A 55526-nucleotide genomic window follows, 5' to 3' on the forward strand; every position below is an offset into this window, starting at 1 on the left:
CCTACCGCGAACATGTCTACGTCTCGCCGAGCGGCATGCTGACGCTGCCGCATTTCCAGTTCATTCATTCGGTGATGGGGGCGGAGCGCATCCTGTACTCCATCGATTACCCGTATCAGAGCCTTGATGGCGCTCGCGCGTTCATCGACAGCCTGCCGGTCAGTGATGCCGACAAGGCCCTGATTGCCCACGGCAACGCCGAAAGACTGCTCAGGCTTTGAACCCATGGATTGATGAGCGCTGCTCATCGGTTCAAGAGACAGGAGCCCGGTAGTCCTCAGGGCAGCTGTCCACTAACGTGAGTGGCAATTACCCGTTAGCAGGAGCTTACCGATGAGAACACTCGCCGCGTTGTCGACCCTGGCCTCGATGCTGATGTCACCGTTGGCCGCAAACGCTGCCGACGCTGCCAGCGGCGCGGCCATGAGCATCGTCAGGAACGGAGAACAGGCGTCGATCATGGGCGCACCCGCCAATTTTGTCGGGGCTGCGCGTATCGATCCTCTGTTTCCTGCCCGTTCGCCCTCGCGGGTGTCCGCAGGCTACGTCACGTTCCAACCCGGTGCCCGCTCCATGTGGCACACCCATCCACTGGGGCAGACCCTGGTCGTGACGTCCGGCACAGGCTGGATTCAGCAGGCAGGTGGCGAGAAACAGGCTATCAGGCCGGGCGATGTGATCTGGACCCCGCCGGGCGTCAAGCACTGGCATGGCGCAACCTCCACCACCGGCATGACGCACATGGCCATTCAGGAGACGGAGGACGGCAAGAATGTCGAGTGGCTGGAGGCCGTGACTGACGCGCAATACGAGGCCGCGCAATGACCGCTGGCAAACTGGCTTTCTCGACGTTCGCAGTTCTGCTCAGCGCCTGTGCCACCACAGAAAAAGGATCCATGACCATGAGTTTACCTGCGGTTCCCACGCCCGAAGACGCCCGAGCCGTGTCCCCGGCATTGGCTCATAACACCGATTCGTTGCTGTTGGGCGAGGTCTGGAAACGTCCCGGTCTGTCCCCGCGCGACAGAAGCCTGGTGACGCTTGCGGTGTTGATTTCGCGAGGGCAGACGGTCGAGATGGCATACCATTTCAACCGGGCACTGGACAACGGCGTCACGCCGCTGGAGCTTTCGGAAACCATCAATCATCTGGCCTATTACTCGGGCTGGGGCAATGCCACGGCGACCCTTCTGATTGCCAAAGAGGTGTTTGCCGGGCGCAGCATTGGTGTCGATCAACTGGCGCCGGTTTCCCCCGCACGGCTGCCCCTCGATGAGGCCGCTGAGCAGGCGCGTGTCGCTCAGGTAGACAACAACGTCGGCCCCGTTGCACCGGGCCTTGTGGAATACACGACCAAGGCACTGTTCCGTGATCTCTGGCTGCGGCCGGGTCTGGCACCCAGAGATCGCAGCCTGATTACGGTCAGCTCCCTGGTTGCCAATGGTCAGGTTGCACAGGTGACCTTTCACCTCAACCGCGCCATGGACAACGGTCTGAAACAGAGCGAGGCGTCCGAAATGCTCACGCAGTTGGCCTTTTATGCGGGCTGGCCCAACACGTTTTCAGCGGTGCCCGTGTTCAAGGATGTATTCAGCAAGCGTCAGGAGGGTTAGGGCGGTCAGCGCAGGGGGCCCATGGGTTCGAGCTCGCGAATGAGGTCGATGAGCAGACGCAGCCCGACGGGCACCTGCCTGAAGCTTGAATAGTACGCGTGAAAGCCCGGATCCACGTGTGTCCAGTCTTCCAGCACGCGCTGCAATGACCCCGCTGCGATGTAGGGCGCGACAATCGCAGCGGGCACGTACATCAAGCCCGCACCCCGGGTCACCAGCGCGACACCGATGCGGGTTTCATCAATCGTGATGGTGCCAGGCACTTCAACTTCCAGCACCTGCCCCTTTTTTATGAACTGCCAGTCGTAGAGCCGGGCGTTGCCCAGGCGAATACGCAGGCAGCGATGTTGCTTCAGGTCCTCGGGATGCTTCGGCGTGCCAAAACGCTTCAGGTACTCCGGCGTGCCAACCACCGCCGAGGCCACATCGGGTGAGAGTCGCTGGGCGATCATGTCTTCCGGGACGGTGCCACCAAAGCGGATGCCGGCGTCATGCCCGTCACCGATCACGTCGACCATTTTATTGGTCACGGTCAGGTCGATTTCAATGTCCGGATAGCGTTCGATGAAGACCGGCAGAACCGGCCCCAGCAGCAACTCTGCTCCATCGCTCAGGACATTCAGCCGGATCCTTCCTGCGGGCTCGTCACGCAGACGATTCAACGCTTCCAGCGCCTGCCCGATGTCGTTGACGGGCTCGCTGATCAACCCCTGCAGTTCCTCACCTGCCACCGTCAGCGTCACGCTGCGCGTGGTGCGGTTCAACAGTCGAACACCGAGACGCGCTTCAAGTCCTTTCATCGCGTGACTGAGGGCCGATGCGCTGATGCCGACTTCAAGGGCTGCGCGGCTGAAGCTCTGATGTCGCGCAATGGCGAGAAAATAAACGATGTCTGCCAGGTTCGCGCGGCTCAGTTGCATTCAAGGCTCCGTAGGCGGTCGTGAGAAATCAAAGGGTGTCGGGCAGGTGGTCGATGAGTTTATCCAGTGTAATCGGGTAATCCCTTACCCGAACGCCGGTTGCGTTGTAGATGGCATTGGCAATCGCCGCCGCGGCGCCGGAAATACCCAGCTCGCCGACCCCCTTGGCTTTCAGAGGGGTTGCGTAGATATCCACTTCGTCCAGAAAGATCACCTCCTGATGCGGGATGTCGGCATGCACGGGCACTTCATAGCCCGCGAGGTCGTGATTGACGAAGAACCCCAGGCGATGATCCACCACCATGTCCTCCATCAGTGCAGCACCTGCGCCCATGGTCATCCCGCCGATGATCTGGCTGCGGGCGGTCTTGGGGTTGAGGATTCTGCCCGCTGCGCACACCGCCAATTGGCGGCGAATACGCACCTCGCCCGTCGCCGCGTTGACGCCGACTTCGACGAAGTGCGCGCCGAACGTCTGCTGAGCATAGTCCTTGGCCAGCGTGCCGTATTCCATGAAGTCCTCGGCTTGAATCTCGCCGTCCCTTGCGGCGTGCGCCAAGGGCACATGGGTGTCGCCTTCGTGCACGTTGCCATCGGCGAACCTGGCCTTCAGCGGATCAATCCCCAGTTTTCGGGCCACCGCTTCGCGAAGCTTCACGCAGGCCGCATAAACGCCCGCCGTTGAAGAGGCCGCCCCCCATTGGCCACCCGAGCCAGACGATTCCGGAAACCGTGAATCACCCAGATTCACAACTACCTGCTCAAGGTCCACGCCCATCATCTCGGCTGCCGTCTGGGCGATGATGGTGTAGGTGCCGGTTCCGATGTCGGTCATGTCGGTCTCGACCGTCACGATGCCCTGGCGATTGAGCCTTACCCGCGCAGCGGATTTGGTCGTGGGCGCGCCACGGATCGCCGAGGCCACGCCGATACCGATCAGCCAGCCATCATGCAATGCCTTACCGGGTACCGGGTTGCGCTGGCTCCAGCCGAAATGTTCGGCGCCGGTGTTCAGACACTCCACAAGCTGGCGTCTGGAAAAGGGGCGTTTGGGTTGTTCCGGGTCGACCTGGGTGTCGTTCATGACGCGGAACTTCACGGGGTCGATGCCGAGTTTCTCGGCCAGTTCATCCATGGCGATTTCCAGCGCCATCATTCCCGGTGCTTCACCCGGCGCACGCATCGCACTGCCTTCGGCCAGGTCCAGCACAGACAGATTCAGGCGGGTCATCCGGTGAGCACCTGCATACAGCCCGCGGGTCGAGGCCGTTGCCGCTTCCGGTCTGCCGCCTGGCAGGTTGCCTGACCAGCTTTCGTGGCCTATTGCAGTGATGGTGCCGTCCTTGTCCGCACCGATACGGATCCGCTGGATGGTCGCCGGTCGGTGGGTGAGGTTGTTGAACATCAGCGGACGGGGCAGGGCGACCTTGACCGGACGTCTGGCCGCGCGCGCCGCCAGTGAGGCCAGTACCGCGTCACACAGAATGGTGCCTTTGCCGCCGAATCCGCCGCCGATGTAGGGCGATAGCAAGTGGATATCTTCCTTGCGGATCCCCAGCGTTTTGGCCAGGTCGCGCACGCCCCAGTTGATCTGCTGGATGGAGGTCCAGAGCGTCAGTTTGCTGCCGTTCCACTGAGCGATGGTAGCGTGGGGTTCCATCATGGCGTGGGCATGGTCAGGCGTGGAGTAGCGGCCATCGACCTTGACGGCCGCTGCGCTGAACGCGCCGTCGAAATCGCCGATGCTCGTCTGTGGTGGCGGGCCGAAGCCAGCGGGCGGTGGTGTTTTGGCCGAGTCCAGCGTCGCGGCCAGTTCGAACGACCCGTTTTCTCGAACGTAGAACACGCGAAGCAGTGCTGACGCAGCGCGCGCCTGCTCGAAAGTCTCGGCGACCACGATAGCGACGGCCTGGTGATAGTGATCCACCTGAGGCCCGGCCAACGCGCGTGCGACGTAAAACTCGCCGCGGTCGAGCTTGCCCGCATTTTCATGCGTGACAATCGCAATCACGCCAGATGCCTTGCGCGCCTCGCTTGAATCGATCGACGAAATCCGCCCTTTGCCAATGGCTGCGCCGACCACATAGCCGTACGCCGGGTTGGTCACCGCCGCATTCTGTTCGTAGGCGTAGGTCGCGGTTCCGGTGGTTTTCAGCTTGCCGTCGATACGGTCTGCAGGCTTGCCGATCACGTTGAGCTGATCGATGGGATTGGTGCTGGCAGGCGTGTCAAATTTCATGGTCTGGGTTCCTGATCAAGCGGACTGACATCAGCAGCTCGTGCCGGTTGATATGGCTGGGTGACGAGCAATTTCACTCAGGCGAAGGCTTGCGTCAGCGCCAGCTTGAGGGTGCGTTCGGCCAGTTTCACTTTGAACGCGTTTTGCGGTGTCGGCTGCGCGTTGGCCAGCAGTCGGGCTGCCACGGCACTGGCACCCTGCGGCATCAATACGTCGGCTGCCTCGCTGCGCCAGGGCGTATACGCGACGCCACCCAGCGCGACCTGGCCGGTCTTGTCCGGCTGGACGATTACCGCCACAGAGATCAATGCAAACGCGTAGGACGCGCGATCACGAACCTTGTAGTAAAGCTGTTTGCCGCCCACCGGCCTGGGCAGCGTGACGGCGGTGATCAGCTCGCCCGGCATCAAGGTGTTTTCCAGATGCGGCGTGTCGCCCGGCGGCTTGTACAGCGCCTCGACGGGAAAGCTGCGAACCCCTCCATCAGGCCCAAGGGTTTCCACCGTGGCCCCCAGCACGCGCATGCCGACCGCCATGTCGCTCGGATGACTGGCGATGCAGGACGTGCTGACACCGATGATCGCTTGCTGGCGACTGACCCCGCCCAGCGCCGCGCAACCAGCACCGGGACGACGTTTGTTGCAAGGTTGATGGGGATCGTAGAAATAGGCGCAACGCGTACGTTGCAGCAGGTTGCCTGCCGTCGTCGCCTTGTTGCGCAATTGGCCGGAAGCGCCGGCAAGCAGTGATCGAGAGAGCACGCCATAGTCGCGGCGCACGTCGGGCGCTGCCGCCAGATCCGTGTTGCGAACCAGCGCGCCTATCCGCAGGCCGCCGTCCGCGGTTCGGGTGATCGTGTCGAAGCCCAGGCCGTTGACGTCGATCAAATGCTGCGGTGTTTCGATTTCCAGTTTCATCAGGTCCAGCAGGTTGGTGCCGCCTGCGATGAACTTCGCACCGGGGTGTTTGGCTGCAGCTGCAACGGCCTGTTCTGCCGAGCTCGCACGCTCATAGGTGAACGACTTCATGCCGACTCTCCCGCGACTTCCTGAATCGCCTCGATGATGTTGGAGTAGGCACCGCAGCGGCAGATATTGCCGCTCATGCGCTCGCGCATCTCCTCGGTGGAGGCGATCAGCGGAGCGTTCAGGTCCTGGGTGACATGGCTCGGAATACCCGCCTTGATTTCATCGAGCATGGCGACCGCCGAGCAGATCTGGCCGGGTGTGCAGTAGCCGCATTGATACCCGTCATGTTTCACGAACGCGGACTGCATCGAATGAAGGCGCTCGGGCGTGCCCAGACCTTCGATGGTGGTGATGGTGTCGCCTTCATGCATGACGGCCAGCGTCAGACAGGCATTGATCCGTCGCCCTTCGATAATCACCGTGCAGGCTCCGCATTGCCCGTGATCGCAACCTTTCTTGGTGCCCGTCAGGTGCAGGCGTTCGCGCAGAACATCCAGAAGCGTGGTGCGGTTGTCGACATCCAGGCTGTGGCGTCTGCCGTTCAGGGTGAACGTCACGTGGCTGCTGGCAGGCGCTTCGGCGGACCCGGTGCTGGAGGCATCAGCCGCCTGCGCGATTTCGGTCGACGCCAGCGCTGCAGTCATGGCCGATCCGGCCGTACCGATCAGAACCTGACGTCGGGACAGCCTGAGTCCTTCTGCGGAGGGGGTTCGAGGGTTCATCAACATCTCCTTTCACGCGTCTGGGTGCACCCACCTTCTTCGTTGGGTTTTAAAAAAGCCTGATCCGGGCATGAGGCTATGGGATAGACGGGAGACTGATAATGCGTTTATTCAGGATGCACCTGTGAGCTGCGCTCATTAATGCCGAGGGATGTGCGTTGAAGTGTCCCGTAAACCGGGGCTTTGGCCGTCCACACGTGTCAACGAACAGGGATATTCAGCGAGGGGCTTCAGCGTCACGACAGTTATCTGATTCATTCTTGAGGGCGTGTCGCTGTAGCATGAGGTGCGGTCAGGAATCGCGTGGCAATGGCGAGGGGAACATCACTGATGAAGAACATGAAACTGATGACAGCGGCACTGGCAGGCTTTGCGTTTTACACGATTGCTCATTCGATCGTGGTTGCGGCAGACGCACCTGCTTCATCGTCACCGGCCTACTATGTCGCTGAGTTCGAAGTGACAGACCCCGAGGGTATGAAGCCTTACAGTGCGCAGGTGGAGTCCACCTTTAAGCCCTATGGTGGGCATTTCATCGTGCGTGGCGGCAAGATCCTCCCGCTGGAAGGCGCCGCGCCTGCACGTCGGCGTGTGGTCATCGAGTTCGCCAGCGTAGAAAAGGCCCAGGCCTGGTACAACTCGGCCGAATACACCGAACTGAGAAAAATTCGCCAGCGTTCAGCCAAAACAGACGTTTACCTGATCGAGGGCGTGGAGACTCGATAACGGCGCGAACGGAAGAGACGCTTCACGCGTCTTTTTGCGCAAGGCTGCGGGGGCTTTCTGCGCACAGTCCGCTCATGACCAGGTCCATCAGTCGGGCCAGACGCGTGCGCCATTCGCTCTGGGAGTCGATCTGCCAGATCCCGGCAATCGCCAGAAAGAAATCGTCAGTGGTAACGCCCGCACGAATCGTCCCGGCCTCATCGTTGGCTCGCAGCAGGCGCTCAGCAGCGTCGCGGACCGGCGTGTACCCGCACTTGCCCGGGAACTCGTGAGTGGTGGCGGCCTGACGTATGGCGGTAGCGAGACCTGCCTTGGTCATCGCGTATTCGGCCAGGCTGTTCATCCAGTCGCGCAGGGCCTGCTCAGGCGGTCGGTCGGCCAGGTAGTGCTCCGCCAACGACGCCACTTGTTGCATCTCGAACTGATAGACCTCGAATACCAGATCCTCCCGATTGGCGAAATGCCGATAGAAAGTGCCTTGTCCTACGGCGGCTTTTTTGGCGATGACACTGAGAGCGACCTCCGGATCCAGCGTCAGCTCAGCCACTGCTACCTTCAGTATTCGCTCACGGTTCTTCCTGGCGTCGGAACGCATTGCTGCATTGTCACTCATGCATGAGTACCTTGATTCTGTATTGCCAAGCGGACAGCTGTCCGGTAGCTTGCTAAAGCGGACATATGTCCGTTTGAAGTGATGACGGAGTTTACTATGAACGGCACGGGTAACACGATTCTGGTCACAGGCAGCACTTCAGGCATTGGTCTGGGGCTGGCGCTCAGACTCCACAAGGCAGGCAACAAGGTGATCGTCGCCGGGCGACGCAAGTCGCTACTCGACACCATCACATCGCAACATCCAGGCATCGATTCAGTGTTGCTGGACGTCAGCGATCCAGAGTCGATTCAACACGCCACCGACGTACTGGCGAGCAGTCACCCCGACCTCAACGTGCTGATCAACTGCGCAGGCATCATGCACTGGGAGGACCTGACTGACCCGGCTTATCTCGGCACAGCTGAAGACCTTGTGACCACCAACCTGCTCGGCACCATCCGGATGGTGTATGCGTTGACGCCCCGGTTGCTCAAGCGGCCTCATGCGACCATCATCAACGTCAGCTCGGCATTGGGGTTCGTACCGTTGCCCGCGACGCCGACCTACAGTGCAACCAAAGCGGCTGTGCATTCGTTTACGCAAAGTCTGCGCGTGCAGCTGGCCGATTCGTCGGTAGAAGTGATTGAGCTCGCACCACCGGGCGTACGCACGTCGCTGCTCGGCCAGGAAAACGACGAGCGCTCAATGCCTCTGGAAGCCTTTCTGGACGAGGTATTCGCGCTGCTTGAGATCACGCCAACACCGTCCGAGCTTATTGTCGAACGTGCCAAGGGGCTGCGGTTCGCTGAAGCGAATGGCTCGTCTGACGCCATGCTGACGATGCTTGCAGGGATCAAGCCTCACGCTGAATAAGCGCAGTTTAAAAAGTTTGTGAGCGATACAGGGCTTCAAGCCGCTTGACCTTAAGCGGCTCGACGCCCCGACGCCTATTCGCTCAACAGCGTCGGCCAGGTCGTGCGTAATGATCAGCGTATTGCAAAAGGCGATCGCCACGCCGACCGGGCAGTTATAGGTCTTGCCATCATTCGCGGCGCTTGCCTGGCGCACGCATCACCCATCATGCGTCACGCCGCCTGGGCCGTGACAGCTCCTATAGCCTCTCGCAGTGACAATGCCTTTCTTGCAGATGCCTGGTGTCTGGATCACTTTTGAGATGAGCGTTATGGTCCGCCCGGCTCAATAAGTTTCGTTAGTTTGCTTGCATTATGGTTAGCTCGCTTATTAACGTGCCCGACTAAAGTCTTATTTTTTGTTGAACACTCGTTCAACAAATTTTTACAAAAATTTCACGTTCATAAAATTAGAGCGATATCACTTGGCCAGTTATCTGCTTGTTGGTGTAGGCACCTTCTTGGGTGCGTATTGAGAAGCTGATGATAATGAGAAAAGTTATCACGCCTTCCCGGTTTGGCTGAAGCGCTCTTTTGATCATGTTTTTATTTGCAGTTGACGCGATGCATCGTTAGGGAACGCCGGATGAAACAGTGTTGACCGCGGGGCGTTATACGCAAGGCTGATGGCGCTGGAGTCTACTGTTCGACGAGTAAATACAATGCCCTGAGGGTGAGTGTTTCTCATTAATAAATATAAAAAGGTCCCATCATGAACATTCGAAATATGAATTTGGCACCACGGTCTGCGATGTTCTTTTCATTGATCATCTCTATTGTAATCGCGCTCGGAATCATCGCCATACAACAAATGGGAAAGCTGCGCGACGTGGAACAGGACGTCGAGTTGAACTGGATGGCGAGCATTCGACAGACCGGTCTCATGAATTCCGGTGTGCTACGTCTGTGCCTGGAAAGCCTCAGGGCCGTGACCACGTCAGATGAAAAGCTCAGGCAAGAGACAGTCGCTCAGTTTGATGTGTTTCGACGTAAACTTGACGACGCCGTTGCTCAATATGAACCGCTGATTGCCAGTGATGAGGAACGCCGTTTGTACCTGGCTGTTAAAACGGAGGCGGATAATTACTCAAAACAACTGGATGTCTTTGAACGTCTGCTTCATGCGGATGACAATGCCGGGGCGCTATTACTGATTAATACTAATATTCGGCCTCTGACCAACACGCTGGGGGAGAAAATAAACGCACTCACCCTCTATAACGACGAAGGTGCAAGGCAGGCCGGGTTGTCGGCATCCGCTATTTATACTCACGGTTTCTGGACGGTTGTAGGTTTGATTGTGGCCGTTGCGGTGTTGACCCTGGTATTGGCCATTCTGCTCATTAGAAGTGTGATATCGCCAACCCGTGAAGCCTTGGCGATAGCGGAGCGAATTGCAGTGGGCGACTTGTCTGAAGACATTCATCCCAGCGGGCGCGATGAGGCTGGCAGGCTCCTGGTTGCCCTGGAGAAAATGCAAGTCAAGCTGCGTAATACTATCTCTCGTATTTCTGACTCATCGACACAACTGGCCTCTGCTTCGGAAGAAATGACAGCGGTGACTGAAACCGCCAGCAAAGGCCTGGTCCGTCAGAATGATGAAGTCGGTCAGGCTGCAACGGCGGTGACTGAAATGACGGCGGCGGTGGATGAAGTGGCTCGCAATGCCGAAGCGGCCTCCAATACATCACGCCAGACGATGACGTACACGCTGAGTGGAATAGAAAACGTGGCCCAGACCTTGAAGGCCATCGAGGGACTCGCCGGAAACGTTGTTGAGACAGGTACTCAGGTCAAAGCGTTGTCCACCAGAGCCTAGGACATCAGCAAAGTGGTGGAAGTCATTCGAGCTATCGCCGAGCAAACCAATCTGCTCGCGCTCAACGCGGCGATTGAAGCTGCGCGGGCCGGTGAGCAGGGGCGTGGATTTGCCGTGGTGGCTGATGAGGTCCGTGCGTTGGCACACCGAACTCAACAGTCCACGCTTGAGATAGAACAAATGATCTCTGCTATCCAGGGCGATTCCACGAACGCGGTGACTGCGATGAATGTGAGTTCGGAGATGGCCACCCGTGCAATCGGCGTCGCTCAAAGCGCGGATGCCTCTCTTAAACAGATCGTTGAGGCAATTACCCTGATTAACGAAAGCAATTCGCAGATTGCTACAGCGTCCGAGGAACAGGCACAGGTTGCACGAGAGGCCGATCGAAACCTGACCGCTATTCGTGAGTTGTCGACCCAGAGCGCGGCGGCCTCCAGTCAAACGGCCAGCGCATGCGGCGAAATGGACAACCTTGCGGTTGAGCTGAATCGCCTGGTCGGGAACTTCAAGTTTTAACACTGACGCCGAGGCGAATCCCGACGGTCATCGTGATGGATGACAAGCACTGGAGCGCCATGCGCCGGAGCAGTGTGTTTGCGGTACAAGAGTCGTCAGAACATTCGGTCGACAACTGCTTTTAAAAGCTCGATTGCCGACCGACGTCATCAACTGTCAGTGCTCATGACCGCTGTTCATGCAATCAAAGAGGCTTCGGCCTCACTGATTACGAGTCACTCGCCACACAGTGTTGGCCAGGTCATCGGCAATGATCAGCGCGCCTTTGGGGTCGACCGTTACGCCAACAGGGCGGCCGCGGGTCTTGCCATCCTCGCCACGAAAGCCCGTTGCGAAGTCCAGCGGCTCACCTGACGGCTTGCCGTTACTGAACGGCACGAAGATCACTTTGTAACCCACAGGGTTGTCGCGGTTCCAGCTGCCGTGCTCGCCAACGAAGACGCCATTGGCGAACGTGTCGCCCATCTGCGGGATGGAGAAATCCACGCCCAGTGCTGCAACGTGTGAGCCAAGGCTGTAATCCGGTTTGATCGCGGCGGCGACTTTTTCCGGATTCTGCGGCTGGGCGCGGGTGTCGACATTCTGACCCCAGTAGCTGTAAGGCCAGCCATAGAAGCCGCCTTCCTTCACTGAACTCAGGTAGTCAGGCACCAGATCCGGGCCCAGTTCGTCACGCTCGTTGACGACCGCCCACAGTTGTCCGGTTTCTGGCTGGATGGTCAGCGCTGTCGGATTGCGGATCCCGGTGGCGTAAGGTTTGTGAGCTCCGGTTGCGGCATCGATCTGCCACACCATTGCCCGGTCGATCTCGACCTCCATGCCGCGTTCGGTGACGTTACTGTTCGAGCCGATGCCGACGTAGAGGAAGCGGCCGTCAGGGCTGATGGTCAGCGCCTTCGTCCAGTGGTGGTTGATGGCGGAAGGCAGGTCGGCGACTTTGGTGGGCGCGCCACTGGCCTGGGTCTGGCCGTCCTGATAATCGAAGCGCACCAGCGCGTCCTGATTGGCGACGTACAACTTGCCGTCGGCAAACGCCAGGCCGTAAGGCGCGTTGAGGTTTTCGGCAAACACGGTCTTCATTTCGTAAGTGCCGTCGCCATCGGCGTCACGCAGCAGTGTGAGGCGGTTGCCGCCTTTGACCTTGGTATTGCCCTCGGCCTTGATCACGCTGGCGATGACATCCTTGGGCTTGAGCTTGGCAGCGCTGCCGCCGCGACCTTCCGCCACAATGATGTCGCCGTTGGGCAGGACCAGTGTCTGGCGGGGGATGCGCAGGTCAGTCGCGATGGCGGTGACGTTGAACCCTTCAGGCACTGTCGGTTTCTGATCGCCCCAGGCGACGGGCTCGGCGATCTTCATGCTCGGCAACAGGCCACGTTGCGGCTCGGGCAGTTTAGGGTCCGGGCCACGTGCCTGTGTGCTGTCCGGTTCGCCACCACAGGCGCTCAGCAGCAGCGCCATACTCAAGGCTGTCAGTGCGATTTGAGGTCTCATTGCTCGTCTCCCGAACGCAGGTTGGTCAGTCCGATCCAGGCGGCCACGAGGGCCAGCAGGGTTACGATGACTGAAAGCACCAGGCCCGAAGGCATGACAGCCCAGGCATCCTTGGCATGTTCGAAGGCATTGACCAGTCCCAGCACCCAAGTGACCAGCAACAGCAGTAAGTACATGACCGGGCGGCCGGCCTTGTGGTCCGCGCGGACCAGATTGATCAGCGCGAACAACAGCGCAAAACCGCAGAACACCAGGGCTCCGGCGATCAGCCAGGAGGCGAAATTGGCCCACTGGATCTGAAAGGTTTGGTAGTAGGCGATGTCACTCAACAATGCGCCCAGAAACAGCGGCACGGTTCCGGCCAGCAGAATCGCGTGAAGCGGGCCTGGTGTCCTTCGGTAAGCAGGGTGGGCGGTAACGGTCATAGCGGCTCCTTATCGTTCAGCAACCCTGGGCCAAGGCACAGCACGAATGCACTGGCCGCCGGGGTCGCATTGACTGCGCATAGGAAAGGATCGTGCCGCTAAAGCGATAGTTCAGTGAGTTTTCATGTCCAAATGTGTGGGAAGCGTAAACACGCGGTAAAAGGGCGTCAGCCTTGTGGCAGAGCCCTCGGCGGCGCTGGCTGCGGATTGAAGGATGACCTTGGGGTATAAAGAGGCTCTTACCGTCATTAAACATGCGGTGTTTTGAGCACAGCCTTCGCGAGCAGGCTCGCAACCGCAAAACCGCGTTGCTTCAGGGGGACATGACTCAATCCTGTGCGGCGTCTGGTAACTGTTCAAGTTGTTTTTATGGGTTACAATGGCCGCCGACCTTTCAGGAGCACATTCATGACGACCCCAGAAGCTAACGTCGATCTCCCGGCTCCACTGGTGCTGGCCGATCACCCGGCGCTTGATCTGCTCAATACCCGGATGATGATAGATGGGCAAAAGCGTGATCTGTTGAATAGCCACGAAGCGGCTGTCCGTTGGCTTGAGCAGGTTGGTCTGGGGCATGACGTGGGCGATCAAGGCTTGCTCGACGAACTGACAGCACTGCGCGACAGTATTGAACAACTGGTTCAGGCGCGTCTGGAGAACCGTGCGGCGGATCCTTCAGGGCTCAATGCCTTTCTGCTTCGGGCTGTCCCACAACTGGTATGGGAGCCGTCAAAAGTCCCGACGCTGGAGCGTTTCTGTCAGCCGAGTGCGACAGATCGGGTGCTGGGCGAGCTCGCGTATGGGGCCGCGCAGTTGTTGGCCGAAGGCGACCTGACGCTGCTGCGCAAATGTGAAAGCCATGAGTGTTCACTCATGTTCTACGACCGCACCAAATCGCACAAACGACGCTGGTGCAGCATGGCGCTGTGTGGCAATCGGCATAAGGTGGCCGAGTTCCGCAAGCGCCGGCAGGAGGCCGGAAAGTGAAGCGCGAGGGCAGAGCGCTGACTCAGCGCTTGCAGACCTGGCCCGCAATCGTATCCAGCTCACGATCGTAACTGGCCCGCTCACCCGCGCTGAGAAAGCCCTGCGTTTTCACGAATCCCGTGCTGTCGGAGCGGATCTTTTCAATGCGCTGGAAGAGTTCGTCAGCCTGCTTCTGCGACAAGTGCCTGGCCTTGCGCGAGGTGCCGATATCGGCCTGCAGAATATTGGCCCGCAGGGCGATATGCGCCTGATTCCTGTCGGTCACGCTACCGCCGTTCTGGCCATCCAGTGCGCGCTGCTCGGTCAGGTTGCAACTGGGCAGGTCCACACTGGATGGGGCGGCGAAGGCGCTGGTGTTCAGCAGGATGAAGACGGCAGCTAGACGAATTTTCATGGCTTTCCCGTTAATTCCGAGTTTGACCGCCCAGGTCGCTTGCGTAGTGAACGCCTCAGCCGCTGCCTGCATGGCAGGATCAGTTTTTTACAGCTTTCGGCGGATTGTCCTGGCGGTAGGTGTGCTGCGGTTTGATCACCAACTGCTTGACCTGGCTGTCCAGCTCCTTGCTGTGATAAAGGTCCAGACACTTGAGCAGCTCAAAACGGACATTCTTGACCTCTGACTCAACCAGCGGATTTCGGTAATCCCTCGCCAGAAAACGGTCGATCAAAGGCTTGCCGGCGGTCGGCGCTTTTTCCAGATCAAAGTAAGTCCAGTCCATGAGGGCACTGGCGCTGCTTCCGGCGTCCTTGGCCGCTTGCGGTTCGTCTTTATAAGCGGTGGCAATGCAGTCAGCCAGCACCATGTCCTTGTAGTTCTGGGCATAGGTGCGTCCGCCTGCTTGCGGGGACTGGACCGGGTCATCCTTGGCCTGGCTGATAAAAGGCGCGGCCGCGATGACCAGTGCCACAACTGCGGTCGGGAGTTTCATTAACGCAGGCTCCAGAAGTTCGCACGGTCGGTCTGATAGTTAACGCCTGGCTCATTGAAGTAGCAGTGGTCATAGCAGTTGCTGCCGTCAAACAGGGTGGCGTGTCCTTGAGCGTCCGACCAGCCGGACACTTCAAACAGGATCAGCCCTTTCTTGCCTGCCAATGGACCGCCATCGGCTGCGGGGTATTTAACGGTCTCGGCTTCTCCCCACTGCCGCTCCAGGTAGGCAATGAGGTTTTTGACGCGAAAAAAATACCAACGCTTGTCTGCACCTGACACGGTCTCTCCCGCGATGCGCGGTATGAGCGAGCCTGAATAATTAAGGATGTAACTCATGCGAACGGCACAGGTATTGACCCATCTGACGTTAGGGTCCCGACTGTTGACGTTCATCGCGACAGTGCCGCCAATGACAGTCGCAACTTTCCCGGAAGGATTTTGAGCGTCGTATATCCGCTGTGAAGCTGCCCACGCGCTAGAGAACGAAGGTCGAATCATGTTTCATCCTTGATGCCGTAAGGTTGGTGGTAGCGGCAGTTTAATATTCCGTTTAATGGCTGACGATACTGGCAGCGAGCTACCAGGGTATGACACCGGACAGTCAGGCCGGCCGGTGTCGATTCAGGGCCACGGCTTAAGGAATCAGCCTCTCACGACGCAACTTCTCGAACACCTCGAAAAACGCATCGTCGCTTGCCTTGAAGGCGCTAAAGCCCAGCTTGCGGCTTTTCGACATGTCGGTGACGACTTCAATCGGGCGACCCAGGTCGGCGTCGGTGTGCCAGGGTGAAATCAGACGATTGATATCGCCTTCCTTGAGCTGATGCGTGTTGACGATGTCGGTCCACGCCTTCTGATCGCCAGCCATCTGCTCTTCCAGTGGCGCGGGCTGCCCGGGGAAGTCTGCGGCCTGCAGGCCGAAGTAGTCGGCGATCTGGCCCCACATCCAGCTCCAGCGGAACACGTCGCCGTTGGTGATGTTGAAAGCCTGATTGGCTGCTTCAGGCGTGGTCGCTGCCCACAACTGTTGCCGGGCAAGCTGGCGCGCGTCGGTCATGTCGGTCAGGCTGTCCCACTGAACGCGCGAGCCGGGGAACACGAATGGACGGCCTGTGGTTTTACAGATCGTTGCGTAGACGGCCAGTGTGGTGGCCATGTTCATCGCGTTGCCGACCGCCACACCTGTCACGGTGTGGGGACGGTGAACGCTCCATGTGAAGCCGTCTTTTTTGGCCGCTGCGAAGACTTCATCTTCCTGCGCGTAATAGAAGTTCTCGATGTCCAGACGCGGCTGGGTTTCCCGGAACGGCGTCTGTGGCAATGTGCCTTTGCCATAGGCTTCGAACGGGCCGAGGTAATGCTTGAGGCCGGTCACCAGCGCCACATGTTGCACGCTCTTGGCGGGCCGAACGGCGTCCAGCACGTTGCGCACCATCGCGGCGTTGACGCGAATGTTTTCAGCTTCGGTGGCCTGGCGTGACCAGGTGGTGATGAACACGTGAGTGGGCTTGAGATCAGCCAGCGCGGCATTCAGCGACGCCGGGTCCTGAAGATCGGCAGCCACGGGAATCACACCGGGTACTGAAGAGGGACTGCGGGAGAGGGCTGCAACCTGCCAGTCATGTTCCAGCAACAACTGCGTGATTGCGCTGCCGACAATGCCACTTGCGCCAACAACCAGGGCGGTCTGGGTCATAGGGTTCTCCTTGGAGTGAATGAACAGTCACGCAGGTTCAGAACCATTTTGTACCAGACGGTTCAATCTGATCGCCGTCAGTCCGTCTATTGAGGCCGGGTCTTATGCCGACGACACCGCTCCGAGCAATAGCGAACTTCGTCCCAGCAACGTGCCCATTTTTTACGCCAGTTGAACGGCAGTCCGCACACCACGCAGGTCTTGACGGGAAGCTCGCTCTTTTTCACAGCGATTCTCCGGCGTCCAGCCTGGCAAGCAGTGTCTGGCCGCGATCCCAGAGGGCATCCAGCTTCGCGTCGGTCATGCGGTCGAGATTTTTGTAGACCATGCCCAAGCGTTGATTGCCACGCAAAAGTTCGCCGTGTCGCATCAGAAAATGCCAGTACAGCGCGTTGAACGGGCACGCATCCTCGCCGGTACTTTCGCTGACCTTGTAGGCGCAGCCGCGACAGTAATCCGACATGCGTTTGATGTACTGACCGCTGGCGCAGTAAGGTTTGGAACCCAGATAACCGCCGTCGGCGTGCATGACCATGCCCAGGGTGTTGGGCAGTTCGACCCAGTCGAAGGCGTCCATATAGATCGCCAGGTACCATTCACAGATCTGGGTCGGCGCAATGCCGGCGAGCAGGGCGAAATTGCCGGTTACCATCAGCCGTTGAATGTGATGGGCGTAGGCATATTCCAGGCTCTGGCCGATGGCCTGGCGCATGCAGTTCATCTGGGTGTCGCCGGTCCAGTAGAACGCTGGAAGCGCCCGGGTGTTGCCGAACAGGTTGCCGCTGGCGTATTCCGGCATCCTCAACCAGTAGACGCCGCGCACGTATTCGCGCCAGCCAATCAGCTGACGAATGAAGCCTTCGGCTGCGTTCAGGGCAATGCGCCCCGACCGGTATGCGGTTTCCACATCGCTGCACAACTGGCGCAGATCCAGCAGGCCGATGTTGAGGGCAGCGCTGATGCGCGCATGGAACAGAAACGGCTCGTTGCTGGCCATCGCGTCCTGATAATCGCCGAACGCGGCCAGGCCGAAATCCAGAAAATAGTCCCAGAGCGCCTGTGCATCCGCGTGAGTGACCGGGTAGTCGAAGCTGTCCACCGAGCCGTAGTGGCTGGAGAAGCGTTCTTTCACCAGCGCAATGATCTGCCGGGTGACGGGGTCTGGCGAAAAGCGTGCAGGGTAGGGTGCCGTGACACCTTTGGGCAGCGCCTTGCGGTTTTCAGCATCGAAGTTCCAGGCGCCACCGACCGGCGTGCCATCGCCATTGAGCAGCAGCCCGCTTTTGCGGCGCATTTCCCGGTAGAAGAACTCCATGCGCAGCTGTTTCTTGCCCTGAGCCCAGGACGAAAATTCGCCTCGCGAACACAGAAAACGACGGTCAGCGTGCCACTGGATCGGCAAGCCGCTGTCCTTGATCGATTGCTCCAGCCGCCAGTCGCCGCACTCGGTCAGGTGCAGTTCGTCAGGCTGCAGCCGTGATTGCCAGCGTTGCAACTCGCCGGGGACCGAGCCTGTGTTTTCAGGGTCATCAAGGGTGACGTACTGCACCTCATAGCCGCGCTGGCGCAGCGCTTCGGCGAAATGTCGCATGGCGCTGAAGATCAGGATGATCTTTTGCGGGTGGTGGGGCACATGGCTGGCTTCCTCCATCACCTCGACCAGCAGCACAGTGTCTCGCTCGGCATTCAGCGCCTGCAGCGAGGCCAGGTCGAAAGACAGCTGGTCGCCGAGGACAAGGCACAGACGGTGCGGTGTTTTCATCAAGACAGTATCCGGAAATGCAGCGCTGAACAGGTCATCAGGTGTCTTCGTGGCAGCTCAGCAGGGTCAAGGCTGACAGGGTGTGGCCGTCGGTGATCTCACCCCTGAGAATCATGTGCTGAACGTCTTGGCGGGTTTTGATCATGATCTTGTCGACTTCGCCATCGGTTTCACCGCTGACGTCACCCGAGACCTCGACGATGCAGACGGACACCGCGCTCGACAGCAAAGACGTGTTGCTGTGCAGCTTGCCGATCTCGATGGTCTGCAAGGCGACCATGCCGGTTTCCTCAAGCAGCTCGCGCACGGCCGCTTCGGCAGGCGTTTCATCATCGTCGATCTTGCCGCGCGGAAATTCGATGGACATCTGACCAATGGCACGGCGCATCAGCGAGGCCAGCACCAGGCGCCCGTCGGGCAGCACGGGAACGACCACCACGCCATTGACCGGCCTGGGCTCTCTGATGATCTTGTAGCCTTGCCCTTCCGGGCGGGTTCCGTCATTGACGTCAATGACGTCAAAGAATCGGGTGCTCAACAGGGTAGTGACAACAGGCGCTTTGGTGTTGGCGTTCATGGGCATTTCCTTGGCTGGCTCATCGGTCTTTCCGTTCAGGCAAACGAACGGTCGAAATAGAAAATTTTGCCGGGCTTGAGGTTCTCGACGGTAGCCTGCGCCTTGATGCCTTCACCGGATTTCTTGCGTCCGGTCTCCCTGATGAAGCCTTCTTCCGTCAACTTGAGCAGCCGCTGGCGCATGCTGGACTTGAGCACAGGCCGGCTCAGCGCTACGGAATAGATCGCAGTCGCCTCTGGTGCGCTGAACTCGTTGCCCAGAAACAGGAGCGGCAGGCTTGAGTAGAGTGATTTCGAGTACAAGCGTTCAGCGGCCTGGTCGACCAGCTCGTTGTGGTCGAAGGGCAGCAGGCTTTCGCGGCTCAGCAGGGCTTGAAGCGGCACGAATTTCTGACGCTCGTTCAAGACGGCCTCCTGATCCAGAATCGCGAGGTAGAAGGTGGAAGACGACCAGCATCTGGGGTCGCGAAACGCATTGCCGACGGTGCCGACCTGCTCGATGTAGCCGAGTGTGATGCCGATTTTTTCCGAGTCGATCAGGCGCTTGACCCCATCGTCCATCGATACATCCCGCACATCGCCATTGAGCACCAGACCCGGCAGCGCCCAGCTCTCTGCATAAGGTTCGCCGGGGCGCCTGTGCAGCAAAACCTCAAGCCCTCGGGTTTTGCGGCAGTAGCGCAGGACCACCAGGTCGATGGTATGCAGATAGTCCATCTTCGACGGAGAGGGGGAGTCGGTCTGGCTCATATCAAACGGCACCTGATGCATAAATCGCGTAGTTTACCGGATCCAGGCCCGGCGCAATCCAGTGCGCCGGCAGCGGGGCGCCCTCCAGCAACTGTTTGCGCAACGCGGTACTGCGTACGCCAACCTGCTCAGGCACTGTGATGATCGAGAACGTTTCAAGCAGCTCCGGGCCCAGGTAGAAGCCGGGCAGGGCGTCGGCCACGTCCTGACCCACCACCAGGGCAATGCGCTTGGGCGACAAGCCTGTGCGTTCCGCGATGCAGGTCAGCAGGTTGAAACTGTAGACAGGGCCGGGGTTCTGACTGAAGAGTTCACGCTCGATGTCGCTGACTGAAAGTGCGCCGCTGCACTGGCGGCGAATCTGATCGGTGATCAGGTGCAGCCACTGGAGACGAAGCTCGTAGTCGACCATGACCTTGCCATACGGGTGCCGGTAAGACGGCACCACGAGGGTACGCCTTGCCTGTCTGGACGCGTGAATCATGACATTGGCATGGCCGGCGTGCGGTGGGTTGAATGCTCCACCATAGATCGCGATTTCGTGCATGGCGTTTCTCCTTTGCCTAAAAAGTACGTCAGATGTACTTATTGGTCAAGAGACCTTTGCCTTCCGTATCCGCCTGCCTGTTGCCGTTAGGCCCAAAAAATTCAAAGGTAAAAGCGGAATTGAAAATAAGCTGAAATTAGCGTTGACCATAAAGTACATCAGATGTACTTTATGGTCATGCAAACGAGGAACACATCATGAATGCCAACACCATCAAGACTGCTTCGTTCGATGTCGACGCTCAAAAGAGCTTCACGCCGCTGTGCCCTGATGAGCTGCCTGTCAGCGGCGGGGATCAGATCGGTGAAGCACTCAACTTCATGGCAACGCTTGCCCGTCTGCGTCTGGGCAGCAAGGATGCTCACGCCGTCAATGCGCCTTGGGTCGTCGAGACTCATGACGGGATGCTCAAGCCAACCGGGCTCAAGCACGCCGACCTGACTTGGGTGAGCCACTGCGTACCGGGTACCGAAGGCTTCAAGCTGTTGGATGTGCTGCCTCAACCACTCGACTACGACTACTTCGTCTGGAAAGGCGTAGAGCCGGATCTGCATCCCTACGGCGCGGTTTGGCATGATCTGGATGAAAAAATGTCTACCGGCGTTATCGAGTACCTGAAGGCCAACGGGATCGAGCGCGTGATCGTCGGCGGTCTGGCTCTGGACTTCTGCGTCAAGACCACCGCCCTGCAGTTGGCCAAAGCCGGATTCATCGTGGTGCTGTATGTGCCTGCGTGCCGGGGTATCAGTGAGGAGGGTTCGCGGGCGGCGCTGGCCGACATGGCGCAGGCCGGAATCCTGATTGCGAACACCCCTCAAGAATTGACCGAACTGGCCTGAGGCCTGGGAGACAGACATGGAAAGTGTTTACGACTTCAGCAAACCGATTGTGCGTTCGCCGACTGACGACGACATGTACAAGCTGTCGATGGGGCAGGCGATCTACCACGCCTATCCCAGCGCCGATACCGAATGGGCACTGCGGGTTCGCTCCCAGGATGATCTGACGCCCTACATCAATGACATTCGCGAGGCGGTCGATCAGCTTCAAGAGCTGGAAAGCAGTCAGGACATGCTGCGTCACCTGCGCGGGATTCCCTACATCAGTACCGATTACATCGACTATCTGGAGGACTTCCGCCTCAAGCCGCGCTTCGTCAAAGTCGGCGAGAAGGACGGACAGCTGGAAATTCGTGCCCGTGGCCCGTGGGTGGGTGTCTCGCCTTTCGAGGTCAAGATTCTGGCCATTGTCAGCGAGATTCGTAACCGTCACGTCTACCCGGATCTGTCTCTGGAACAGGTGCGTGAAAGCCTCTACAAGAAGTTCGACTGGCTCAAGGCCAACGCCACGACTGAAGAACTGGCCGCGTTCAAGGTCGCTGACTTCGGCACCCGTCGCCGGATTTCGTACCTGGCTCAGGAAGAAGTTGTACGCACCATGATGCGGGACTTTCCCGGTGAGTTCGTCGGCACCAGCAATATTCAACTGGCCCGCGAATTCGATATTCGCGCCGTGGGCACACAGGCTCACGAATGGTTTCAGGCGCATCAGCAACTGGGGCCACGCCTGGTCGACAGCCAGAAGGCGGCGCTGGATGGCTGGATCAAGGAGTATCGCGGTGATCCTGGACTGACGCTGGCGGACTGCATCAATCAGGACGCGTTCCTGCGTGACTTCGATTCGTACTACGCCAAGTTGTTCGACGGCTGCCGTCACGATTCGGGTGACCCGCTGGTGTGGGGCGACCGCATGATTGCGCACTACGAATCACTGCGCATCGACCCGCAAACCAAGACGTTGATCTTCAGCGACGGCCTGAATCTGGGCGACAAGGCGCTGCGGATCCTGCGTCACTTTCGAGGTCGCATCAACGTGTCGTTCGGCATCGGCACGGACCTCACCAATGGCGTCGAGGGCGTGAAGCCGCTCAGCATCGTGATGAAGATGGTCAACTGCCAGGGTCAGCCCGTGGCCAAAATCTCCGATGCGCCCGGCAAGAGCCAGTGCGAGTCGCCCGAATTTCTGTCGTACCTCAAGCAGGTTTTTCAGGTTAAGGAGTAAGGCAATCATGAATACGCAAACCAGTCTGCAAGCCGAGATCCAGTCAGCCCTTGGTATTGACCGAGGCATCACCGATGCTGACAGCGTGAGTGCCGAAATCGTCCGACGCATCAGCTTTATCAAAGGCGTGCTGCTTGAATCCGGCGCGAAAGCGCTGGTGCTGGGCATCAGCGGCGGGGTCGATTCTTCGACCACCGGACGCCTGTGCCAGTTGGCGGTCAACGAGTTGAAAGCGGCGGGCCACAACGTCAAGTTCGTTGCCGTGCGGCTGCCTTACAAGACCCAGGCCGATGAGCATGACGCGCAAGCGGCGTTGAGCTTCATCCAGCCAGACCTGATCACCAACGTGAACATCGCCGGTGCGGTCGACAGCGTGATGAGCGCTATCGCTATTGACGGTCTTGAGCCGAGCCCGGAACTGACCGACTTCGCCAAGGGCAACGTCAAGGCCCGTACCCGCATGTTGGCGCAGTACGCGATTGCCAACTTTGTCGGTGGCCTGGTGGTGGGCACTGATCACGCCGCCGAGGCGGTAATGGGGTTCTTCACCAAGTTCGGTGATGGTGCCTGCGATCTGGCGCCTTTGAGCGGCCTCACCAAAGGTCAGGTTCGTCTGCTGGCAGGGGCGCTGGGCGCTCCGGCACACCTCGTCAGCAAAGCCCCGACGGCTGATCTTGAAGACCTGGATCCGGGCAAACTGGACGAAGCGGCCTATGGCTGCACCTACGACGACATCGATAATTACCTGCTGGGCAAGGACGTTTCAGCGTCGGCAGCGGCGATCATCGAAGCGGCTTACCGCAAGACTGCTCACAAGCGTGAATTGCCGATTTCTCCTGTCTGAAGTCTTGCGCGGATCGCCGATCAACCTGCGTCGCCAGTGCGAATTGGGACGCAGAGCGTCCAGCGTTCTCAAAGCTGTCGACTAAATCCGTATATACGCTTGAATTGTGATTTAAAGATGTTGAGTATACGCAGCGTGTATATTCGGATCGGTCTTTCACATGTCCCAACAAGTCTTCCTCCGCGACGCCATGCGCCGTCTCAACTTCACCCGCGACGCGCTCGCCCAGCGTCTTGGCGTTTCGCGTCGTGCGCTGGACAGTTGGCTGCTGCCTGACGAATCCGCCGAAATGCGCAAGATGCCAGACATCGCGCAACGCTTCGTTCTGGAGATTCTGAAGGGCAGTGCAGTTGCCTCGCAGCCCGCAGACTCAAGGCCGCACGGCAACGAGGAAGTGGCCCGGCATTTGCTGTCGGTCGAGACCTACACCCGGGAGTCGGTGGAAGAACTTTTGCGTATCGCCGACATGATGCAGCCAGTCGCTCGTCGCCAGAAAACCACGCGCGTGCTGGAAGGTGCCGTGCTGGCCAATCTGTTTTTCGAGGCCAGCACTCGCACCCGGCTGAGTTTCGCCTCGGCCTTCGCAAGGCTGGGCGGGGCGGTCTGCGATACCACCGGTTTCACGTTTTCATCAATGGCCAAAGGCGAGTCTGTCGCCGACACCAGCCGTGTCATCAGTGGCTACGCCGACATCATTGTCGTGCGCCACCCTGAACTGGGCGCAGTCGCCGAGTTCGCCGAAGCCACTCACGTTCCGGTGGTCAACGCAGGCGATGGTCCGGGCGAGCATCCGAGCCAGGCGCTGCTGGACCTCTACACTATCCAGCGCGAGTTTTCGCGGCTCGACAAGCTGGTGGATGGTGCACATATCGCCTTCGTCGGTGACCTCAAATACGGGCGCACCGTGCACTCGTTGAGCAAGCTGCTGGCGCTTTACCGCAATCTGACCTTCACACTGGTTTCACCAACCGCGCTGACGCTGCCTGAGCATCTGGTGCAATACCTTGCGGACAAGGGGCATCGCGTCGAGCAAACCCAGGATCTGGCCAACGGCTTGAAAGGTGCCGATGTGGTCTACGCGACGCGCATTCAGAAAGAGCGTTTCGCCGAACAGGAGACCCTGGAAGGTTACAGCGCTGATTTCCAGATCAATCAGGCGCTGGTGAATGCGGTGTGTGGTGCCAATACCCTGATCATGCACCCGCTGCCAAGGGACTCCCGGCCCGATGCAAACGACCTGAGTACCGACCTGAATCTTGACTCCCGGCTGGCCATTTTCAAGCAGACGGACAACGGCATTGCCGTACGCATGGCGATCTTCGCCTCGCTGCTGGGTGTTGAAGATCAGGTGCAGCGGTCATTGCGCGATGTGGGGTGGCGTGTCCCGATTTATCTAGGGCCGGATGAGGGTGTGCCTTATTGCGAGCAGTGATGACCAACGGGCTGTTGCGTGACGTTCAGAGAACAGGCGGATGGGTCGGAATATAGGTCTGATGCACGACGGGCCGTCTGCACTGGCGAAGGCTCAGGAAGACAATCCACAGGTGATCCTTCTGGACATCGGACTGCCCGATATGGACGGTTAGCAGGTCGCCGACAGCGCTGGGCCAATCCACGTATGCAGGGCAAGTCGCTCACCGCCATCACCGGTTACGGTCAAGTGAACGACAGGCAGATGGCGCTGGATGCCGGGTTTTACCGGCACTTCACCCAGCCTGTCGATAGTGTCGCGCTGGAAGGTTTTGTGGCGTCGTCGGGAAGGGATTGAGAGAGCGTCGGGCCGCCCCCGGTCAATCCGGTAGCGGCTGGCGAATCCATCAGAACCGGTACTTGGCCGTCAGCGTGTAATTGCGCGGATCACCATAGGTGTCGGTAGAGCCCCACACGGAACTGGTGCCAATCGCCGAGTAATAGACGCGGTCGAAAACGTTGTTCGCGTTCAACTGCAGGTCCAGATGTTTGTTGACCTGATAACCGGCCATCAGGTCGGCAACGGCATAGCCGCCCTGTTCGAGGCGATAGCTGCCGTTGGTGAGGGCGATGTCGTTGTACATGCGGCTCTGCCAGTAGACGTTGCCGCCGACGCGCAATTTTTCCAGGGGGCCCTGGAAGCGGTACACGGTCGAGACCTTGAACAGGTGTTCAGGCGTGTCGGTGTCGAAGCGCTGGTTCTTGTTCGCAGGGTCGGCGTCCTTCACGTAATGAGCGCGGGTGAAGGTGTAGCCTGCGCCGACTTGCCAGTTCTCGGTCAGCGCGCCTTGCAGTTCCAGGTCGACGCCCTGGCTGCGCACCAGGCCGGATGCGTCGTAGCAGGTGAGTACCGGGCAGCCTGCCTGAGTGGAGGTCTGGGTTGCCACATTGGTCTGGTCGGTGCGAAACACCGCCAGACTGGCGTTGAGGGCACCGTTGAAATACTCGCCCTTGATGCCGACTTCGTAGTTTTCACCGACGACGGGTTTGAGTTGCGCCCCGGACAAGTCCTGATAGTTCTGTGGCTGGAAGATGTCGGTGTAGCTGGCGTACACCGAATAGGTGTCGTCCAGCTTGTAGATCAGACCGCCGTAGCGCGTCACGTTCCGGGTGACCTTGTAGTCGCCATCGCCGGTGCGGTCATCGTAGTCGTACCAGTCCAGACGGCCGCCGAGAATCAGGGTCAAGGGATCGGCCAGGCTCAAGCGGGTCGTGAGGTACACGCCTTCCTGAGTGGCGACGCTGTGCAGGTTGCCGTCGCGGACGAAGTTTGGCTTTGGCGCTGCAATCGGCAGGCCGGTGTCGTAGGGGCTGTATTCCTTGCTGTCTTTGTCATAGACGCGACGACTCGCGCCGACCACCAGTTCGTGTGTGCGGCCGAGGGCCTGGAACGGGCCGCTGGCAAACGCGTCGAAGGCGGTCTGTTTTTCCTCGGGACGTGACTGGTACGCGGTGGTTTCCAGCGGGCCGTTGTAGCGCGACAGGTAGGTGCCCGAGAACAGGCCGTCGAGTGACGAGGCAGTACCGGCCAGGTGCAGTTTCCAGTCGTTGTCGAAGCGGTGTTCCAGCTCGCCGAATACGGTATCGATCTGCAGTTTCTTCTTTTCCCAGTCGGAACCTGGGTAGGTGGAGCGGGGCAGGTTCAGGTGGTGGCCGTCGGTGCCCAGCGGCAGACCGCCCCAGAAGAAGTTGGTCTCGTCTTCCTGACGGGAATAACCCAGGGTCGCTGTGGTGGCCTCACTCAGATCAGCTTCGACTACGCCGTAGAAAACGCCATGGTCACTCTCTTCCTTGTCGCGGAAGCTGTTGGCGTCCTGATAGGAGCCGACCACGCGGCCTCGCAGGGTGCCGCTGTCATTCAGCTTGCTCGACGCATCGAACTCACCGCGGTAATTGTCCCAGCTTCCGGCGCTGCCGGTGAGGGTCACCTGCGGCTCTGCCGTCGGGCGCTTGCGCACCATATTGATAGCCGCCGAGGGATTGCCTGCGCCGGTGATCAGGCCGGTGGCGCCGCGAATCACTTCCACGCGATCAAACATTGCCAGGTTCGGCTGCACGCCCATGGTCCAGCCAGAGTAGGAGGCAGGGATGCCGTCGTACATGATGTTGTCGATGTCGAAACCGCGTGATGTGTAGGTCTGTCTGCCGGGTCCGCTGGACTGGCTCAGGAACAGGCCGGGGGTGTTTTTGACCACATCGTTGACGCTGGTCATGGCTTGATCGTCCATGCGCTGGCGGGTGATCACGGTCACGGCCTGCGGGGTTTCGCGCATGCTCAGGGGCAGTTTGGTCGCAGTCTGCATGACGCCGGTGGTGTAGGAACCAGTGCCTTCGGTGGTCGTGCCCAGGCGTGCATCACTGATTTCAGTGGCACCCAGCTCCAGTGTCCCGGTCGCCTGCTCAGGCAGAGGCTCTGCGGCGAAAGCCATATGAGAGGTGGCGAGGGCAATACCCATGGTCAACAGGCATGGCGTGAAACGGTGACGGCGTTGCAGTTGCTGGCCCGGCATGAACCTGACACTCCCTGAAAAGCCTTCCGTGGCCAAGTGATAATAGTGTTGAGAACGATTCGCGTTAGTGTGACAGATTGTTTCGGTCGGAAAAAGCCTACGCGGACAAATACTTAACAAAATTTTCACATCTTTCAGCAGTGGCTATTGTTCAAGGCAGGCGGGTGTTCGAGCGTGTGAAGGCGGGTAAGGTCGAGCGGTAAGTCAGGTGTTTTTCTGTCCTGGACGTCAGGTGTGCCCTTCGCAAGCGTGGTGCCGCCGCGTCGACTCAACGGGCTCGGCTTTGCAGACTCCGTATGGGTGGGGAGTGGTTGAATGGGTAGTGCTTATAGACCACATTGAGTCCCTGCCCGGCGCCGTGAAGGCTTGGTCCTCACGTGCGATGTTGGTGGTGGAGGTTTGTCAGGTCTCGTGTGGGCATTAATCGATATAGCTACTGCACGTCGGATTATTTTCAGTCGTGATAAGTGTCATCGTCAGTGAATCCATTCAACGGGTTTGGGGCATGATGATGACTGCCATGAGACCCTGTTATGTTCACTGTGTTCGTGGCACGGCTTCTCTGCACGGGGCTGAAGGTAGCAATGGTGAGTGGTCTGATAATGACTCGAGGGATAAGGATTGGACGACAACAAGCGTTTGAGTTTCGACGACCATGAACTGGCGCAAATGCGTCAGTTCAATAGAACTCTTGGCAGGCTGCCACGTTTCCGCATTAAAAACCGTATTGCGCCGACCCTGATTCAGGCGCTGCTGCGTGTCAGTCAGATCGGCGGGGCCGGCAAGCTGGCGCGGCATGGCCTTCACGCCGAGAAGCAAGTCGTCAGTGCGAACAACGTGGCTGTGTCGGTGCGCATCATCAGGCCCAAGGGCAAAGCCAAGGGTGTCGTGCTCGACTTTCATGGCGGCGGGTGGGTGATCGGCAATGCGCAGATGAACGATGACCTTAACGTCGCGATGGTCAACGCGTGCGACGTGGCGGTGGTTTCGGTCGATTACCGGCTGGCTGTCTCCACGCCTGTCGAGGGTCTGATGGATGATTGTCTGGCGGCGGCGTGCTGGCTGCTGGGCAATGACTGCACGGAGTTTGCCGGTCTGCCGGTTATCGTAGTGGGTGAGTCCGCAGGCGGCCACCTTGCCGCCGCAACCCTGCTGAAACTGAAGGAAAGGCCAGGGCTGATGCAGCGCATTAAAGGTGCGCTGTTGTATTACGGCGTGTACGACCTGACAGGCACCGCCAGCGTGCGCGCGGCCGGTCCCGAGACACTGGTGCTCGATGGTCCGGGCATGGTCGATGCCTTGCGCCTGCTCACACCTGGCTTGACCGATGAACAGCGCCAGCAGCCGCCTTTATCGCCTTTGTACGGCGACCTCACCGGGCTGCCGCCAGCGCTGATGTTCGTCGGCGACATTGACCCGCTGCTGGACGATACGCTGGAAATGGCTGAACGCTGGAAGCACTCGGCGGAGGTGGAAATGCATCTTTTGCCGGAATCACCACACGGCTTCATTCATTTTCCGGTGGCGATAGGGCAGAAGGTGCTTGCGCGCAGTCGTGACTGGGTAACGGAGCGGATTCAAACGGCTGACGGTCCGCAGTAAGCCCGGTGCAGGTACCGTCGTCAAAACCGGGCGGCGACCGCACACGCCCATTGTCCGCCGCGCCGTTTCCGTCTAGTTTGCTCCCCGACATAAATACAAAAACTCAGGAGTCTTCGATGCAACCGATTCGTCTCGGTCTGGTGGGCTACGGCAAGATCGCCCAGGATCAGCACGTTCCCGCGATCCACGCCAACCCCGCGTTTCAACTGGTGTCGGTCGCCACGCAAGGGCAGCCCTGTGATGGTGTGGAAAACTTCAAGTCTCTGGGTGAGCTGCTTGAAAGCGGGCCGCAGGTCGATGCCATTGCGTTCTGCACGCCGCCGCAAGGCCGCTTCGCGCTGGTGCAGCAGGCGCTCGCCGCAGGCAAGCATGTGCTGGTTGAAAAGCCACCCTGCGCCACGTTGGGCGAGGCGATGGAACTGGTGAGCCAGACGCAGCAACAGGGCGTCAGTGGTTTGTTTGCCTGGCATTCTCGTTATGCGCCGGGTATCGAGGCCGCTCGTGAATGGCTGGCCACCCGAACGCTGCAACACGTGCAGATCGACTGGAAAGAAGACGTGCGCAAATGGCACCCCGGCCAGGCGTGGATCTGGCAGCCTGGGGGGCTGGGTGTGTTCGATCCTGGCATCAATGCATTGTCGATTGCCACGCACCTGTTGCCATTGCCGATCTTCGTCGAGTCAGCCCAATTGCGTGTGCCTTCCAATTGCCAGTCGCCTATTGCCGCGTCCATTCGGATGTCGGATGCAAGGCACCTCGACATACGTGCAGAGTTCGATTTCGACCATGGCCACGACGAACTCTGGAGCATCGAGATCCGTTGCGCCGAGGGCACTCTGCGGCTGGATAGCGGTGGCGCGCTGTTGAGCATCGACGGCGTGCAGCAGACGGTTTCAGAGGAGGGCGAGTACGCGGCTGTGTATCGACATTTCCAGCAGTTGATCGCCAGCAAATCCAGTGACCTGGACCTGCAGCCGCTGCGGCTGGTGGCCGACAGCTTTTTTGTGGGCAGTCGCGCGGCGGTCGAGCCGTTTTACGACTGATCGCGTCACGACAGGCAAAACAGGTCGGAGAGGTGAGCGCTCATCTTCATGATGGAGGATGAGCGCCGCGACCCTGCCACTTATCGGTTCAGGCTGCGCTCGTAAGCTGCCAGAACCGTGCGCTCCGATTGCACCAGATACGCTTCGAGCATTGCGGTGGCCTTATCGGCCTGACCGGCTTCCACGCACTGAAGAATCGCTGCGTTCATGTCGACGTAGGGAAGGTGAAGGAACTGCGGAGCGTTGAGCAATCCGAAGGCCAGCCGCAGCTCGGCCGAGATCTGCCCATAAAACACCACCAGCCGCGGGCTGTCGGCCAGTTCGACGATGCCTTTGTGGAACATCATGTTGGCGGTGCCTACCGCCACCCAGTCTTCAGCTTCACGCGCTCGCATGCCGGCCTCGACCGCTTCACGCATGTGCAGGGTGCCGGGGTGCTGCGGATAGCCTTGAGCAATGGCCTTGCACTCGATGAAACGGCGCACGCGGTAGATGTCGATGATCGACGCCATGTCGGGCTCGGCCACCGTTACGCCACGATTGGGTTCGTGCTTGAGCAGACCCTCACGGGTGAGGACCCTGAACGCTTCTCTCAAGGTGTTACGCGAGATATCCAGATTTTCAGCCAGGGCCGCTTCTGAGAGGCGCTGGCCGGGCACCAATTCGCCTTCGACCAGCATTCGGCGGATTTCTTGGGTGATGGATTCTCCCAGTGTACGAGCGGGAGAAGGGGGTGTTGCGTCTTTCATAAGGGGTCCAGGGTGGTAAAAGCCGCGACGATCTTCTCTGAGAGCTTAGTGCGTGGCAAGAAAGAAGCGCGCTGCGTGCTTCATTAAGTAGCGCTATTGAGTTTTAGGGTAACAACTTGGTGCAATTGACTGATCAATGTGTAGTGGATTGTTCAACAATGATCTCTTGATTTATCTACGTTGCAGGCGGGTTGATTGAGCCTTGGCACGCACATTGCTCTGTTGAGGTATCACTCATCGTAGGAATGTTGCCGTGACACAGACCACTCAAGAGTTTACGAAAGCCCGGCGCGCTTCGTTGATCGCCGCGATCTTCATGATGGCGACTTCCGCCATCGGCCCGGGCTTCCTCACCCAGACGGCGACCTTCACCGCCACGTTGGGTGCCGCGTTTGCCTTCGGCATTCTGGCGTCGATCCTGATCGACTTCGTTGTCCAACTGAACGTCTGGCGCATCGTGTCGCTGACTAAAATGCGCGCGGCCGATCTGGCCAACGCCGCTATTCCGGGCAGTGGCTACTTGCTGACGCTGTTGGTGCTGTGCGGCGGCCTGGTGTTCATGCTGGGTAACATTGCCGGTGCAGGTCTGGGCTTGAATGCGCTGACCGGCCTTGATCCTAAATGGGGGGGCGCTTTGAGTGCGCTGCTTGCCATTGCGATCTTCTCCTCTCATCGCGCAGGCATGGCGATGGACCGGATCATGATGGGGCTGGGCATCCTGAAAATATGCCTGATCCTGTTCGCATGCTTCGCGACCCATCCTCCGCTGGGCGAAGCCCTGCGTCAGTCGGTGTGGCCTGACTTCATCGACTTTGCCTCGATTACGACCATTGTGGGCGGCACGGTAGGCGGTTACATCACCTATGCAGGTGCTCACCGTCTGCTTGACCGCGGCACCGTTGGCGTAGAAAACATTCAGGCCGTATCCCGCGCAGCACTGACCGGTATCCTGGTCACTGGCATCGCTCGCTATATATTGTTCCTCGCTATTCTGGGTGTGGTGGCAAGCGGCGTGGTGATCGACGTGTCTGGCAAGGGCGCAAACCCTGCTGGTCAAGCATTCCATGCAGCAGCGGGTGACATCGGCATGATGATGTTCGGTCTGGTGCTATGGGCAGCGGGTATCAGCAGTGTGATCGGCGCGTCTTATACGTCGATGTCCTTCATAACGGTGTTCTCCAAGAAGATCACTGAGCGCGTTCGTAACCTCGCCACCGTGGTTTTCATCGTCATCTGCATGGCCGTGTATATGGTGATCGGCAAACCGCCAGCGGCTTTGCTGGTGTTCGCAGGCGGTTTCAACGGCCTCATCCTGCCACTGGGCCTGAGCATCTTCATGTACGTAGGCTGGCGCCGGTCCGACCTCATGGACGGCTACCACTATCCTCGCTGGATGCTGGTGCTGGGCATGCTGACTTGCCTGCTGTCGTGGTTCATGGCTTACAAATCGGCAGGCGCCATCTTTGCCTTTATCGGCGCGGCCTGATCCAAAGGAGATTTTCTGATGCGTGCGATTGACCTTAACAGTGACCTGGGAGAGAGCTTCGGTGCCTGGAGTATGGGCGACGATGCCGCGATGCTTGAAGTGGTCAGCAGCGCCAACGTGGCGTGCGGATTTCATGCCGGAGATCCGGCCGGCATACTGCGAACGCTCGAAGCAGCGGCTGCTCGTGATGTGGCCGTCGGCGCCCACGTGGCCTATCCGGATCTCGTCGGCTTCGGCCGGCGCAACATGGACGTGCCTGCCGAGCAACTGACGGCCGATGTCATCTATCAGATCGGTGCTCTCCAGGGCTTGGCCCGCAGCGCCGGGACCCGCGTGACCTATGTCAAACCCCATGGTGCGCTGTACAACACCATCGCAGGCGACCCTGTGCAGGCTGCGGCAGTGATTCAGGCCATCCTGCGCATCGATCCGCAGCTCAAGCTGGTTTGCCTCGCCAATTCGAAGTTGCTGGGCTGGGCGCGCGAGGCAGGCCTGTCCTGTGTGTCCGAAGCCTTTGCGGACCGGGCCTACACCGCCCAGGGCACGCTGGTGTCGCGCTCGCGTCCTGGCGCCGTATTGCACGATGTCGGGCTGATCACTGAACGCATGCTGCGTCTTGTGCGCGATGGCGTTATTGAGGCCGAAGACGGCAGCTTGATCGAGTTGCAAGCCGATTCGATCTGCGTGCATGGCGACAGCCCCGGCGCGGTCAACATCGCCCATGCACTGAGACAACGTCTGCTCGACGCAGAGGTCAACATTCGTGCATTTACCCGAGGTCAACCATGAGCTCATTAAACGATGCCCGTCTGGCAGCCATTGCTGCCCGTGCCCTGTATCGCAACGGCAAGGTTTCGCCCACCGCAGGCCATGCGCCGGGCATGACCCAGGCCAACATGATTTGCCTGCCGCGCGAGTGGGCTTACGATTTTCTGCTGTTCGCTCAGCGTAACCCGCAGGCCTGTCCGATCCTCGACGTGACCGAGCCGGGCAGCTACAGCACGTTTCTGGCCGAGGGCGCTGACCTGCGTACCGACATTCCGCTGTATCGCGTCTGGCGCGACGGCAAGCTGGCCGATGAAGTGAGCGATGTGCGGGATCTCTGGACCGAGCATACGGATCTGGTCACTTTTCTGATTGGTTGCAGCTTCACCTTCGAGACCCCTTTGCTGGAAGCCGGCATCGATGTGCGTCACATCAGCGAAGGCTGCAACGTGCCGATGTACCGCAGCAACCGCATCTGCCGTCCAGCCGGGCGTCTGAAAGGCGAGATGGTGGTGTCGATGCGGCCCATCCCGGCCGACCGGGTGGCCGATGCCATCAAGATCACTGCGCGCTACCCCGGTGTGCATGGTGCTCCGGTCCATGTGGGCGAGCCCGGTCTGCTCGGCATCGAGGATATTTCGCGTCCCGACTTCGGCGATGCCGTTACCCTCAAGCCTGGTGAAATTCCGGTTTTCTGGGCATGTGGCGTGACACCGCAGGCCGTGGTCATGGCGTCTGGTGTACCTTTTGCGATTTCCCACGCACCGGGCCACATGTTCATCACCGATGTGCCCGACAGCCACTACCACGTATAGGAGAGGATCATGCGTTTCTACCCGGTCAGCCAGGACGCGCTCCTGGTTGAATTGGCGAACCTGGACGAGACTCTTGCCCTGTTCGACTCTTTGCAGCAGCAGCCCATCCATGGCGTGGAGGAACTCGTTCCTGCCGCCCGGACGGTGCTGGTGCATTTCCGCCCCGGTGCGGTCAGTCGCGAAGCGCTGGCCGCGCAGATCGCCACGCGTGACGTGCACGTCAAGGCTCGCGAGGCTGGCAAGCTGATCGAAATCCCCGTGCATTACAACGGTGAGGATCTGGACGACGTCGCCCGTGAACTGGGCATCAGTCCTGAGGAAGTGATCCGGCGTCATACCGGCAGCGATTACAAGGTGGCCTTCTGTGGCTTCGCCCCCGGCTTTGCGTACCTGAGTGGTGGCCCGGAGTTCGTGGTGCCGCGTCGCAGCACGCCGCGCACCCGGATTCCGGCGGGTGCCGTGGCGCTGGCGGGCGCTTTCAGTGGCGTCTACCCGCAGGCCAGCCCGGGTGGCTGGCAGATCATTGGTGTTACCGGGACCCGAATGTGGGACCTGGAGCGCGACGAGCCTGCGCTGTTGCAACCGGGCTATCGCGTGCGCTTTGTGGATGCGGGGCCTGTTACGGACAGCGTCTCGGTCGCCGCACCGGCGCGTCGTCAGGCGTCTCACGCTACTGAAAACTGTCTGGAAGTGCTGTCGCCGGGTCTGCAGACGCTGTTTCAGGACCTCGGGCGTCCCGGCCGGGCAGGGCAGGGCGTTTCGGCTTCAGGCGCGATGGATCGGGGTGCGTTGCGCGCCGCCAACCGTGCGGTAGGCAACGCTGCCGCGACTGCCTGTCTGGAAGTGTTGATGGGCGGCCTGACGGTCACCTGTCACGGTCAGACCGTGGCCGCAGTCACGGGCGCAACGGCCGCACTGGAAGTGCGTACCGCCGACGGTCAACTGCTGCGCCCGGCGCTCTATACGCCATTCGTTCTGCAGGATGGCGATCAGTTGAGCATCGACTCACCGTCTGCCGGGTTGCGTAACTACGTGGCGATTCGCGGCGGCTTCACGCAGGAACCCGTGCTGGGCAGCCTGTCCACCGACACCCTGGCTCAGGTGGGACCTGCACCCTTGGCAGCGGGTGATCGTCTGGGCTTCCACTGCAAGCGGGGTGGCGTTTCAGTCTCGCTCAGCGAGCAACAACCGTTCGACATGCCGCGCTCCGATCAGGTCATCGTGCTGGACGTGGTGATGGGCCCGCGCAGTGACTGGTTCACTGCCGACGCGCAGGCCGTGCTGGCAGGGCAGACCTGGCAGGTCACGCCGCAATCCAATCGCATCGGCGTGCGGCTCGCGGGCGATCAGGCGCTTGAACGTTCGGTTCATGGCGAACTGCCCAGTGAAGGCACTGCCGTCGGTGCGATTCAAGTGCCGCCCAATGGCCAGCCGGTGCTGTTTCTGGCCGACCATCCGTTGACCGGTGGTTACCCGGTCATCGCAGTCGTTGCGCCGCATCACCTGGACCTGGCCGGTCAGATTCCGATCAATTCACGCATTCGCTTCAATCCGTTGGGCGCGTTCGAGCCCGTGTGCCCAGCTCTTTCAGACGAGACCCATAAACAATGAAAAAGGTTCTGATTGCCAACCGTGGCGAGATTGCCATCCGTATTGCCCGTGCCTGCCGTGACTATGGCGTTGCTTCAGTGGCGGTGTATGCCGATGCCGATATCGACGCATTGCATGTGCGCCAGGCCGACGAAGCTTATGGGCTGAATGGCGAGCGGCCTGCCGACACTTACCTGAACATCGAGAAACTGCTGGCGGTGGCGGCACGTGCCGGTGCCGACGCGGTTCACCCAGGCTATGGTTTTCTGTCCGAGCGCGCCGATTTTGCCCGCGCCGTGATCGATGCGGGCCTGACCTGGATCGGCCCGGACCCCAGCACCATTGATGCGCTGGGCGACAAGGTACAGGCCAGACGCATCGCCCAGAAAGTCGGCGCGCCGCTGGTAGCCGGGACTGAAGGGCCGGTGAACGATGCCAGTGAAGTGGTCGCGTTTGCCGAGCAGTTCGGCCTGCCGATTGCCATCAAGGCGGCGTTCGGTGGTGGTGGTCGCGGTTTGAAGGTGGCGTGGAAACTCGATGAAGTCAGCGAGCTGTATGAGTCAGCTGTGCGTGAAGCCGTGGTGGCGTTCGGGCGTGGCGAGTGTTTCGTCGAGCGCTTTCTGGACAAGCCCCGGCATATCGAAGCGCAGATCATCGCTGACCGTCACGGCCGTGTCGTGGTCGCCGGCACCCGCGACTGCTCGTTGCAGCGTCGTAATCAGAAGCTGATCGAAGAAGCGCCTGCGCCGTACCTGGACGACGCACTGCGTCAGCGCATTCATGACTCGGCCCGTGACATCTGCGCCGAGGCAGGCTATGTGGGTGCCGGTACGGTGGAGTTCCTGCTCAGCGCCGATGGCACCCTGTCGTTCCTTGAGGTCAACACCCGCTTGCAGGTCGAGCATCCGGTCACTGAAGAAACCAGCGGTATCGACCTGGTGATCGAGCAGCTGCGGGTGGCCGATGGCCTGCCGCTGTCGTTCGAAGGCACACCGGTTCCGCGTGGTCATAGCTTCGAGTTCCGTATCAACGCAGAAGATGCGGGCAACGGTTTCCTTCCTACGCCGGGTTCGATCGACGTGTTTCAGCCGCCGTCCGGCCCTGGGGTTCGTCTGGAAACCGGCGTCGAGCAAGGCTCGCGTGTGTCGCCGAACTTCGACTCGATGATTGCCAAGCTCATTGTGACCGGCGCAACCCGCGAACAGGCGATCCGTCGTGCGCGCCGCGCGCTGGCAGAATTCCGCATTGAAGGCGTGGCAACCGTTCTGCCGTTCCATCGGGCAGTCATGGACCATGATGATTTCACCGCGCCTGATACGTTTGCGGTGTACACCCGCTGGATCGAGACCGACTTTGCCGAGCAGATCACCCTCGCGCCGCGCGCCGCGGTGTCAGTGGATCCGGGTGTGCTGCGTACGTTCGTCGAGATAGACGGCAAGCGCCATGCACTGGGCCTGCCCACTGCGCTGTTACGGGGTGTCAACCTGGGCGGCACCGATGCCGCGCCCGAAACAGCAGTGGCCGAGGTCGCTGACGCGCAGGCCGTCATCACGCCAGTCGCAGGCAATCTGCACAGTTGGGTGGTCAACGATGGCGAAACCGTGGAGGCGGGGCAGGTGATTGCTGTTATGGAAGCGATGAAGATGGAAACTTCAGTGCTCGCACCCTGCGCCGGTCAGTTACAGATCAGCGAACAGTCCGGAAGTTATTTGAACGCAAAGTTCAAGATTGGACACATCAAAACAGATCACTGATTAAGCAGTACCTCTTTTCGGACAGTACGCACGGCCGGGCATTAACCTGGCTGTTGCGTCCTGCCGCAAAGAAAATGTTCCACGCACTACCGCACCACCCATAACAATAAACTTAGTCGATTCAATCTGCCCATATTCGGAGCATGACGGGAATGTCGATCAATAAGACTTTTTGCTTTATCAGTACGTGCGCACTTACGTTTCCGCTGGCGGCATCGGCGGACTTTATTGGCGATAGCAAAGCCAGCGTGGAGTTGCGTAACTTCTACTTCAATCGAGACTTTCGTAACGGGCCTCCCACCGCCCAGCGAGATTCGGCGACAGAGTGGGCGCAGGGGGCACTGTTCAGGATGGAGTCGGGCTACACCGCCGGGACGCTGGGGTTTGGCCTCGATGCACTCGGCATGGTGGGGCTGAAGCTTGATGGCGGTGACGGTTCGGGCGGTACCGGGTTGCTGCCTGCAGACCTGAGCTCCAGAAACGGACGGGGCTCGCAGGATGAGTATTCGAAACTTGAGCTGACCGCCAAGGCCAAGGTCTCTGAAACGGTGCTCAAAGTCGGCTCGCTGGCGTTCCGCAGCCCGGTGGTCTCCAGCAATGACACACGCCTGCTGCCTGCCACGTTCCAGGGCGCCATGCTTACGTCCAGGGACATCGACAAGCTCAGCCTGCAAGGCGGCAAACTTGAACAGATCAAGTTCAACAGCTCCACCAACTACCAGGACTTCACCGGCAACCGCATCGGTGGCACCAGTGACGAGTTCACGTTTGGCGGCGGCACCTACAGCTTCAGCAAGACCCTCAGCACCAGCCTGTATTACGGGAACCTGGAGAACGTCTACCGGCAATACTTCGGTGGCGTGGTCTATGAAATCCCTCTGGCGGACCGACAATCGCTGAAGTTCGACCTGCGTTATTCGAAAAGTACGGAGGATGGCAATTTCCGCGCCCTCGACAACCGCGCTGCCAACGGACAGGTCTCCTACACGCTGGGCAGCAATGTGTTCATGGCCGCCTATCAGCGCATGAGCGGGGATGACCCGTTTCCCTATATCGCCAATACCGACCCGTACCTGGTGAACTTTGTCCAGATCAATGACTTCGCCAACGCGCAGGAAACGTCCTGGCAAGTGCGCTATGACTACAACTTTGCCGCGTTGGGCGTACCGGGACTGACGTTCATGACCCGCTATGTAAACGGCGACAACGCGCTGGTGGCGGGCAGCAACACGGGGAAAGAGTGGGAACGTGATACGGACCTGGCGTATATCATCCAGAGTGGTTCGCTGAAGAATGTGGGGGTCCGCCTCAGAAATGCGACCGTGCGTTCCAACTTCGGTAACGATCTGGATGAAACCCGTTTGATCGTAAGTTACACACTGCCGTTGTGGTAACAGACAGTTGGCACGTTAACGTTCAGCACTAAACCTCGCGTCGTCTTTTGCAACTTTATAAACACATGCCATTTGGCATGCAGCGTCGTGCACCCTGAAAGTGGGAACAGTCATTACAGGGTGCAGACGTTTCAGTGTTGCGATTGTGAATAACGAAACAGTCCCGGGGCGCACTTAACAGTGCGCCCCGGGATCCATTGCCTTGCGTCGATCAATGGCCCGGCGATTCATCCGCGGAGAAGCAGTCATGAGACACCTCACGTTCAACCAGAAGATAGTGCTGATTGCCGCATTGGTCATCATGGCCGTGTTCTGCGCGTTTTCCGTATTGAATGACACTCGCCTGCGTGAAGACAGCACGCAGAAAATCGAACAGAACACGCGCGCGCTGTCTGCTTCGATGGCGCACGATATCCAGAGCTGGCTGGACGGCAGACTGATACTGGTCAAGGCCGTTGCCGAGTTCATCGCCCAGGATCCAGGCCCGGAAAATATTCTGGCCCGATTGCAGGGGCAGGTGCTCATGGAGCAGTTCATCGCGGCGTATACCGGCACCGGTGATGGCAGTTTTCAAATCTATCCGCCACGTGAAATGCCTGCCGGTTACGACGCTCGGCAACGGCAGTGGTACAAGGACGCCATCGACAAGGGGTCGGCAATGACCGAGCCTTATGTGGGCGCAGGCATTGACTACAGAATCATCACCCAGGCGGTACCCATTCGTTCCGGTAACCAGATGCTGGGCGTTCTGGGCGCCAGTCTGAGCATCGAAACCATTTCCCGGACCCTCAATGCACAAGCATTCGAGGGCGGCGGGTATGCCTTTATGGTGAGCAAGGAAGGCAAGATACTGGTTCACCCTGACAGCGCACTGATCGGCAAGACGCTGTCCGATCTGTTTCCCGGCCAGACCATTGAATTGAGCGACCGGCTGGTCGAGGCCACGTCGGTTGCGGGCGGCACCTTTACGCTGTTCTCGCCCATCAAGGGCCTGCCTTCGCAGAACTGGTACGTGGGCATTGTGCTGGACAAGCAGGCAGCACTGGCCAGCGTTTCCGCGTTTCGCACCTCAGCGATCATCAGCACGCTTGTCGCGGGCTTTGTGACGTTGCTGTTGCTGGGGCTGGCCATCCGTATTCTGATGAAACCTCTGCGTCTGATCGGCCACGCGATGGAAGACATCGCGCAAGGCGACGGCGACCTGACCCGTAGGCTGTCGATCCTTTCAGGCGATGAATTCGGGCAACTGGCGGTGAGCTTCAACCGTTTCGGCGACCGGATTCATGCCTCCATCGTCGAGGTTTCACTGACAACCCACGCCTTGGGTGAGGCCACTCGTCGGGTGTTGTCGGCGTCCAATTCCTCTGTCGAGAAGTCCGAGCATCAGTCCGGCTACACCACCAGCGTCGCGACAGCCATCGAAGAACTCGGCGCGACGGCACAGGAAATCGCGTCCAGCGCCTCGGCGGCGTCCAAGGGCGCATCGGGGGCCAGGCTGCAGATCGATACCACCTGCGGGCTGGTGGACAGCACGATCAGTGCGATGAACCGTTTGCAGGAAAACATCGAACTCACTCGCTCGCAAATCGTCGACCTCAACACGCGCACCTCCAACATCGGCAGGGTGCTGGAAGTCATCTCGACCATCTCCGGACAAACCAATCTGCTGGCCCTCAACGCAGCCATTGAAGCTGCCAGGGCCGGAGAGGCCGGACGCGGGTTTGCCGTGGTGGCAGACGAAGTCAGAAGCCTTGCCCACCATACCCAGGAGGCGACCGAGGAAATTCGCGTGGTCATCGAAGCACTCCAGGCGGGCGCAACCCAGGCGGCCCAGACCATGATGCACAGCCATGAAATCGGCAGCAAAAGCGTACAGGTCGCAGCGCAGGCCGGTGCCAGCCTGCTGACGGTGGTGTCACGCATCAGCGAGATCGACGACATGTGCCTGACGGTTGCCGCCGCAACGGAAGAGCAAACCACCGCTGTCGATCAACTGACCCGCGATGTACACGAAATCAGCCAGTTGAACCGCCACACCACCGACAACCTCGGCGCAACGCTCAGGGCCTGCGCCGAGCTGGACAGCGAGGCTGAGCGGCTGCGCAGGGTGGTGGGGACGTTCAAGGTCTAGTCATGGCTGTTGTCGGAGGCGATGCTCGTAGCGTCGCCGCCTGACGCTCGCCAGCGTGGGAGCTGGTGCATGATCAGAAAGGTTGGGGCCTGCAGCAGCTAAAAACCGGCTTCTGCAGGATCCTGTGTCATCAGAATGATTTAGTGATGAGTGTCCACCTTTTCAGCCGGATAGAACTCGCCCTCACGGTCCATCTTTTTCAGGCGTTCGCGCACGATTGTCTCAACATTGGCCACTGCGGGCTGATCGTCAGGGTCGACCAATTGCAGGCAAAGACGCCGGGTATTCTGATCGTGTGTACCTTCGCTGAGCATGTCGTGGGTGACGACTTGTTCCCCACGCCACAGGCATAGCTGGGTATGAGTGTCGCCGATCCATATCTCGTTGATTGATTCAAGGTCTGTGGTAGCCAGTTGGTCCACGGTGATCGTCTTGTCCATTGCGCTGTACCTGTTCAGTGAGTCGATACAGGTCTGACGTACAGGCGACGCCGGTCGTTCCCGGCGTCGTCTGTTCAACCACACCAACGGTTCACTGTCGATCAACCGTTGTGCGGCCCGCTGAGTGGAGCGACCCCGTCCCGGACTTGCATCAGCGCGAACCCCAGCAGATTCAAGCCTTTCCAGAGGTTAGGGTTGTTCGCGTCCTCGTTGTCCTGGGCGAGACCTATACCCCAGATGTGATCAACCGGACTGGCCTCGACGATAACGCGGGAACCGGTTCGCAGAAGGTATTCGTTCAACTCCGGGTTCTGAGAGAACTTGGCCTGGTTCGCACGGACGACGATGTCGTATCGGTGCTGCAGCCAAATCCTGTCGTCGAATCCGCGCACATTACGGCCCAGTGCTTTGGCGGCATTGGGAGTCGGGGCCTGGAGTACTTGCGTACGGATTTCCTGATCGTCGAACAAGGCCGCTTTCTCGGCCATCATGAAGTGCTCGGCTGTCAGATAATGTTGACCTTCAACAATGAATCCGGCCTCGAACCACTGGCTGAAGCACGAAGCTGTGGTGGCGGTTTTGCTGCGCTGGTGCCCCCAGAAAAAAAGGAACTCCAGCGGTTCGCCAGCGTTGAAGCGGGCGCGCAGATCGTCGAGATAGTTAGCGTCGTTCAATGAGGTGTCCTCGTTAACTGACGTTCAACGTTACCGCTGGCCTGCTGAGCCGGCAACAGCGAGGATTGCAGTGCCATGAATGCAATGATTTGAATGATCTGTCTCTCAGGCAAACGGAGACAGGTCGGATGTCACTGCGGTGTGGAAGCCTGTTTTTTCAGGGCTTTGGCCTCTGCGGCAAGGCACTCAAGGGCAAACTGTTCTGTGTACGTCATCTGAATCGGTGTGGTTTCTCCCTTCACGGTCCTCTCGCCATCAAGGATGTACCGGATGCGTTTGTCAGTGACACCGATGCGCTTTGCGATCCACGAAGGTGTTTGTCCGATGCGCGAAATCAGTTTGTCGGCATATTCGGTGGCGGGGTTGTAGTGTTCTGCGTTGGGTGTCATGTGACGTCCAGATAATAAGGTTAAGCGCTATGCGTGGGTGGAGTATGCAACATGGGTGCACTCCTTGTCGGGTTGTGTCGCGACCTGAATACTTCAGCGCTCTTTTTCACGCCAGGCGACGTCTTCTGAACACCCTGTTGGAACGGTCTGTTTCAGTTTTGTTTAAGCTTCGAATCGTAGCGTGCACGGCATCAGTCATTCGTCAGGAAATGAACCATGTCGCAACCGGAATTGAAGCGCTTTGACATTGTGTCGGGGCAGGTCCAGCGTGTTTACGAATTCGATGACGGCCGGTGGGAATCGGATCGGATTGAGCCGGATGAAAGCTACACGCTGTCGGGCACGGACGTGTTGCATGTGGAGCGCGACGACGGCTGGCTGGAAACGACTGTTTACCGGGACCTGGAAGGTTCAGGCACCTTCCAGGAAATATCGACGTCGTATATTCGCCCTGATCAATGGCTGCCTGATGCCTCCGATCAGGCACTGGCGCGTCTCTATATGGCGGTGTTCGACAGGTCTCCGGATGAGGGCGGGTTTCGCTATTGGGATCAGCAGATGGACCAAGGCATGCCGTTCAACGATGTGGCCGCAAGCTTCATCAACAGCAACGAGTTTTCCCAGACCTATGGCACGCTGAACACGGGTGGCTTTGTCGAGCAGTTGTACCTGAACGTCCTGAACCGCACCGCCGACGCTGAAGGCCAGAACTGGTGGGTCGCGCAACTGGAGAACGGTGTGTTGAGCAGACAGGAGGTGGTAACCGGTTTTTCCGAGTCTGCCGAGTTCGCCGCATTGAGCGCCCATTCGGTCGATGGCTTTCTACAACTGGTGGGTCAGCCCGTGGTGGTTGATAACGGATTTTAAAGCGGTTCAAAAACGCGTGCGCTGGACACGTTGTCCCATGTTCCCATCACGTGGGTTACCGCAGCGTCCAGCGTCGCATGGGCAACACCGTCGCGTGCCAGTGTCGACAGGCCCAGCATGAAGCTGTCGAATACGGCAGCCAGGGCCTGTGGCACCACGGTCGCTGGCAATTCACCTGCCTCAATGGCACGTTCTACACAGGCAACCAGCCCCGCACGATTCTTCTCTCTGGCCCGTGCAAGAGGCTCAGAGATGACCTTGCTCTCGTCGGAACACGCGCTCATCAGGCCCAGCGACACCAGACACCCCTTGGGATGATCGGGCTCGGATTGCATTTTTGCCGACCGGCGGAGCGTGAGTTCTATTGCCTCTCTGGGCGGCAGGGTCGTATCAAACAGACTGTCGGTGACTCGACCATGGGTGGTGAGGTAGCGCTCCATGACCTCATTGAACAGCGCCTGTTTGGAGCCAAAAGCGGCGTAAAAGCTGGGCGCGGTGATGCCGCCGCCCATGCTCGCCTTGAGTTGGCTGAGCGAGGTCGCGTCGTATCCGTGCTCCCAGAATAAATGCATTGCCTGAGTGATCGCTGCGTCACGGTCAAACCTGCGCGGGCGTCCCATCTGTGCCATGTCGGATCTCCTTCAGAAGTACTTAAATACTAATCGATACATAAGTTGTTGACCACCCGGCAGCTTCTCCCTATATTTGTACTGATCGGTATATTAGTGGAGAGCATCCAATGACCAAAGATGAGAAACAGAGCGCAAAGCTTCCGTTTGGGGCTTTACTGGCCTTGGCGATGACGGGTTTTATCTGCATCGTGACCGAGACATTGCCCGCAGGTTTGCTGCCGGAGATCGGCAGTGGACTGGGGGTCACGCCGTCGTTTGCGGGGCAGATGGTGACGGTTTACGCGTTGGGTTCGTTGCTGGCGGCCATTCCGTTGACCATCGCCACGCAAAGCTGGCGGCGCAGAACGGTATTGCTGCTGCCGATCATCGGCTTTCTGGTTTTCAATTCCGTCACGGCGCTGTCCTCCAACTACTGGCTGACCCTGGTCGCAAGGTTTTTTGCGGGTGCCTCGGCGGGGTTGGCCTGGAGCCTTATTGCAGGCTATGCACGGCGCATGGTTGTCCCGCGGTTGCAGGGCCGTGCAATGGCGATAGCGATGGTGGGAACGCCCATCGCGTTGTCACTCGGGGTGCCGTTGGGAACCTGGCTGGGTGGTGTCATGGGCTGGCGCATGGCGTTCGGATTGATGTCCGCAATGACGCTGTTGCTGATCGTGTGGGTATTGATCAAGGTGCCGGACTACCCCGGCCAATCCTCGTCAGAGCGCATGGCGTTGCGTCAGGTCTTCTTGACGCCTGGCGTACGCTCGGTGCTGGGTGTCGTTTTCACCTGGATGCTGGCGCACAACATTCTTTATACCTACGTCGCTCCTTTTGTCTCCGAGGCCGGGTTGGCGAATGACGTTGATCTGGTGCTGTTGGCGTTTGGCGTCGCCGCATTGGTGGGCATCTGGGTCACGGGGCGTCTGGTTGATCGTCATTTGCGAGCGACGGTGTTGGCCAGTCTCGCAACGTTCGCTGCAGTTTCGGTGTTCTTCGGTCTGTTTCCGGGTTCTGCCCTGGCCATTTACGTCGGAGTCTTCATCTGGGGCCTGACGTTTGGCGGCGCAGCGACGCTGCTACAAACCGCTCTTGCCGACTCGGCAGCGCAGGGTGCTGACGTTGCGCTGTCGATGAATGTGGTGGTCTGGAACAGCGCTATCGCAGGCGGTGGAATAATGGGCGGCGTTTTGCTCGGCCAATGGGGCACAGGTTCCTTTCCGTGGGTTCTGTTGGTGTTGCTGCTGGGTGGTCTGGCCATTGCTTCGCGAGCACGCGAGCACGGGTTTACCCAAGGCGTCAGGCAGTCCAGCCAGACAGTCGCCGGTCATTGATGGGCAGGCAGCATTGCGCTGCCTGCCATCATTCTCGACACCCGCTGCGGTCCTGTCAGCGAATGTTCTTGTCCAGAAACTCACGAATCACAGGGATGATTTCCTTGCCGTGGGTTTCGAGTGCGAAGTGTCCGGTGTCATAGAAGCGAACGTCCGCCTTGGGAATATCGCGCTTCCAGGCCTCGGCTCCGGCCGGAAGGAAGAACGGGTCGTTCTTTCCCCAGACCGCGAGCAACGGCGGCTGGTACTGGCGAAAGTACGCCTGAAAGGTTGGGTACATCGCTACGTTCGAAGCGTAATCCAGCACGAGGTCCAGTTGAATGTCCGCATTGCCAGGCCGCGATATCTGAAGCCCTTCCAGCGTGTAACCGTCTGGCGAAACCGAGCTCTTGTCGGCGACCCCTTCAAGGTATTGCCACTTGATCGAGGCCGGTGTCGGGAAGTCATTCAGAGCATTCCGGTTCTGTTGCGTCGGCTCACGCCAGTACTTCTGGATCGGTTTCCAGCCATCGCCCAGTCCTTCCTCATAGGCGTTGCCGTTCTGGGAAATAATCGCGGTCACACGCTCAGGGTGGGCGACGGCCAGGCGCCACCCGACCGGCGCGCCATAGTCGTGGACCATGAGTGCATAGTGATTGAGCTTGAGCTGTTCGGTGAACTGGCCGATGGTCTTCGCCAGTTGGCTGAAGGTGTAGCTGTATGCGTTTTTCGCGGGCGCTTCGGTGAAGCCAAACGCCGGCAGGTCAGGTGCGATCACGTGATAACGATCAGCCAGCTCGGGGATCAGGTCGCGAAACATGAACGATGAGGCGGCGAAACCGTGGAGCAGCAGAACCGTGGGGGCGGCGGGGTTGCCTGCCTCACGATAGAACACCTTCACATCACCTACCTGCTCGTAACGGTAATGAACCGGGTGAGTTGAATCGGCGGAATGCGCACCGCCAGCCAGCAGAGAGGCGGCGAGCCCGAGCGATGCGATGGATTGGGGAGAAGTCATGACGATTCCTGTGTAACCGTTAAATGTGGATTTTCAGGTTACGAATATTTTTGTAACCTGTCAAAACTATTTTATGGGTTACATGTTGGTGCGGGCGTCATCAGCGCTGTCCCAGCCGGAGCGGCAGGTGCAGTCATCTCTCAAACCCGCCGATCAAAAACGCTCTATGATTCAACGAGTCCAGGTCTGAGAGTGCCTCGGGTATCAGGGTGTCCTGCAGGGGGAATGATGGGTCATCACGCAACACGCTTTGTGATATTTGCTCTGCCTTTGCTCGTGTTGTGCAAGCCGGTGGATGCGTCGACGTGGCAAATCTGTCGCATGGAACTGCGCGTGACTGAGGTGTTGAAACAGCCCTACCCGCAACTACAGGCCCGGATCCTGAAGGTCAGCCCCGCCTCGTCGACTGTAGAATGCCCGGAAGAAGGGGCTGCCCTGACGTTTACCCCGGAAACCAGAGACTACCAACGCGTGCTCCCACGCCGGCAATGGCCTGCCAAAGGGCAGTCCGTGCGCGTTGATTACCGGTATCTGGATGGCCTGTGTAAGGGTGATGGTCATAGTTACGAGTGCCGTATCAAGCACTACCCGATCGGCACTCCTTGACTGACGAACCGGTCTACCAAGTTGCAGGCACATCCCATGTCATCAAGCCGTTCTGGCAACGCCCCCACAAGCGCGAACCATCCGGGCTCCATTGGAGCTGTTCGAGATCCCGACATCCTGCATCATCGGATTGAAGCGTGAGGGATCGACCGTTTTCCAGGTTCCATAGCACCGCGACGTTTTTGCGGGTTCCGGTGGCGAGGGCCAACAGGCGGCCGTCAGGTGAGCCAACTGCCGTTTCGAGTGAGTCCTGATCGGGCAGGGTCAGTGAATACCGCACCTTGCCACTGGCGACATCGACGACATGCACGCCAGGATTGCGACGTTTTCCCTCCATCAGCACAAAGCCGACTGCGATCCAGCGGCCTTTGACAGAGCCGAAAGGCTCCGGCGTCCACTGTGCCATGCCGGTATCATCGGCGGGGTCCACCTCGCCAAAGCGGCGCGGCAACTTCACCACACGCAGTACCCGACCGGTTTTGCCATCGAGTTCGGAAAGCCCATAAGCGTCTTCGACCCAGACAGTGGGCAGCGTGCCGTCCCAGCGGACAGGCTTGATCTGGCCATTGCCGCGGGTGAAATAGTTCATCATTTCCTGACGTGGAGAGGCAAAGCGCAACGTGTAATTCCACTGCGTGCCATCCCCGGCCGGTTGTGCGGCGGCTTGCCAGACCTCGAACGTGTTGTGATCGGCAAGGTATTGGTGGCGATAGATCAACGGCGCGCCATTGCCGTCGGGGAAGTAGTCCATGTACGCGTTGTACTGCAAGCCCGGTTTGTCGAACACCATGGGATGTGTGTTCAGAGACTGTGTCTTCGCGTCGAAGCGCATGACGAGTGGGCCCTCGGTCATGTACGCCGATTGCCCGCTCGCGTCGCGCGACAACAGCCACTTGGTGAAGAATTGCGACGGCTTCCAGACTTCGCGCGGCTCGCCGGCGTCAGGCGACCAGTGCATCAGCGCGCGCGGATAACTGCGGATGAGCAAGACACTGCCATCGGCCAGAACGGTGAAGTCATCCGGGTTCTTGAAGGGGAGAACCGCTCGCGCTTCAAGCACCCTGGCCTGGGTGTTCGGCAAGGTGAGCTGCGGCTCGCTGACCGAGGGCGTTGGCCTGGGTGGCGCGCGCCATCGTTCTGCGTCCACGCCAAGTTCCAGGTTCGCGTTCGGCAGTTTGCTCAATGCCTCGAAAACCGGGGTGAACAGCTCTCCGGGTACGCTGCTACGTTGCAGGCGCTTTGGCTGGCCGGGGCTGAAAATATTCAAATCGGCCAGGCGGCGTACCTGGCTTAGCAACCCGCTTTCAGGATTTGGATACTCGTCATTGCGCGTCAAATAGACTGCAGTCACGGGGCGCCCGAATACCGCGTCCAGCTGGATCACATGGGCAATGACAATACTGTTGCTACGGCCCATTGCGCCGTGTTCGCGTTTGGCACTGCCGTTCCAGTACGCGTACTGCTCGGTCAACAGGGCCATGCGCGGGCTGCCCGACTGAAAGCGCAGGGTGCGCTCAATGCGTTCAATACGCTCCGCAATCTCCGTTTCAGCCAGCGCTCCGTCACGAACGTACTGCTGCAGCCTGGGCATATCGAATTGGCGAACGAGGTCGCGCACAAGGTCCGGGCGTCGCGTCAACAGCACAGCACCCCACGCGTTATCCATATTGGATACCGTGCCCATACCGGTCTCGCCGCGCACTGGCCCCAGAGGCTCCAGCGCCGAGACAACCACTGGCAGCACCTGGCTGAATGGCAGGGCAACGACCATTTTAACGCCCGCAAGCGGACGCCCGTTATTGGCCAGTTCTGAGGACTGCAAACTCGATGGCAGGCCTTTGTCGATGTCTTCCACATTGCTCGGCCTGATGTCCCAACCCTGTGGCAAGGTCACGGCGTTGCTGAAACTGCTATGGCTGATCGCTGCAACCCAGAACGCATACTTCCAAAGACCTGCCCATTTCATGTGTTTTGCTTCCCTGACCGTTCGATGCGTGCTGGAACTTGGGGAAGTGCCATCGCTCGGATTATTCTGCGGGGTCTGTCGTGAGGTTTACAAGGGCGTCCATGATCCCCATCAATCCGCTGGCCATGATGATCGGCTTCCTGATCTTCATCTTTTCCCAAGTCTTGCTCGGGCTATTGATTGCCTGCGTGTTGGCTTTGCTGATTCCGCGTTGCAGGCGTTACATGCTGGCAAGGCGTTGGCGCTTCGGTCTGATTGTCGTCGGCCTTGCGTTCGCCAGCGTGCCCTACGTCTGGAGCGAGATCACTGATTGGCAAGACTGGCGTGCACACAACCCGCGCCTTGAGCGTGACGAGGTGCTGGGCGATCTGGTGCTGCCAGCGGGCACCCGGGTCCGGCTCGACTACCTGGAGCCGTTCAACGACCTGAGTGGTGATCCCGTGCCCTACGGCCTGCAGAGCCTCAAGCAAGCTGACTTCGAACGCACGCCAGGCGATATTCTGGGGCTGAGTGTACGTCGCCTGGAACTGTGGCCACACCATGGCTCGGCGACGGTCGAGGCTGTGGCCGTCAGTGACCTGCAAGGCTGGAAGTGTGAGCCGGGCGAGATCGAGTTTCACTTCCCGTTCGGAGCCCACTTCAAACTCTCCGAGTGGCACCTGTATGGCTGTACGCTGGCGCCAGGCAGCTCATTGGGTGGCATTGTCTGGCCGGGACCTGTGAAGGTGTTTTCCACTGAAGGTGAAGGTTGGGAGGTGAGGGCCGGTGACACATCGATCTCACTTTTCGGGCTGGAACTGCGCTGGCTGAGCATGCGCCTGAACAAGCCTTACGGTGATGTGCTCGGATGGGACGGCGTACTGAACCGTGAGGCTGATGTCGGCCCTGTTCACTACCCTGTCGGCACTCAGGTTCGTCGATATCACGAGGCTTTGCTTTTCAGCCCGCCAGCAGAAACTTCAGCGCTGGATCGTCGCACGGGGACGCCCATCGAGGCCGATCATTCGGTTTTGCAGCGTGTTTCCGGTGAAGTACTGGGGATACGCCCGAACAGCCAGGAGGGCTTACGGTCCTTAGGGAATATCGTGACGCCCTGAGGCAACATGGCGGGGTCTTGAGCGCCATGAACATGATTGTTTCAGCGCTGCGAAGGCGGTTGACAGCCAACACTGAACCCTACGCTATCTGGCTACGCGGTATGAATGGCATCAGGTATTCTTCGCCGCGTTAACAGGATCCTGACCCAGTGAGGCATCAAGTCGCTTGTCATGGCCTTTACAGTGACGACAGGCACGGTATATCAGGAGTGGCGGCATGTTAATTGGATATCGGTTCGAGCGTACCGCGCAGGGTGATCTGCACATTCACACTCGCAACCTACTGCAGGACGCCATAGCGGTGCTGTTAGGCCCCATCGCCATTGCCGCGCCAGTGATATTCATCGTGTGCGTGACCATCAATGGAGGATCGCCGCTGGTGGATGTGGGGCCCTTGAACGCGCTTCTGATGGTGCTCGGGATACTGCTGTTAGCAGCCCTTGGCCTGGTGATTATGGTTTACACCGGTTTCCGCGAGACGTTGCTCTTATTGCGACTTGAGGGTGAAGGCAGGCGCCGTACCCGAAATTTCTTTGGACGCCGTGAACGCGTGCAAGCGGTCTTTAGCATCGATACCCCCAACTACCTTGAACTTCGCCGTCACGCGCAGAGCAAGCCGATCTACACCCAGCTCTGGCTGGTCATGCGCGATGGCACCGAGCATCGCCTGACGACCAGCAGCGTTCCGATTGTGCCGGGAAGCAAGCGCACTGACCTGTTACTCAGCCACCTGGCCGACTATCTGAACGTGGCAGTGCCCACCGAAGTCGTCATTGATTCGTCGAGTGGTTCAGCAGGGATCCATACGCCTGCGCCAGCGCCTGCAAAAGTCAGCGCCGCAAAGCGCGTGAAGCAACGTCCAGGACAAGAGCCCGTGTCCCCGCTGGAGTCGACCCAAAAAATCGGCATGCCCGCTCGCGCGATAAGCGCTCTGTTGGGGATCTTTTTCGCCGTGCTGGAGCTGACTAACGTGTTCCAACTGGTGCCTTCTCTGTTTTCCGGGCGGTTGCGTGTCACAGGCTTGCGAACGCGTCCGACGATTTACTACTGGAATGAACAGCCACTGGCTTTTTCATTTCATATGCTGGCCGGCTTCGTCGAAGTGCTGATTATCAGTGTCATCGCCTGGACATGCTTGCGCATAGCGATCCGCGGCTGGATTGAATCCAATCCCTTAAAAAGATAATTCGGTCGCGGACTGCCCGAAAACAGACAGTCACAATTGGAGCATCCAGTCATCATGGACATTCAGTTTCACGGTAACGAAAGGCTTGAAAACCCGGCTATCGGTACCTGTGACGAGTACAGCCTGAGCGCGATTTCCAGCCTGGATGAACTCGTCAGTGCCTATCGAAAACTCGCGGCCGATCATCCCGGTTTCAGGCCGTTGTTCTCGCTGGACGATTATCCTCAGGCCCGCTACACGTCGGGGCATGCGCGCAATCATCTTGGACTGGACGATGTCACCGAAGAAGACATCGCCAGTCTGCCGCCCGAGTGTTTCGAAAACGGCGAATACCTGGGCTATCCCACCACCAAAGCCGAGTTCCCGCTCTGCCTTCGCAACTTCATGAAACTGGCTTCAGCGGTCTCGTTTCAGGATGCTTGCGCCCATGGTCTGACCCTTGATGAACGTGCCGTGCAGGAATGGATTGATTATCAGCAAAACCCGGTATCGCTGCTCGACCAGCCGCTCTCGGCCATTCTGGTTCCAGTCGAGCAGTCCTGTGAGGCCCTCGCTGCATTTCCCAACGGCTACTTCGCCAGCGACCTTGACCCTGCGCAAAACTTTGCCGTGGCGCGGCATTTTTCTCGCGTGCATGGCTATGAGTTGATCGGGGTCGGTGCGGCTTATCTCGGATTTTTGCGTGAAGAGCCTCTCGATCTCTCTGAAGCCCACGCTGTCGCAAACGATTTATGTGCGCTGTACAACGTCCCTGATGAAAGCCGTCCGACATGGGTGTCGGTTGTTATGAAAGCTATTTGCGGGCGGGCGTATTTATGGTTGCGGTACGTGGAATGAGGCTCGAGAAGCGGGGTCGACGAGTCCGCTCCGAACACGGGTTCTGTCCGACATTGCAGCCTGAAATCGGAACGCGGTCTGGCGCATTCACGCATCGCCCTGGCTCCGCAACACTCATCCGCACGCTGGCTTCACCAAACGATGAACTTGCTTGAGGGCATCAGTTTTGGGAATCTACCCGGCTTTTATGCACACGTGACCTCTCTCAAGTCGTCACATGATGTGCCTCTATCAGGTCATTTAAGTCACTCAGGATGTCGTCTCATGAATGGAAAACTGGCAATTGTCATTGCAATGGGTTTGTTGGCCGGGTGCTCAGACCCCAAGAAGGCAAGCGAAGAAAATTTTGAAAAAGCCGCACAGGCTTACCTCGATACCCAGTATCCGAAATGCTTCGTTCTCGCTGCTTTCCCGGTTGCCAGTAAGGAGTTCGACGTCTCGGGCCAGAACAAGACGTTCCACGCTCTGGCAGGCGCAGGTGTTCTCAAAGAGACTGAGCTTTCCCGCAAGGAAATCCCTAAAAGTGTATTCAGCGAAGCGCGCACCGATGTGCGTTACTCGTATGACCTGACGGACGAAGGACGTAAGTACTACAAGGACAACGTTCAGAAGCTCATGAATGGCAATACGGTCGGGGGCATTTGCGTAGGGAAAGCGAAGGTGGTCAAGATTGATCAGTTCAGCGAGCCAGGGGAGATGATGGGGCAGAAAATTTCTCGGGTGACCTATTCGTATCAGATCAACGACCTGCCCGGTTGGGCGCGTGACCCTAATGTTGTTGCGTCGTCTGAGGCTTTAAAAGCGGCTGTTGACAGCGAAAAGCTGCCCATTAAAGAAACCCGAGCCATGGTACTGACGAACAATGGATGGGTGCACGAGCGTCTGTTCGGGAAGTGATTGACTGCACTGCGCATCTCGCTGGCTGTTCTTGGTAGTGGCCAGTGGGGGGCCATCAGGGGCCAGCGGTTTGATCGGCGATGAGCAGGGGCGATCAGGTGCTTTATCAAAAACACCATTCCTGCACTTGAACCGCTCGACACATCGATCTCGCCAAGGTCGCGGTGTGGTACGGGAACGATTCCAGAGGAACAGGCATGACATTGACAGTCGAAGAACTGGTCAGAGTGGCGATGAGCAATCCGGTAAATGCGCAAATTACCTCGCGTTTGCCTTTTCATTGGTGCTGAGCCAGTGCATGCGTGTCGATGGCAGAACGCGTGCGGTGCTGAACAAACCCCGCTACACATTGAATTTATGAGGCTTCGATCAGGTCATTTGAAGGGTAAACGTCAGAACACCCACCCCTTCAAGGACCGACGATGACCTTTTTCATTTTTCTCCTGGCCTGCGCCGCCGCCGCAAGCACCGGCATCATTTTCAAGCCCGGCCAATGGTACGAATCGCTGACCAAACCCGGTTTCACGCCGCCGAACTGGGCGTTTCCGGTCGCGTGGACGATCATCTATCTGCTGCTCGCCTGGGCCGGTTACCGTTTGAGCCTGATCCCGGGCAGCCAGGAAGTACTGGCGCTGTGGGCCGCGCAGATTGCCTTGAATACATTGTGGACGCCGGTGTTTTTTGGTGCGCACAAGCCGTTGGCCGGGATGGTGATCATCTCGGTGCTGTGGGCGGTGGTGGCGACGATGGTGGTAATGGCGTTGCGGCTGGATGTGATCACCGGCCTGATTCTGTTTCCCTACCTTGTCTGGCTCTGTGTGGCCGCAGCGCTGAATTTCTCGATCCTGCGCAACAATCGTTGAGGCAGCCCAGGGTCGGCCTGAGCATGCTGAGCATTGATAAATGCGCCACAGCCCTACAGAATCGCGCCCCGATCCGGCCTCGGTGCCGGACGTTCTGAATGAAAGGGGCTGCGGTTGAACGAACATTTATTGTCCATGCGCCTGGAACGTGTGGCGGCACAGGTGCCTGTCGGCGCACGCCTGGCCGATATCGGTTCTGACCATGGCTACCTGCCCGTTGCGCTGATGCGCCGAGGTGTCATTGCCGCAGCGGTGGCAGGTGAGGTGGCGTTGACGCCGTTTCACTCAGCCCAACGCGTGGTGCGGGAAAACGGTTTTGAGAACGCGATTGTCGTTCGCCTGGCTGATGGGCTCGCTGCCATCGAGCCTGACGACGGGATCACCGCCATCACCCTCTGCGGCATGGGCGGTGAGACGATTCGCGATATCCTCGACAGAGGCAAGGTGCATCTGAGTGGCCAGGCGCGACTGATCATGCAGCCCAACGGTGGCGAGCAGCCCCTGCGGCAATGGCTGATGGACAACGATTATCGAATTGTCGGCGAGGAAGTTCTGCGCGAGAACCGTTTCGACTACGAGATCATCGTCGCCGAACGCACTGGCCCGGTGGCGTACAGCGCAGAGGCGCTGTATTTCGGTCCGCTGCTGCTTGAAGAACGCAGCCCGGCGTTTCTGGCCAAGTGGCAGCGCAGACTGAGTCAGCGTCAGAAAACCCTGAACAACTTCGCCCGAGCGCAGGCGGTGCCTGAGGACAAGCTGCACGATATCGGCCAGCAGATCCGGTGGATCACCCGCGTGCTGGCAAGTGCTTGCGGGGCTGACTAAAGCCCAAGACACACCGCGCCCGCGGCAACCAGTGTGCAGACGGCCCAGCGTCGAGCGCTCATGGACTGGCCCAGAAACAGCCTGCCGATAAGCGCTGCAAACACCACACTGGTCTCACGTAATGCCGACACGCCGCCCATCGCGCCCGACTGCATCGCCCAGATCACGATGCCGTAGGCGGCGATGGACACCAGACCGCCCAGGACCGACGAACCGACTGCAGCGGGATGGGTGCGCAGCGACGTCACCAGCGCGTTGAGTCCACGGCGTGCTACAAACAGCATCGGCATCGTCCAGTAGAACAAGAACATCCAGGCTGTGTAGGCCAGCGGCTGGCCTCCGGATTGCCTCACGCCAATGCCGTCTATCACGGTATACAGCGCGATCAGCACACCTGTTGCCAGCGCGGTCAGAACATCGGCGCGGGACACATGACGATCAAGGAGGGCGAGGGTAAGTATGCCGCCCGATATCAGGCCGATGCCCAGGGCGTGCACGGCACTGATGCCTTCGTGTGCAAATATGGCCGCGCCGAGCGTGACCAACAGCGGTGATGAGCCCCGGGCAATCGCATAGGCCACCGCCAGATCACCGCGCCGGTATGAGCGCACCAGGCTGAGCGTGTAGACGAAATGCACCAGACCCGACGCGATAATGTAGGGCCAGGCTTGGGCGGCAGGCAGCGGCAGGACCATGACGGCGACGGTGGCCACCGTTGCGATCAGAAGGCCCATCCAGGCCATGGACAAGTGGCGGTCGCGGTTGCCATGTAGCATGGCGTTCCAGCCTGCGTGGAGCACAGCTGCGAGAAGAACGAGGCCACCAGCGTAACTGAACATGATTTTTCCCGGACAGGCAGAGCAAGGGAGCCGACAGCTACCGTGGCGTTGATTCGCTGATCAGCAAAATATCTATCTTGGCCCCGGCTGACAAACCAGATAAATTGGCTGTTCACATTAGTCTGGCTATTGCGAATGAAGCGAGAACTGCCCCCGCTCAATGCCTTGCGCGCTTTTGAGGCGGCCGGCCGTCTGGGCAGCTTCAAGCAGGCGGCAGCCGAGTTGCATGTCACGTCTGGAGCGATCAGCCAGAGCGTGCGTCTGCTGGAAGACTGGCTCGGCGCATTGCTGTTCGAACGGCATAATCGCCGGGTGATACTGACCCCGGCAGCCAAGGCTTATCTGGCTGAAATCGGCCCTTTGTTTGAGCGCATCGCACAGGCCACGGCGCGGTTCGGCTTACCTGACCCTGCCCCTCGCACATTGCTGGTGAACGCGCTGGCAACCTTTACCCTGCGCTGGCTGGTCCCCAGGCTTGAGGCCTTTCGTGCCAGTCATCCCGGCATCGATGTACAGGTGCACACCTCCAACAAAGCGGTTGAAAGCCTGAAGGATCCCTACGACATCATCATTCGTGGTGGGCCGGACACGCTCTATGGCTACTCGACCCGCACGTTCCTTCGTGAAGACCGGCTACCGGTGTGCAGCCCGGCGCTGCTGGAGCGGCTGCCGCTTCGGGTGCCC

General features: G+C 59.2%; 56 protein-coding genes and 1 pseudogene (2 of these 57 cut by a window edge). 32 read left to right on the top strand and 25 right to left on the bottom strand.

Annotated elements, in window-relative coordinates; translation table 11 throughout:
* The 3 genes from BUB69_RS08620 to BUB69_RS08630 form a co-directional block, all read left to right on the top strand.
* On the top strand, positions 1–221 hold the end of the coding sequence (locus BUB69_RS08620) for an amidohydrolase family protein (protein ID WP_073164669.1). Its footprint begins 811 nt before the window's first position; the window shows 221 of its 1032 coding nt (coding positions 812–1032); its start codon lies off the left edge, out of view; it ends in the stop codon at positions 219–221.
* A 112-nt stretch (positions 222–333) separates the two neighbouring features.
* A complete protein-coding gene (locus tag BUB69_RS08625) occupies positions 334–825 on the top strand; it encodes a (R)-mandelonitrile lyase (protein WP_163032225.1) in 492 nt (163 codons plus the stop codon).
* Positions 822–1613, top strand: coding sequence for a carboxymuconolactone decarboxylase family protein (locus BUB69_RS08630; protein ID WP_073164672.1), 792 nt, complete (start codon positions 822–824; stop codon positions 1611–1613). The genes BUB69_RS08625 and BUB69_RS08630 overlap by 4 nt, the downstream gene beginning before the upstream one ends.
* Positions 1614–1618: 5 nt before the next feature.
* On the opposite strand, the gene BUB69_RS08635 is transcribed toward BUB69_RS08630, so the two are convergent.
* The 4 genes from BUB69_RS08635 to paoA all read right to left on the bottom strand — a co-directional run bounded on the left by BUB69_RS08635 (position 1619) and on the right by paoA (position 6462).
* Entirely contained in the window at positions 1619–2533 is a 915-nt protein-coding gene (locus tag BUB69_RS08635) for a LysR family transcriptional regulator (RefSeq protein ID WP_073164675.1), read from the bottom strand.
* Positions 2534–2561: 28 nt separating this feature from the next.
* The gene (gene paoC / locus BUB69_RS08640) at positions 2562–4772 is read right to left on the bottom strand and encodes an aldehyde oxidoreductase molybdenum-binding subunit PaoC (RefSeq protein ID WP_073164678.1); all 2211 of its coding nucleotides are present in this window, start codon (positions 4770–4772) and stop codon (positions 2562–2564) included.
* Between the two features lie 77 nt (positions 4773–4849).
* Positions 4850–5800, bottom strand: coding sequence for an FAD binding domain-containing protein (locus BUB69_RS08645; protein WP_073164681.1), 951 nt, complete (start codon positions 5798–5800; stop codon positions 4850–4852).
* A complete protein-coding gene (paoA, locus tag BUB69_RS08650) occupies positions 5797–6462 on the bottom strand; it encodes an aldehyde dehydrogenase iron-sulfur subunit PaoA (RefSeq protein WP_141121836.1) in 666 nt (221 codons plus the stop codon). Before paoA ends, BUB69_RS08645 begins: the two co-directional genes overlap by 4 nt.
* Positions 6463–6792: 330 nt before the next feature.
* On the opposite strand from paoA, the gene BUB69_RS08655 reads away from it, so the two are divergent.
* Positions 6793–7188 carry a DUF1330 domain-containing protein gene (locus BUB69_RS08655; RefSeq protein WP_073164687.1) on the top strand — a complete coding sequence of 132 codons (396 nt, stop codon included), beginning with the start codon at positions 6793–6795 and terminating at the stop codon, positions 7186–7188.
* 22 nt (positions 7189–7210) lie between these two features.
* Here BUB69_RS08655 and BUB69_RS08660 read toward each other — a convergent pair whose 3' ends face one another.
* The gene (locus BUB69_RS08660) at positions 7211–7801 is read right to left on the bottom strand and encodes a TetR/AcrR family transcriptional regulator (RefSeq protein WP_175561674.1); all 591 of its coding nucleotides are present in this window, start codon (positions 7799–7801) and stop codon (positions 7211–7213) included.
* A gap of 96 nt (positions 7802–7897) precedes the next feature.
* On the opposite strand from BUB69_RS08660, the gene BUB69_RS08665 reads away from it, so the two are divergent.
* The 3 genes and pseudogenes from BUB69_RS08665 to BUB69_RS29555 form a co-directional block, all read left to right on the top strand.
* A complete protein-coding gene (locus tag BUB69_RS08665) occupies positions 7898–8656 on the top strand; it encodes an SDR family oxidoreductase (protein ID WP_073164690.1) in 759 nt (252 codons plus the stop codon).
* A 750-nt stretch (positions 8657–9406) separates the two neighbouring features.
* Positions 9407–10513 (top strand): methyl-accepting chemotaxis protein, encoded by a 1107-nt coding sequence (locus tag BUB69_RS08670; protein ID WP_425439356.1) that lies wholly within the window; start codon positions 9407–9409, stop codon positions 10511–10513.
* Between the two features lie 30 nt (positions 10514–10543).
* A pseudogene (locus BUB69_RS29555) lies at positions 10544–11032 on the top strand (methyl-accepting chemotaxis protein); the annotation flags it as partial.
* Positions 11033–11233: 201 nt separating this feature from the next.
* Here BUB69_RS29555 and BUB69_RS08675 read toward each other — a convergent pair.
* Together BUB69_RS08675 and BUB69_RS08680 are read right to left on the bottom strand one after the other, a co-directional pair.
* Entirely contained in the window at positions 11234–12526 is a 1293-nt protein-coding gene (locus BUB69_RS08675; RefSeq protein WP_073164694.1) for a PQQ-dependent sugar dehydrogenase, read from the bottom strand.
* Positions 12523–12951, bottom strand: coding sequence for a DUF2231 domain-containing protein (locus BUB69_RS08680; protein ID WP_073164699.1), 429 nt, complete (start codon positions 12949–12951; stop codon positions 12523–12525). The genes BUB69_RS08675 and BUB69_RS08680 overlap by 4 nt, the downstream gene beginning before the upstream one ends.
* A 408-nt stretch (positions 12952–13359) precedes the next feature.
* Here BUB69_RS08680 and BUB69_RS08685 point away from each other — a divergent pair, with 408 nt between their 5' ends.
* A complete protein-coding gene (locus BUB69_RS08685; protein ID WP_073164702.1) occupies positions 13360–13938 on the top strand; it encodes a CGNR zinc finger domain-containing protein in 579 nt (192 codons plus the stop codon).
* Positions 13939–13960: 22 nt separating this feature from the next.
* On the opposite strand, the gene BUB69_RS08690 is transcribed toward BUB69_RS08685, so the two are convergent.
* From BUB69_RS08690 to BUB69_RS08730, 9 genes are all read right to left on the bottom strand, one after another.
* On the bottom strand, positions 13961–14332 hold the full coding sequence (locus BUB69_RS08690; protein ID WP_073165644.1) for a hypothetical protein: 372 nt from the start codon (positions 14330–14332) through the stop codon (positions 13961–13963).
* Positions 14333–14411: 79 nt separating this feature from the next.
* Positions 14412–14867 (bottom strand): type VI secretion system amidase immunity protein Tai4, encoded by a 456-nt coding sequence (locus tag BUB69_RS08695; protein ID WP_084537068.1) that lies wholly within the window; start codon positions 14865–14867, stop codon positions 14412–14414.
* Positions 14867–15367: a type VI secretion system amidase effector protein Tae4 gene (locus BUB69_RS08700; RefSeq protein ID WP_073164706.1), complete on the bottom strand. Its 501-nt coding sequence runs from the start codon at positions 15365–15367 to the stop codon at positions 14867–14869. The genes BUB69_RS08695 and BUB69_RS08700 overlap by 1 nt, the downstream gene beginning before the upstream one ends.
* A gap of 136 nt (positions 15368–15503) precedes the next feature.
* Positions 15504–16565: an SDR family oxidoreductase gene (locus tag BUB69_RS08705; protein ID WP_073164709.1), complete on the bottom strand. Its 1062-nt coding sequence runs from the start codon at positions 16563–16565 to the stop codon at positions 15504–15506.
* Positions 16566–16651: 86 nt separating this feature from the next.
* The gene (locus tag BUB69_RS08710) at positions 16652–16792 is read right to left on the bottom strand and encodes a DUF2256 domain-containing protein (RefSeq protein ID WP_073164713.1); all 141 of its coding nucleotides are present in this window, start codon (positions 16790–16792) and stop codon (positions 16652–16654) included.
* Positions 16789–18327 (bottom strand): cryptochrome/photolyase family protein, encoded by a 1539-nt coding sequence (locus BUB69_RS08715; protein WP_073164716.1) that lies wholly within the window; start codon positions 18325–18327, stop codon positions 16789–16791. Before BUB69_RS08715 ends, BUB69_RS08710 begins: the two co-directional genes overlap by 4 nt.
* A 37-nt stretch (positions 18328–18364) precedes the next feature.
* On the bottom strand, positions 18365–18904 hold the full coding sequence (locus BUB69_RS08720; protein ID WP_073164719.1) for an NUDIX hydrolase: 540 nt from the start codon (positions 18902–18904) through the stop codon (positions 18365–18367).
* Positions 18905–18939: 35 nt separating this feature from the next.
* Positions 18940–19653: an NUDIX hydrolase gene (locus BUB69_RS08725; RefSeq protein ID WP_073165652.1), complete on the bottom strand. Its 714-nt coding sequence runs from the start codon at positions 19651–19653 to the stop codon at positions 18940–18942.
* 1 nt (position 19654) lies between these two features.
* Complete coding sequence (locus BUB69_RS08730) at positions 19655–20200, bottom strand: adenylyltransferase/cytidyltransferase family protein (protein WP_073164722.1); 546 nt, start codon at positions 20198–20200, stop codon at positions 19655–19657.
* Positions 20201–20397: 197 nt separating this feature from the next.
* Here BUB69_RS08730 and BUB69_RS08735 point away from each other — a divergent pair, with 197 nt between their 5' ends.
* The 5 genes from BUB69_RS08735 to BUB69_RS28840 all read left to right on the top strand — a co-directional run bounded on the left by BUB69_RS08735 (position 20398) and on the right by BUB69_RS28840 (position 24873).
* Positions 20398–21039: a nicotinamidase gene (locus BUB69_RS08735; protein WP_073164725.1), complete on the top strand. Its 642-nt coding sequence runs from the start codon at positions 20398–20400 to the stop codon at positions 21037–21039.
* A 16-nt stretch (positions 21040–21055) separates the two neighbouring features.
* Entirely contained in the window at positions 21056–22261 is a 1206-nt protein-coding gene (gene pncB / locus BUB69_RS08740) for a nicotinate phosphoribosyltransferase (RefSeq protein WP_024684760.1), read from the top strand.
* Between the two features lie 7 nt (positions 22262–22268).
* Positions 22269–23105 (top strand): ammonia-dependent NAD(+) synthetase, encoded by an 837-nt coding sequence (gene nadE / locus BUB69_RS08745; RefSeq protein WP_073164728.1) that lies wholly within the window; start codon positions 22269–22271, stop codon positions 23103–23105.
* Between the two features lie 160 nt (positions 23106–23265).
* Positions 23266–24537: an aspartate carbamoyltransferase gene (locus BUB69_RS08750; protein ID WP_073164731.1), complete on the top strand. Its 1272-nt coding sequence runs from the start codon at positions 23266–23268 to the stop codon at positions 24535–24537.
* A 186-nt stretch (positions 24538–24723) separates the two neighbouring features.
* On the top strand, positions 24724–24873 hold the full coding sequence (locus BUB69_RS28840) for a response regulator (RefSeq protein WP_175561676.1): 150 nt from the start codon (positions 24724–24726) through the stop codon (positions 24871–24873).
* 49 nt (positions 24874–24922) lie between these two features.
* Here the strand turns inward: BUB69_RS28840 and BUB69_RS08760 are convergent, their stop codons facing one another.
* A complete protein-coding gene (locus tag BUB69_RS08760; protein WP_073164738.1) occupies positions 24923–27085 on the bottom strand; it encodes a TonB-dependent siderophore receptor in 2163 nt (720 codons plus the stop codon).
* A 669-nt stretch (positions 27086–27754) separates the two neighbouring features.
* Between BUB69_RS08760 and BUB69_RS08765 the strand changes: the two genes are divergently transcribed.
* A complete protein-coding gene (locus BUB69_RS08765) occupies positions 27755–28687 on the top strand; it encodes an alpha/beta hydrolase (RefSeq protein WP_163032235.1) in 933 nt (310 codons plus the stop codon).
* 116 nt (positions 28688–28803) lie between these two features.
* Positions 28804–29730, top strand: coding sequence for a Gfo/Idh/MocA family protein (locus BUB69_RS08770; protein WP_073164742.1), 927 nt, complete (start codon positions 28804–28806; stop codon positions 29728–29730).
* An 80-nt stretch (positions 29731–29810) separates the two neighbouring features.
* Here the strand turns inward: BUB69_RS08770 and BUB69_RS08775 are convergent, their stop codons facing one another.
* Positions 29811–30479, bottom strand: coding sequence for a GntR family transcriptional regulator (locus BUB69_RS08775; RefSeq protein WP_073164746.1), 669 nt, complete (start codon positions 30477–30479; stop codon positions 29811–29813).
* A gap of 253 nt (positions 30480–30732) precedes the next feature.
* Between BUB69_RS08775 and BUB69_RS08780 the strand changes: the two genes are divergently transcribed.
* The 7 genes from BUB69_RS08780 (at position 30733) to BUB69_RS08810 (ending at position 40414) form a co-directional block, all read left to right on the top strand.
* The gene (locus tag BUB69_RS08780) at positions 30733–31965 is read left to right on the top strand and encodes an NRAMP family divalent metal transporter (RefSeq protein ID WP_073164750.1); all 1233 of its coding nucleotides are present in this window, start codon (positions 30733–30735) and stop codon (positions 31963–31965) included.
* 18 nt (positions 31966–31983) lie between these two features.
* A complete protein-coding gene (locus BUB69_RS08785) occupies positions 31984–32754 on the top strand; it encodes a LamB/YcsF family protein (protein ID WP_073164753.1) in 771 nt (256 codons plus the stop codon).
* Positions 32751–33545 (top strand): putative hydro-lyase, encoded by a 795-nt coding sequence (locus BUB69_RS08790; RefSeq protein WP_073164756.1) that lies wholly within the window; start codon positions 32751–32753, stop codon positions 33543–33545. The genes BUB69_RS08785 and BUB69_RS08790 overlap by 4 nt, the downstream gene beginning before the upstream one ends.
* 9 nt (positions 33546–33554) lie before the next feature.
* On the top strand, positions 33555–35156 hold the full coding sequence (locus BUB69_RS08795; RefSeq protein WP_073164760.1) for a 5-oxoprolinase subunit B/C family protein: 1602 nt from the start codon (positions 33555–33557) through the stop codon (positions 35154–35156).
* A complete protein-coding gene (locus BUB69_RS08800) occupies positions 35153–36889 on the top strand; it encodes an ATP-binding protein (RefSeq protein ID WP_073164763.1) in 1737 nt (578 codons plus the stop codon). Before BUB69_RS08795 ends, BUB69_RS08800 begins: the two co-directional genes overlap by 4 nt.
* 152 nt (positions 36890–37041) lie before the next feature.
* On the top strand, positions 37042–38283 hold the full coding sequence (locus tag BUB69_RS08805; protein WP_073164766.1) for an OprD family porin: 1242 nt from the start codon (positions 37042–37044) through the stop codon (positions 38281–38283).
* A 247-nt stretch (positions 38284–38530) separates the two neighbouring features.
* Positions 38531–40414 (top strand): methyl-accepting chemotaxis protein, encoded by a 1884-nt coding sequence (locus BUB69_RS08810; protein WP_073164769.1) that lies wholly within the window; start codon positions 38531–38533, stop codon positions 40412–40414.
* Between the two features lie 140 nt (positions 40415–40554).
* On the opposite strand, the gene BUB69_RS08815 is transcribed toward BUB69_RS08810, so the two are convergent.
* From BUB69_RS08815 to BUB69_RS08825, 3 genes are all read right to left on the bottom strand, one after another.
* A complete protein-coding gene (locus BUB69_RS08815; RefSeq protein ID WP_073164773.1) occupies positions 40555–40854 on the bottom strand; it encodes a hypothetical protein in 300 nt (99 codons plus the stop codon).
* Positions 40855–40955: 101 nt separating this feature from the next.
* Complete coding sequence (locus tag BUB69_RS08820) at positions 40956–41528, bottom strand: riboflavin biosynthesis intermediates N-glycosidase (RefSeq protein WP_073164777.1); 573 nt, start codon at positions 41526–41528, stop codon at positions 40956–40958.
* A gap of 131 nt (positions 41529–41659) precedes the next feature.
* On the bottom strand, positions 41660–41917 hold the full coding sequence (locus BUB69_RS08825; RefSeq protein WP_024686477.1) for a hypothetical protein: 258 nt from the start codon (positions 41915–41917) through the stop codon (positions 41660–41662).
* Between the two features lie 216 nt (positions 41918–42133).
* Between BUB69_RS08825 and BUB69_RS08830 the strand changes: the two genes are divergently transcribed.
* The gene (locus BUB69_RS08830) at positions 42134–42784 is read left to right on the top strand and encodes a DUF4214 domain-containing protein (protein WP_073164780.1); all 651 of its coding nucleotides are present in this window, start codon (positions 42134–42136) and stop codon (positions 42782–42784) included.
* Here BUB69_RS08830 and BUB69_RS08835 read toward each other — a convergent pair.
* Positions 42781–43413: a TetR/AcrR family transcriptional regulator gene (locus tag BUB69_RS08835; protein WP_073164784.1), complete on the bottom strand. Its 633-nt coding sequence runs from the start codon at positions 43411–43413 to the stop codon at positions 42781–42783. The two genes, BUB69_RS08830 and BUB69_RS08835, sit on opposite strands and share 4 nt — an antisense overlap.
* 110 nt (positions 43414–43523) lie before the next feature.
* Between BUB69_RS08835 and BUB69_RS08840 the strand changes: the two genes are divergently transcribed.
* Positions 43524–44729 carry an MFS transporter gene (locus tag BUB69_RS08840; protein WP_073164788.1) on the top strand — a complete coding sequence of 402 codons (1206 nt, stop codon included), beginning with the start codon at positions 43524–43526 and terminating at the stop codon, positions 44727–44729.
* Between the two features lie 55 nt (positions 44730–44784).
* On the opposite strand, the gene BUB69_RS08845 is transcribed toward BUB69_RS08840, so the two are convergent.
* Positions 44785–45726: an alpha/beta fold hydrolase gene (locus BUB69_RS08845; RefSeq protein WP_084537069.1), complete on the bottom strand. Its 942-nt coding sequence runs from the start codon at positions 45724–45726 to the stop codon at positions 44785–44787.
* A 333-nt stretch (positions 45727–46059) separates the two neighbouring features.
* Between BUB69_RS08845 and BUB69_RS08850 the strand changes: the two genes are divergently transcribed.
* Positions 46060–46332, top strand: coding sequence for a hypothetical protein (locus tag BUB69_RS08850; protein ID WP_425439357.1), 273 nt, complete (start codon positions 46060–46062; stop codon positions 46330–46332).
* Between the two features lie 13 nt (positions 46333–46345).
* On the opposite strand, the gene BUB69_RS08855 is transcribed toward BUB69_RS08850, so the two are convergent.
* Positions 46346–48298 carry a WD40 repeat domain-containing protein gene (locus BUB69_RS08855; RefSeq protein WP_073164792.1) on the bottom strand — a complete coding sequence of 651 codons (1953 nt, stop codon included), beginning with the start codon at positions 48296–48298 and terminating at the stop codon, positions 46346–46348.
* Between the two features lie 101 nt (positions 48299–48399).
* Between BUB69_RS08855 and BUB69_RS08860 the strand changes: the two genes are divergently transcribed.
* From BUB69_RS08860 to BUB69_RS08885, 6 genes are all read left to right on the top strand, one after another.
* Positions 48400–49395 carry a hypothetical protein gene (locus BUB69_RS08860; protein ID WP_073164795.1) on the top strand — a complete coding sequence of 332 codons (996 nt, stop codon included), beginning with the start codon at positions 48400–48402 and terminating at the stop codon, positions 49393–49395.
* Positions 49396–49612: 217 nt separating this feature from the next.
* On the top strand, positions 49613–50581 hold the full coding sequence (locus BUB69_RS08865) for a hypothetical protein (protein ID WP_073164798.1): 969 nt from the start codon (positions 49613–49615) through the stop codon (positions 50579–50581).
* A gap of 54 nt (positions 50582–50635) precedes the next feature.
* Positions 50636–51418, top strand: a complete 783-nt coding sequence (locus BUB69_RS08870) for a DUF4253 domain-containing protein (protein ID WP_073164802.1) — start codon at positions 50636–50638, stop codon at positions 51416–51418.
* Between the two features lie 264 nt (positions 51419–51682).
* Complete coding sequence (locus BUB69_RS08875; RefSeq protein ID WP_073164805.1) at positions 51683–52315, top strand: hypothetical protein; 633 nt, start codon at positions 51683–51685, stop codon at positions 52313–52315.
* Positions 52316–52737: 422 nt separating this feature from the next.
* A complete protein-coding gene (tspO, locus tag BUB69_RS08880) occupies positions 52738–53178 on the top strand; it encodes a tryptophan-rich sensory protein TspO (protein ID WP_073164808.1) in 441 nt (146 codons plus the stop codon).
* A 114-nt stretch (positions 53179–53292) separates the two neighbouring features.
* On the top strand, positions 53293–54003 hold the full coding sequence (locus BUB69_RS08885; RefSeq protein ID WP_073164812.1) for a tRNA (adenine(22)-N(1))-methyltransferase: 711 nt from the start codon (positions 53293–53295) through the stop codon (positions 54001–54003).
* On the opposite strand, the gene BUB69_RS08890 is transcribed toward BUB69_RS08885, so the two are convergent.
* Positions 54000–54842, bottom strand: a complete 843-nt coding sequence (locus BUB69_RS08890) for an EamA family transporter (protein WP_073164815.1) — start codon at positions 54840–54842, stop codon at positions 54000–54002. The two genes, BUB69_RS08885 and BUB69_RS08890, sit on opposite strands and share 4 nt — an antisense overlap.
* A 135-nt stretch (positions 54843–54977) precedes the next feature.
* Between BUB69_RS08890 and gcvA the strand changes: the two genes are divergently transcribed.
* Positions 54978–55526 carry the 5' portion of a transcriptional regulator GcvA gene (gene gcvA, locus BUB69_RS08895; protein ID WP_073164818.1) on the top strand. 339 nt of this gene lie beyond the right edge of the window, so only the first 549 of its 888 coding nucleotides appear in the window; the start codon lies at positions 54978–54980; its stop codon lies off the right edge, out of view.

Source organism: Pseudomonas asturiensis (assembly GCF_900143095.1).
Lineage (GTDB): Bacteria > Pseudomonadota > Gammaproteobacteria > Pseudomonadales > Pseudomonadaceae > Aquipseudomonas > Aquipseudomonas asturiensis.

Coding starts and splice junctions, on each gene's coding strand:
- BUB69_RS08660 (WP_175561674.1), bottom strand. CDS start 7,801: ATGAGTGACAATGCAGCAATGCGTTCCGACGCCAGGAAGAACCGTGAG.
- BUB69_RS08750 (WP_073164731.1), top strand. CDS start 23,266: ATGTCCCAACAAGTCTTCCTCCGCGACGCCATGCGCCGTCTCAACTTC.
- BUB69_RS08835 (WP_073164784.1), bottom strand. CDS start 43,413: ATGGCACAGATGGGACGCCCGCGCAGGTTTGACCGTGACGCAGCGATC.
- BUB69_RS08665 (WP_073164690.1), top strand. CDS start 7,898: ATGAACGGCACGGGTAACACGATTCTGGTCACAGGCAGCACTTCAGGC.
- BUB69_RS08625 (WP_163032225.1), top strand. CDS start 334: ATGAGAACACTCGCCGCGTTGTCGACCCTGGCCTCGATGCTGATGTCA.
- BUB69_RS08765 (WP_163032235.1), top strand. CDS start 27,755: ATGCGTCAGTTCAATAGAACTCTTGGCAGGCTGCCACGTTTCCGCATT.
- BUB69_RS08875 (WP_073164805.1), top strand. CDS start 51,683: ATGAATGGAAAACTGGCAATTGTCATTGCAATGGGTTTGTTGGCCGGG.
- BUB69_RS08675 (WP_073164694.1), bottom strand. CDS start 12,526: ATGAGACCTCAAATCGCACTGACAGCCTTGAGTATGGCGCTGCTGCTG.
- BUB69_RS08655 (WP_073164687.1), top strand. CDS start 6,793: ATGAAGAACATGAAACTGATGACAGCGGCACTGGCAGGCTTTGCGTTT.
- BUB69_RS08805 (WP_073164766.1), top strand. CDS start 37,042: ATGTCGATCAATAAGACTTTTTGCTTTATCAGTACGTGCGCACTTACG.
- BUB69_RS08725 (WP_073165652.1), bottom strand. CDS start 19,653: ATGAGCCAGACCGACTCCCCCTCTCCGTCGAAGATGGACTATCTGCAT.
- BUB69_RS08760 (WP_073164738.1), bottom strand. CDS start 27,085: ATGCCGGGCCAGCAACTGCAACGCCGTCACCGTTTCACGCCATGCCTG.
- paoC (WP_073164678.1), bottom strand. CDS start 4,772: ATGAAATTTGACACGCCTGCCAGCACCAATCCCATCGATCAGCTCAAC.
- BUB69_RS08770 (WP_073164742.1), top strand. CDS start 28,804: ATGCAACCGATTCGTCTCGGTCTGGTGGGCTACGGCAAGATCGCCCAG.
- BUB69_RS08690 (WP_073165644.1), bottom strand. CDS start 14,332: ATGAAAATTCGTCTAGCTGCCGTCTTCATCCTGCTGAACACCAGCGCC.
- paoA (WP_141121836.1), bottom strand. CDS start 6,462: ATGAACCCTCGAACCCCCTCCGCAGAAGGACTCAGGCTGTCCCGACGT.
- BUB69_RS08730 (WP_073164722.1), bottom strand. CDS start 20,200: ATGCACGAAATCGCGATCTATGGTGGAGCATTCAACCCACCGCACGCC.
- BUB69_RS08775 (WP_073164746.1), bottom strand. CDS start 30,479: ATGAAAGACGCAACACCCCCTTCTCCCGCTCGTACACTGGGAGAATCC.
- BUB69_RS08670 (WP_425439356.1), top strand. CDS start 9,407: ATGAACATTCGAAATATGAATTTGGCACCACGGTCTGCGATGTTCTTT.
- BUB69_RS08680 (WP_073164699.1), bottom strand. CDS start 12,951: ATGACCGTTACCGCCCACCCTGCTTACCGAAGGACACCAGGCCCGCTT.
- BUB69_RS08840 (WP_073164788.1), top strand. CDS start 43,524: ATGACCAAAGATGAGAAACAGAGCGCAAAGCTTCCGTTTGGGGCTTTA.
- BUB69_RS08845 (WP_084537069.1), bottom strand. CDS start 45,726: ATGACTTCTCCCCAATCCATCGCATCGCTCGGGCTCGCCGCCTCTCTG.
- BUB69_RS28840 (WP_175561676.1), top strand. CDS start 24,724: ATGCAGGGCAAGTCGCTCACCGCCATCACCGGTTACGGTCAAGTGAAC.
- BUB69_RS08860 (WP_073164795.1), top strand. CDS start 48,400: ATGATCCCCATCAATCCGCTGGCCATGATGATCGGCTTCCTGATCTTC.
- BUB69_RS08865 (WP_073164798.1), top strand. CDS start 49,613: ATGTTAATTGGATATCGGTTCGAGCGTACCGCGCAGGGTGATCTGCAC.
- pncB (WP_024684760.1), top strand. CDS start 21,056: ATGGAAAGTGTTTACGACTTCAGCAAACCGATTGTGCGTTCGCCGACT.
- BUB69_RS08890 (WP_073164815.1), bottom strand. CDS start 54,842: ATGTTCAGTTACGCTGGTGGCCTCGTTCTTCTCGCAGCTGTGCTCCAC.
- BUB69_RS08645 (WP_073164681.1), bottom strand. CDS start 5,800: ATGAAGTCGTTCACCTATGAGCGTGCGAGCTCGGCAGAACAGGCCGTT.
- BUB69_RS08700 (WP_073164706.1), bottom strand. CDS start 15,367: ATGATTCGACCTTCGTTCTCTAGCGCGTGGGCAGCTTCACAGCGGATA.
- BUB69_RS08870 (WP_073164802.1), top strand. CDS start 50,636: ATGGACATTCAGTTTCACGGTAACGAAAGGCTTGAAAACCCGGCTATC.
- BUB69_RS08830 (WP_073164780.1), top strand. CDS start 42,134: ATGTCGCAACCGGAATTGAAGCGCTTTGACATTGTGTCGGGGCAGGTC.
- BUB69_RS08810 (WP_073164769.1), top strand. CDS start 38,531: ATGAGACACCTCACGTTCAACCAGAAGATAGTGCTGATTGCCGCATTG.
- BUB69_RS08735 (WP_073164725.1), top strand. CDS start 20,398: ATGAATGCCAACACCATCAAGACTGCTTCGTTCGATGTCGACGCTCAA.
- nadE (WP_073164728.1), top strand. CDS start 22,269: ATGAATACGCAAACCAGTCTGCAAGCCGAGATCCAGTCAGCCCTTGGT.
- BUB69_RS08795 (WP_073164760.1), top strand. CDS start 33,555: ATGCGTTTCTACCCGGTCAGCCAGGACGCGCTCCTGGTTGAATTGGCG.
- BUB69_RS08790 (WP_073164756.1), top strand. CDS start 32,751: ATGAGCTCATTAAACGATGCCCGTCTGGCAGCCATTGCTGCCCGTGCC.
- tspO (WP_073164808.1), top strand. CDS start 52,738: ATGACCTTTTTCATTTTTCTCCTGGCCTGCGCCGCCGCCGCAAGCACC.
- BUB69_RS08685 (WP_073164702.1), top strand. CDS start 13,360: ATGACGACCCCAGAAGCTAACGTCGATCTCCCGGCTCCACTGGTGCTG.
- BUB69_RS08785 (WP_073164753.1), top strand. CDS start 31,984: ATGCGTGCGATTGACCTTAACAGTGACCTGGGAGAGAGCTTCGGTGCC.
- BUB69_RS08720 (WP_073164719.1), bottom strand. CDS start 18,904: ATGAACGCCAACACCAAAGCGCCTGTTGTCACTACCCTGTTGAGCACC.
- BUB69_RS08815 (WP_073164773.1), bottom strand. CDS start 40,854: ATGGACAAGACGATCACCGTGGACCAACTGGCTACCACAGACCTTGAA.
- BUB69_RS08695 (WP_084537068.1), bottom strand. CDS start 14,867: ATGAAACTCCCGACCGCAGTTGTGGCACTGGTCATCGCGGCCGCGCCT.
- BUB69_RS08855 (WP_073164792.1), bottom strand. CDS start 48,298: ATGAAATGGGCAGGTCTTTGGAAGTATGCGTTCTGGGTTGCAGCGATC.
- BUB69_RS08715 (WP_073164716.1), bottom strand. CDS start 18,327: ATGAAAACACCGCACCGTCTGTGCCTTGTCCTCGGCGACCAGCTGTCT.
- BUB69_RS08630 (WP_073164672.1), top strand. CDS start 822: ATGACCGCTGGCAAACTGGCTTTCTCGACGTTCGCAGTTCTGCTCAGC.
- BUB69_RS08800 (WP_073164763.1), top strand. CDS start 35,153: ATGAAAAAGGTTCTGATTGCCAACCGTGGCGAGATTGCCATCCGTATT.
- BUB69_RS08825 (WP_024686477.1), bottom strand. CDS start 41,917: ATGACACCCAACGCAGAACACTACAACCCCGCCACCGAATATGCCGAC.
- BUB69_RS08635 (WP_073164675.1), bottom strand. CDS start 2,533: ATGCAACTGAGCCGCGCGAACCTGGCAGACATCGTTTATTTTCTCGCC.
- BUB69_RS08705 (WP_073164709.1), bottom strand. CDS start 16,565: ATGACCCAGACCGCCCTGGTTGTTGGCGCAAGTGGCATTGTCGGCAGC.